The organism is Deinococcus planocerae, assembly GCF_002869765.1.
In the GTDB taxonomy this organism is placed as follows: domain Bacteria; phylum Deinococcota; class Deinococci; order Deinococcales; family Deinococcaceae; genus Deinococcus; species Deinococcus planocerae.
Genome location: NZ_PNOR01000001.1, coordinates 168169 through 224504 on the forward strand (window position 1 = coordinate 168169; position 56336 = coordinate 224504).

Here is a 56336-nt window from a genome sequence, read left to right on the forward strand (position 1 = left end):
GAGCAGCTTCAGTCGCTCACGCGCGGCAATCCGCCCCGGCAGGTGCTCGCCTACGTCTCGGAATCCCCCGAGTTGCGCGAGTTCCTGCGGCAGGGCGTCCTCACCCTCTGCGGCGCGTCCTGTTCCGCCCGGGTCCGCAGCGCCTACAAGACCGCGTACTTCTGGGTCACGGAGGAGGTGCGTCCCCTGTGGCGGCGGGCACATGCCGACCGCCTCACCCTCACGTACCCCCGCCTGGCGGACGAAAACCCCGGGCGGTTTCTTCAGGAAGCCTACCCGCTGGCCGCCGTGCTGGAACGCGAGGGCGTCCGGGCAGACTTTCAGCCGGGCGACACGGGCGAACCGGCCTATCACGCGGCCTTGTGGCGCGGGGACAGGGAACTCTGGCGCGGCTCGTGCTTCGTCCCGCTCGCGCCCCGAGAGTCGCCCGATGGCCGAACCGTTCTCGCCCCCACCGGCTGGCTGCGTGTCCAGGGGGAGGGCGGGCCGCTTCACGACGCTCCCCTTCCCACCGACGGGGAGCTGTTCTGGGACTGGTACAGCGGCACCGTTCTCCCGCACGTCCTGCGCCTCGCCGACGAGCGGCAGGACGGGCTGGTGTTCAAGAACCTGTCGGTGACGGTCCACGCCTCCGAACCGGACCTCGCGCTGGACGTGCTGGACGAGCGTGTCAGCATGACCGAGGCGCTCACCGAGGAGGTGTACTTCGGGACGCTGGAGGCCCTGAAGCGGCACACGTCCACCCCCACGGAGTCCCGCACCCTCACGCCGGGTCGCATCGTCCCGGTCGCGCGGTCGACGCCCGGACAGGACGGCTGGGCGAGCGTCACCCTGACCCAGTGGGCCGCTCCGCCGCAGGAAGCCGTGGGCCAGATTCCGCCCGAGTCCGACGGGATGGACCTGACCTCCACGCCCCTCGACCGACCCTGGCCTCCCGCCCGCATCTGGGCCTACGCGCGGCACCTCGCGCGCCAGCACGGCCTCACCTGGCAGGTTCCCGCCTTCAGCGTGGACGGTCGGCCCGTCCCAGCCGTCCTGCGCACGGGGCGGGACACGCCGGAGGGGGTACTGGTCACGGGCGGGCAGCACGCCAACGAGACCACCGGCCCGGTGGCGGCCCTGCACCTGATCGCGCCGCTCGCCGCCACCGACCTCAATTTTGCGGTGATCCCCCTGGAGAACCCCGACGGCGCGTTCTTGCACCGCGCCCTGACCCGGGTCGCCCCCGAGCATATGCACCACGCGGCGCGCTACACGTCTCTGGGGGATGACCTCGAGGCGAGGCTGCGTCAGGGCCAACCCCGCTGGGAGGCACGCGCTCGGGCCTGGGCTCGGGAAGAGGTGAACGCGACCTTGCACCTGAACCTGCACGGCTACCCGGCGCACGAGTGGGTCCGGCCCTACAGCGGCTACGCCCCCCACGGCTTCGAGTCGTGGGCGCTGCCCGCCGGATTCGTCACGATCGTGTGGTACTGGCCGGGGCAGGCGGAGACGGCCCGCGCCCTGGCGGACGTGATCGCGCTTTGCCTCCAAGAGGAAACAGATGTGGCGGCTCATGCGGCCCGGGCGTTTCGCGCGAGTGCCGCGCACCTGGCGCAACCGCACTATCAACTCATTCACGGCCTGCCGTTTATCCTCGCGGAACAAGCGGCTGCCCTGTGTCCCCTCACCGTGATCACCGAGGCGCCCGACGAGACCATCTACGGGGAGCACTTCCAGATGTTCGTGCGCGCCCACCTCGCCGTGTGCGAGGCGGCGGTCGGCTTTCACCTCGACCGGCTGGGCGGAACTTGACGTGTCCTTCGGCCTCTCGCTGGGCGGCGAACCGTGGGGCCCATCACCCCCTCCTGCTTGAGGAATGTGGCCCGACCTTGAGGCGTCCGCCCACCGACCCCCCCGACGTCGGGAGTGGCCCCCGGCCTCCAGGGAAAAAGGCCCTTCCGAAGAACGCCAGGGGCATGTGCCGAGGTCTCTGGAGAGGGTCTGGGGTTGCTCCCCGGCGCACCCCATCGACTTCCCGGCCTGTCCACCCGCCGGACCGTGCCGGGAGGCCAGGCTTCGAGCCCCGGTGAGCGTCGGCCACTCGGCGACCCGGTCTGAAGGGGGGTTCTAGAATTCGCGTGCCAGGACGCTCTTCCTCCCCGTTACCCGGTGCAACTCCCGGGCCCTTCTCTCGCGGTTGTGTTCGCCGGGCGGGCTCGCCTCCTTGAAGAGGCCCGGTGAGCGTTGTCCCTCCGATTGTCACCGGAGTCCAGTTTCATGACGCCCTCCCCCGGGCTGTGATAGGAGGAGATGTGCACCCTGCCAACCCAGTGAGAGGGGATCCCGAGTGGTAAGCCTCCCGGCCCGGAGCGCGCCCCGGCGGGAAGGGGGCGTGGTCTGGCGCCGCCTCCGCCGCGACCGCGCCGCCCTGCTCGGCCTCGCGCTGTGCCTGCTGGTGGTCCTCGCCGCGCTGCTGGCCCCCTGGCTCGCCCCGCACGACCCGAACTACCAGTTCCCGGAAGGGCTCACCCTGGAGGGCGCTCCTCAGCCCCCAGGCCACACCTTCCTCCTGGGCACCGACCTCCTCGGGCGCGACCTGCTCTCGCGGCTGATCTGGGGGGCCCGGGCGTCCCTGATCGTCGGGGTGGTCGCCAACGGGATCGCAGTGTTTCTGGGCGTGTTGATCGGGGCCATTGGCGGGCTGTGGCGCGGCCCGCTCGGCACGCTCGTCATGCGCTTCACGGACGTGATGATGGCCTTCCCGGTGCTCCTCCTCGCCATCGCCCTGACGGCGATCCTGCGGCCCAGCCTGGGGATCGTGACGCTGGTGATCGCCCTGTTGAACTGGGTCGCGGTCGCCCGCGTGGTGTACGCCCAGGTCGTGTCCCTGCGCGAGCGTGAGTTCGTGGAGGCCGCGCAGGCGCTCGGGGCCACCGGCACCCGCGTCCTGTGGCGGCACGTCGCGCCCCACCTGATTCCGACCGCCCTGGTGTGGGGTTCGCTGGGGATCGGGACGACCGTGCTGCTCGAAGCCACCCTCTCCTTCCTGGGGGTGGGCGTGCAGCCCCCCACCCCGAGCTGGGGCGGCATCATCAACGAGAGCCAGAGCTACCTCACGACCGCCCCGTGGCTGGTGGTGTTTCCGGGCGCGGCGATCCTCCTCACGTCGCTGGGCTTCAACCTCCTGGGGGAGGGGCTGCGCGACGCCCTCGACCCGGACGGGGGGCGGCGCTGATGCTGCCGTTCGCGGTCTCGCGCCTGTTCCAGAGCTTCGGGGTCCTGCTGGTCGCGTCCGTCCTTACCTTCGGGTTGATCTTCCTGCTGCCCGCCGACCCCGCCCGGCTCGTCGCGGGGCCGAGCGCCAGCGTCCAGACCGTAAACAGCATCCGGCACGAACTCGGGCTCGACCGCCCTTTTCTCGTGCAGTACGGGCGCTATCTGGGCGGGCTGGTGCGCGGCGACCTGGGGCGCTCGTACAAGCAGCAGTCGGGGGTGAGTTCGCTGATCGCCTCGCGGATCGGGCCGACCTTCCAGCTCATGCTGGGGGCCATCGTGCTCGAACTCCTCCTCGGGCTGCCGCTGGGGATCTGGGCGGCCCTGCGGCGGGGGCGCTGGCCCGACCGCCTGGTGATGGGCTTCGCCTTTCTGGGAGCGTCGGCGCCGCAGTTCTGGCTGGGCCTGAGCCTGGTGTATCTGCTCGCCTACGGGCTGAACCTTTTCCCGCTCGGGGGGTACGGCGGGCTCTCGCACCTGTTCCTACCTGCCCTGACCCTGGGGCTCGGCGGCGCGGGGTGGTACGCGCGGATGATGCGCTCCAGCCTGCTCGACGTGCTTTCCCGCGACTTCGTTCGCACGGCCCGCGCCAAGGGCCTCGCGCCTACCCGGGTGATCGTCCGGCACGCCCTGCGCAACGCCGTCACGCCCATCGTCACCATGATCGGCCTCGACATCGGCGCCTTCATGGGCGGCGTGGTCGTCGTGGAGAGCGTCTTCGGGTGGCCGGGGCTGGGCAGGCTGGTGTGGGACGCGATCCGCGTGGTGGACATTCCCGTCATCGTCGGCGTGGTGATTTTCAGCGCGCTCGTGATCACGCTGGGGAACCTGCTGGCGGACCTCGTGCAGCTCGTGATCGATCCGCGGGTCAGGTACGCGTGAGGCGAAATGCGGCTCAAAAGCTCCTCCCCTTGACTTGCGGAAGGGAAGGCATCTTCCTCGCGGTGAAGCTGGTCACACGCCCCCTCACCCCGGCCCTCCGCTTCGCGGCTCTGCGAGTCACCCGCAAGGGGAGAGGGAGAAAACAACGTCCCTTCCTCTCCCCACCAAAGGAGAACCTATGAAAAAGCCCCTCGGTCTGACGCTCCTCCTCGGCCTCACCGTCGCGCTCGCCCAGCAGGCGCCGCAGCGGGGCGGCTCCATCACCGTCTCCTACAAGGACGACGTGACGACCCTCGACCCCGCCATCGGGTACGACTACCAGAACTGGCCGATGGAGAAGATGGTCTTTGACGCCCTGCTCGACTACAAGCCCGGCTCGACGACCCTGGAGCCCCGCCTCGCCGCGAAGATGCCCGAGGTGTCGAAGGACGGGAAGACGTACACCTTCACCTTGAGGAAGGGCGTCAAGTTCCACAACGGGCGCACGATGACGGCGGACGACGTGAAGTACACGCTGGAGCGGCTGCTCGACCCCAGGACGAAAAGCCCCGGACAGAGCTTCTACACCGGGATTCAGGGGGCCCAGGCGTTCGTGGACGGCAAGGCGAAGAGCGTCACCGGCATCCAGGTTCTCGCGCCCGACCGGGTGCGGATCACCCTGACCGCGCCGAACGCCGCCTTCCTCAACATCATGGCGATGAACTTCGCCTTCATCGTGCCGAAGGAGGCGGTGGCCGCGGCGAAGGGGGACTTCGGGCACAAGCCGGTGGGGACGGGGCCCTTCAAGCTCACCTCCTGGGTCTCCGGGCAGCAGCTCAAGTTCGACCGCAACCCGAACTACTTCATGGCGGGGCTGCCCTCCCTCGACAACGTGACCGTCAAGGTGGGCCTCGACCCCTCCGTGGCCTTCCTGAGCCTCCAGCGCGGCGAGGTGGACCTCCTCGGGGACGGCATCCCGCCCGCCCAGTTCCTTCAGGTCACCCGTGACCCGAAGTTCAAGCCCAACATCGTCTCCAAAACGTCGGTCAACACGACGTACCTGAGCCTCAACACGGGCGTGAAGCCCCTGAACGACGTGCGGGTGCGGCGGGCGATCAACCAGGCGGTCAACAAGACCAAGATTCTGCGGATCATCAACGGGCGCGGCGTGGTCGCCCAGGGGGTGCTGCCGCCCCTGATGCCGGGGTATGACAAGAACGAGCGCGGCTACGCCTACGACCCGGCGAAGGCGAAGGCGCTCCTCGCGGCGGCGGGCTTCCCGAACGGCTTCGAGACGACCCTCTACACCAACTCCACCGACCCCAACCCGCGCATCGCGCAGAGCATCCAGCAGGACCTCGCGCAGGTCGGGATCAGGGTGCAGATCAAGAGCCTCGCACAGAGCAGCGTGATCGACGCGGCGGGCACCCCGAAGACGGTGCCGATGGTGTGGTCGGGCGGCATGGCCTGGACCCAGGACTACCCCGACCCCAGCGACTTCTACTGGCCGATCCTGTCGTGCAAGAGCGCCGTGCAGGGCGGCTGGAACTGGCCGATGTACTGCGACAAGGCGCTCGACGCCCGCGCTGACCGGGCCGACCGCATGGTGGCCCCGGGGCAGAGAAACGCCCGCCTCGCCGAGTACGGTAAAATCTTTGCGGCTTTGAACAAGCAGGCGGTGTGGGTCCCCGTCTACCACGAGGTCCGCTACATGATGAAGTCCGACCGACTGGTGGGCGACGTGAACAATCTCGTGGACCCCACCCACCTCATCAACTACGAGCGCCTGTCGGTGCGGAAGTAAGGTGCTGCCCATGACGACGCGCCCGAAATGCACCATCCACGACCACCACTTCGGCTGGGACAACAGCCTGCCGCCCAAGCTGGAGGTCGAGCCCGGCGAGGTCATCGAGTTCGAGGTGGTGGACTCCAGCGGCGGCCAGTTCACCCGGGCGTCCACGCACAACGACGTGAGCGTCCTCGACTTCGCCAAGGTGAACCCCGTCACCGGCCCGATCTTCGTGCGGGGGGCCGAGCCGGGGGACGCCCTCACCGTGGATATCCTCGACTTCCGTCCCTCGGGCTTCGGGTGGACGGCAGCGATTCCCGGCTTCGGGCTGCTGTCGGACGACTTTCCCGAGCCGTACCTCAAGCTCTGGCACTACGGGGAGACGACCGCGGAGTTCCTGCCGGGGATCGAGATTCCTGTGCGGCCCTTTCCGGGCACCATCGGGAACGCGCCCGCAGAAAGTGGGCACCACTCGGTCGTGCCGCCGCGCGCGGTGGGCGGCAACATGGACATCCGCGACCTGACGGCGGGCTCGACCCTGCTCCTCCCCGTCGCGGTGCCGGGGGCGCTGTTCTCGGTGGGCGACACCCACGCGGCGCAGGGGGACGGCGAGGTGTGCGGCACGGCCATCGAGTCGGCCATGCACGTCACGCTGCGCTTCGGGCTCCAGAAGGGGGCGAACCTGCCCACGCCGCGCTTCTCCACGCCGGGGGCGGTCACGTCGCACATCGACCGGATGGGCTACCACGTCACGACCGGCATCGGCCCCGACCTCTTCGCCGCCTCGCGGGACGCGACCCGCTTCATGGTGGACTTCATGGCGGGGGAGTACGGCCTGAACCCGGTGGACGCCTACCTGCTGTGCAGCGTCGCGGCAGACCTGCGGATCAGCGAGATCGTCGACGCCCCCAACTGGCTGGTGAGCCTCTACCTGCCCCGGGCGATCTTCCAGTAGGGGTACGCGAGGGACAATGACCGGGTGACCTCGCGCGAACCACCCAAGCGGCCCGGCCTGGGAGCGGCACGCGGCGCTGCTGGAGAGGCGGCCCAAAGTGAGGCGGCAGGTGGTGGTCACGAGCGAGGACCGCCCCCGGGGTGGGCGGCTCGTGGCGGCACGCTGCAAACCGGTTCATATCGCGGTGCCCAAAAACCCACCTGCAACTCCACCTTAGACGGTTCCCCAGATGAATGGATAGGGTAATGCGGCACTCGGCTCCATGCTGGTGTCCCTACACGATCCAGCAATTTTAGTAGATATTGTCTGTGCAAGCCGCAGTCAAGCGGCCTGTTTCTCAGGCATAGCGGGGCTACGACAAGATTGATCCTGGTATCGGCCATCCACGCCCTGCGGCCGATCTTTCCCGGACGGGAGATGGTCGTGGCGGGGGGCTTCGGGCTGATCCACGGCCTGGCCTTCTCGTACACGCTGGCGGAGCTCAACCTCAACCCCTGGCAGACGGCGCTGAGCCTGCTGGGCTTGAACTTGGGGATTGAGGCGATGCAGCTCATCGTCATCGCCGTGACGATGCCCTGGCTGATCTTGCTGGCACAAACCAGGCTGTATTCCCCCGTGCGCGTGGTGGGGGCCTCACTCGCCGTCCTGGCGTCGCTATGCTGACTGGGCGACCGGGTGGGCTGGCGAACCCCCTGGGTACCCTCGCCGACAGCCTCGGGACCGTCGGCCCCTGGGCCCTGCTGGGGCTGGCGGCCCTGGCCGCGCTGGGGTTCGCCTTCCAGAAACTACCGAACACCGAAACACCCTTAACTTGACCGCCTCAACAGAGTTGGTGATGGCCGGAGAACGCCCTCTTAAGCGTTCTCCTCCTTTTCAAGGTTGTGTTTTTGCATCCGAGGCTGAAGAGTTCGCTCAATGAGCAGACTCTGTTGGCGAATTCTTGGGAGGGCGCGACAAGCGCTTGTCGATGGCTGTTCGTTGCGGCTGAACCCAGCCTCCATCTGAATTCGCCAACAGAATCAGGGGTCGCGTAGAACGCCGTTTAGGGCTGGGCGAGGTTGTGAGCGAGCACGGCCAGGACGGTGCGCAGCCGGAGTGAAGCGAGCGTTTTGGCTTGCACTGAGCGGATTTGTGATGCCACCAACTGTGAAAAGACGGTTTCGACGCGTTTGCGCAGCTTCGGGTGGCGGAACTCCCGCCACCCGCTGTCATAGCGGGTGTTCTTTTTGGGTGGGAACACGTAACCTAAGGCAGCATACCCCTGATCGCCGACCACTTTTGGTCCACCCAGGTCGGCCCACTTTCGGTTCAACTCACAGCCCACCGTCAGGTCGTGCAAGTTGGCTGGTCTGAGAAGGTACCGCACGATCTCACCGAGCGGCGAGACCCAAGCATGGAGTTTATACCCATACACGTCTCCCTGCGTTCCAAACCCCCATCGTGCCCCGGGAAATTTGCAGCGTTTGCCGCGCTTGGGACGACAGACGGGCAGGGGGCATGGAGTCGATGATGACCTCGGCGTACCGCCCTGAGGGTTGGACCAGGGCTTCAAGCTGGTCGAGGAGACGCAGCCCACGGATGTACGCCCGCGTGTACGAGGGAAGACCGCTTCGGTCTTTCCCCAGTAGGTTCCACCAGACAGAGGGTAGGGATGCTTGAAGACCGGGCGGGCGAGCAACAGCGCAACCAATAGAGCGTCCGTTAGTTTCTGGTGCTTGCACCGCTTCTGATCGCTGAAATACCGTTTCGTCCAACGATGTAGCAGACGGATGACCGCACGACGGCCTAGACTGTGATGGGGACGGTATCTGCACATACCGTCCCCATTTTTCCTCGTCTCCGTGCTGGTTGGGCCTCTCCAACTCAACCCCTAAACAGGGTAACCCAGCAATCTTAAATTAATACACCCTAGGGCAGGAGGGAGAACCAGGAACACGCGAACTTACCCTCCCTCTCCCACCCCTTCGCCCCTGCCCCAGCCTGACTCCTGGATCCATGCAACCCTGCCGTTTTCAAGCATCCGCTGGCCCGCAGTCGGCACACCCATCGAAGTCATGTTGGACGACTCCCGGACTTCCGAATCAAATGGTTGGACTCATCTGTGCAGCACATCGACATGCTGATGTGCAGCTTGTCTGGCAACAGTCGCCCACTCCAGGACATATGGTGTTGCCACCCCACACCTCAACCGACCGAGTGAAGTCGGCGGGCAGCCCCGTCCCGGGTGGCGGGGCTTTCACACGCGGACTCCAACATGTGAAGGTGCGTGTGCTTGAGCCGAAGCAGTGGGCGCCCGCCTGGACAACGCGAAAGCTTCCTCGTCGTCGCCGCGTCCCGTTCCCGAGCTACAATTCGATCCGTTCCAGGTAGGCTTCCAGGGTCTTCAGATCACGCCATCGTCAGAGCTGGCCCTGGGCGGTCTCTTCCGGCAGGGTGAAGGTATCTTCCGAGCATGTTCACGTTCTCGTGCAGGAGCGGCGTCAGGCGGGCTACGTTCTCCAGCACGAGTTCACCGGCTCGGCACAGCTCCGTCAGGACCACCCCCATAAAGCGGGTGTTCCAGAGCACGATGGCATTCACCACCAGGCCGAGTGCGCCCAGTTGATCCTCCATGCCCTCCCGATAACGTTCGTTTCCGCAAACCTGGAGTACGTATGGGGATCTTATGTACTGTGTCTCCTACGTCTTCAGCTTGTCTGGCTCCCACTCTCCGGCTTCGCTGTCAGGATGGCCTGGATGGCGGGGGAGACCATGCGGATGACAGACTCAAGGTCTTCCCCGGCGAGCGCCGGGACCTGGACGATGCGCCGCCCGACAATTACACCGATCAGCATGGACGACGCGAGCCCGGCCCGCAGGGTTGCTTCGCCTACGTCTGGTAAGTCTGGAGTGATGTGGTTCACGAGGCGGGCCTGTAGAAATTCCCGAAGCTGAGCCGCCGCCTGCGGATTGGAGATGGCCGCGCGCAGCATCGCCAGAAGGGACTCGCCGTCTTGCGGCTCACCCTCCCCCAGCGCCAGGCAAGCTCGGGTCACGCGTTCCCCGAGCACATTCCTTGGCCCGCTGAATGCCTGCGCGATCCGTGCCAGAGCTTCCGGCGAAATGGACATGACGGCCCCAAACAACTCCTCTTTCGAGCCAAAGAACTGCATGACCAGGGCCGCATTCACGCCCGCGTCCGCCGCGATCTTGCGGATGGTCGCGGCCGCGTATCCGTCCTCAGCGAAGCGTGTACGTGCCGCGTCCAGGATGGCCTGCCGGGTTCCACTCGCCCCCGGTCGCCGACCCCGACGTGATGACGGCGTTGCGCTGTTTCCATCCTGAGTCACTAGGACACCTTACGTCGTCATCCTTATATCAACAAGCGTTGATTTATCATTCGCCTGCTAGTAGGCTGAACCCAGGTGCCTGACCAGTGGCGCTCAGGAGGAACCAAGAATGACCGATGAGAAGAAGGTCTTCGTGCCGTCCCACCCCCTGGAGCCGGGTGACCGGTACGGCGTGCTGAGCAACTTCGAGCCCGGCACCCGAATCCTCCCGGCGGGTTTCCAGATCGCGCCCCCGTTTCGTCCCCTGCCGGTGGACATCGTGTTTGAAAAGGACGTTGCGGTGGGGATGCGCGACGGCGTAACCATTTACGCCGACATCTTTCGGCCCGTGACCTCCGAGAAGGTGCCCGTGCTGGTGGCCTGGAGTCCCTACGGCAAGGGTCAGGGCACCTCACGAAGCGTCATGGGCGTCTTCGGGCTGGTCGGCCTGGACAACCGGGTGGTGTCGGGGCTGGCGAAGTTCGAGGCGCCCGATCCGGCCTACTGGTGCGCCCACGGCTACGCCATCTGCAACCCCGATCCCAGAGGCATTGGGCACTCCCATAGCGACAGCGCCATGTTCGGCCGCCAGGAAGGTCAGGATTGCCACGACCTGATCGAGTGGCTCGCCACCCAGGACTGGTGCAGTGGCAAGGTGGCGATGAGCGGCACCTCGTACCTGGCGGTCGCGCAGTGGTTCACCGCCGCCGAGCAGCCCCCCCACCTGGCGGCCATCAATCCAGTGGAGGGCTTCAGCGACGTCTACCGCGACCTCGTGGCACGCGGCGGCATACCCGATACCGGCTTTGCCGGGATGCTCCAGGAGAACAGCTACTGGGGCCAGGGCCAGAAGGAGGACATCCTCACCGAGGCCGAGCGTTATCCCCTCATGAACGACCTGTGGGAGGACAAGACCCCGCGCTTTGACCAGATTACCGTCCCGGCCTATGTCGTCGCCAGCTACACCAACACGCTGCACACCGCCGGCACCTTCCGGGCCTGGCGCAGGATGGCCTCCGCGGAGAAGTGGCTGCGCATCCACAACGGCCAGGAATGGCCCGACTACTACGACGAGGCCAATACCGAGGACCTGCGCCGCTTCTTCGACCACTACCTGAAGGATGAGAACAACGGCTGGGAGGAGACGCCCCGGGTCCGCTACGCCCTGCACGACATGGCGGGCGGGGACCGCGTGGGGCTGACGGCGGGCGAGTTTCCGCCGGAGGGGGTCGCCGCCACCCGGTACTTCCTGGACGGCCGGACCCGCACGCTCCGCACCGAGTCGCCCGCCGCCGAGGTGCCCGCCGTCTACGATGCGCAGGGCAACCCTGGCCTGGTCTCCTTCACCCTGGGGTTCGAGGAGGAGACCGTGCTCGTCGGCTACCCCAAGGCGCACCTGTGGGTGGAGGCCAGAGGAGCCGACGATCTGGAACTTTTTGTGCTGGTGCAGAAGTTGAACGCTCAGGGGACGGCCCTCACGCAGTTTACCGTGCCCAACCGGAGCGCGATGATCCAGGACCTCACCGAGCGGGGCGCGTCGGTGCTGCGCTACAAGGGGGTGCCGGGTCAGCTCCGCGTGTCGATGCGGCACCTCGACGAGACGCGCTCCACGGAGGACGTGCCCGAGCACACCTTCGACCGGGTGGAGAAGCTGGAGCCCGGTCAGATCGTGGACGTGGAGATCGACCTCTTCCCGGTCGGCCTGGTGTTCTCCCCGGGCGAGCAACTCCGGCTGGTCATCAGCGCGCAGCGACCACAGGGACCGATGATGCCGGGGGTCCGTGACTACGTGGCGCAGAACAGCGGGCAGCACGTCATCCACACGGGTGGACCTCGCGCCTCATACCTTCAGCTTCCCGTCAAAACCAGGTAAAGGGCCGCCCGCCTGCGCTGGTTGAGGGAAACAATTCGTCGCGAAACCGCATGATGGCGTTCCCCTTTGGGGAGTGCCCCACAGGCCACATGGGCGGTGTCTACGGGAATCTTGCCAAAGGGTTCAGAATGCAGGCTCACGGTCCCATGAACAGAAGGTCTTCCTCCCCTCCCGCCCCCTCGAGAATCGAGACGTCATGAACGAACTTGACACCAAGCCGTGGGTCCGGCGCCAGGGAGACCTGGACGACCAGCCCATCAACCACTTCGAGCTCACGTCAGCACGCCGGGCCTTGCGGCTCCTGAAATCGAAGCTTGGACGTGAACGTCTGCTCGAACTCCTGAAAGACGAGATCACGGCAGCGGACGCGTTCATGCATCAGGCTCTGCACCGTTTCGCAGGACAGCAGGCCTGCGAAACGGTGCAGTTGCGCGCACACGGTATTTCCGCAGCGGCGTTCGGGCGCTGGCTGGCGGCTTCCTTTGACCGCGAGGACGTGATGCTCGCGGCCCATCCCGAGCCTTACGTCGTTCATAATATTCCTGGTCGTCCGCACATCGTCGAGACGCTCGGCGAGTACGTCTGCTCGTTCTTTGGTGGAGCACCTGACCCACCCGGTGCGTCCGCCGGGCTTCCTCCACGCCAGCACCACAGTCCGTCTGATCGGCCAGAGCACAACCCCTTGCGCCCCAGACACCGCAGATTAGAGATTAATACAAATAGAGAGATCAACTCCTCCGAAACATCCCACCCGAACAGAATCAGCGTCCGCAGCCCCCTGCCTGCTCCCCAGCCCAAGGGGTCCGGTCCCCCCTCCCCAGACCCCTGCTCAGGCCAACGCCAGTGCTCAGGAACAAGGGCGACCCAACCCCCCAGGACCCTTCCCTACCTCCCGTTCGCTGAGCGGGGAAAGGACCGACCCCCAGGCCAGCACCTCGCCACGGTCACCCGCACGGGCCCGGGCACAGGCGAAAGCGGGGGGCACGGGAGAGAGGGAGGGGGAGGGAGCGGGCGGTCCCTGCTCCTGATCCAATCTTCTATTAATTGAGACCGGGCCCGTGACCCTCCCGCCTGACTTTTTTGCGAACCGCCCTCCTCGGCGGGAGACCGCCGCACCCCACTTCCGGCTGGGGGTCGAGGCAGCGGCCCTTCCCCCGCCCCGCCGAAGGTTGAAGCGTCGGACGATTCCGAGTTCTGATCTCCGACAGCGGCAAAGCGCCCTCACCCCGGAGAACGCAGTTGCCTCCAGAAGGCCGTGAGCCGCTTCTCCCAGGGAGCCAAGTCGGGTGGTTCCAGACCCGCACTGCCCGCCAGTTCCTGAAACCGCTCGGCCCAGTCCGCCGGAGCGGGCGGCCACGTTTCCGGGAGCGGAGGCGTCGCGTACTGCGCGAAGGTGCTCTCAACAGCCGCCCACGTTTCTGCGGACGAGGGCACATCCAGGGTCAGCAGCAGGGCGAGGTCCACCAGGTCCTTGACCCGGGTCTGCCGCTCGCGGGGCCAGGGATAGGCATGCACCTTCTCCGCGAAGTGGCACGCCAGGGGATACACCCGCAGGCGGCTGCGCGGGAGGTCCGCAAAAGAGAGGTCGGTCTGCCCCTTGGTCCACTCCGGGGGTTGGGTGAGCACATCCCCCTGGCCCAGATCCACGTGGAAGCGTGCAAAGGGCCGCCCCGCCAGCCGGGCCTCCACGTGAAAGCGCTGACCACCCTCTGGGGGCCCCACCAGACCCGGCCCCTGCGCCCGGACCGCGAAATCGAAGTGGTCCCCGACCGGAAGCCGCACGGCGTCTTGCAGGGCGCCCAGCAGGCTGGAGGCGGTCCCAGCATTCAGGTCGAGGTCGAGGGTGGAACGGGCGCGGTCGTGGAGCCGGACTTCTAGCGCGTACCCACCCTTGAGCACCCAATCCCCCTGCATGAGGAAGCGCTCGAAGGCCACCTGGGTCCGCAGGCGGTTGACGTCCTTGCCTTCCCGCCGGGCCCGGTCCAGCAAGCGGGTGTCCAGAGAAATCCTGAAGCTGGCGGCGGTGGCGAACCTCATCCCTGATTCGCGTCCGTTATGCCCCTCAGGCGCGCGGCGCTCGCCTCACTGAGGAGGCCCTGCGCGGCAGCCACCTCAACGGCTTGCTCCAAATGGTCCGCGTGCCGCCCCCCCCACAAGGTCGAGGAGGGTGCGTTCCAGGGTCTCGTGAGCTGGAAGCCGTGCCGGGTCTCGACGTCCATCGGGGCAAGGGTGCCGGTATGCAGGACGACGCCCAGTGGAGCGGGCTTGCGGAAGCCGGGGGGAACGGTGAGGTGGAGCCGCTCGGACAGCAGGTCGTCCACCCCGTGCAGGCTCAGGGCGGTGTCGTGGGAGACGGGGCGGCCTGGGTCTCCCCGGAACGGGTGCGGCTCCAGAGGGTAAGCCCGGCGAGCTGCTCGTGCTCGGTGATGGGGTAGGCGGTGAGGCGGTAGAGGCCGTGCCCGGCGCGCTGCCAGTGGCCGACCCGCTGATAGTGGTGCTGGGTCGGGTAGGCGTACCCGAGGTCCAGGGCCTGCCGGGCCGTGAAGTACCTGGCCTGCGCGTCGGCCAGCTCGAAGAGCTGCTGTGCCCGGCTCTGGTGGGAAGGGGGTGACATGCAAAAACCTCCTAAAATATAGAAGGTTTTTGCAGAGAAGGTGTCTGGAGACGTGCTTCTCACCCGTTGGCCTGGTCCGGCCCAGAGGTTCGCTCCAGCCGACAGACGTCGTCGAACACCGGACCAACCGTCGTCTCTTCCAGGGCAGGGCCAGGGGCGAGTCGAAGAACGCCCATGCCGCCGGACGGGATGAACGGGTCACCACCCCCGCCGCTCAGAGGGTGGCCTGGCGCCACCGCCCGGACCAAAACCGCCAGGCGTAACCCACTGAGAGCAGCACGATGTACCCCAGCGCCGCCCCCCAGGCGCCCGTCACCCCGTAGCGGGGCGTCAGCCACGCGGCCCCCGGCACCATCACCAGCCACGCGCCGCCCAACGTGACGAGCAGCCGGAAGCGGGTATCCCCCGCCCCCGTGAGCGCTCCCCCCAGCACGATGCCCACGCCGTCGATCAGTTGATACCCCGCCATGACCGCCAGCACCGACGCCCCCAGCGCCAGCACATCGGGATCACGGTTGAACAGCCCGATCAGGGTGCTCGGAATCAGCAGGAAGGCCAGGGTGAGCGGCAGCATGCCCCCCGCCGACAGCGCCGCCCCACGCCAGCCGATACGGGCCGCCAGATCGGGCCGCCCCGCCCCCAGCGCCCGCGACAGCAGGCTGGAGGTGCTCGCACTCAGGGCGAACGCCGGCAGGAACCCGAACGAGGCGAACTGGTTGGCGATCTGCGAGGCGGCCAGTTCGGTGGGGCCCAACCGGGCGATGATGCCCAGGAAGGTGGTGAAGGCCCCCACGTCCGCCAGGTCGGTGAGTCCGGCGGGCAGCGAGACCCGCGCCACCGAGCGCGACTCCGTCCGGTTGAGCCGCACGAACCACAGCCGCCCGTACTGGGGGCGGTACATCCGCAGCAGCAGCCCAAAGGCCAGGACCCCCTGGAGACTGACCGAGATCATGCTCCCCCAGGCCGCGCCCGCCACGCCCCAGTGGAAGCCGAACACGAACAGGCCTGCCAGCGCCGCGTTGACTCCCACGAGCATCCACGACAGCAGCATCGGCGTGCGGGTGTTGCCCAGGCCCAGCATCACCGCCAGGGAGGCGCTGCCGAGCAAGAGCAGCGGCAGTTCCAGGCTGCGGATGACCGCGTAGGTCCGGGCCACTCCCAGGATGTCGGGGCCGGGGTCGAGCAGCCGCAGCAGGCCGCCGATCAGCCCGGGCGCGATCAGGAGCAGCGGCAGGCCGGTCAAGGACAGACTCAGGAAGACGCCCGCCCAGCGCCGGAGGCCCGCCGGATCGCCCGAGCCCAGCGAGCGTGCCACGAAGGTGGCGGCGGTGCCCAGGGCGCTGCGGAAGGGCAGGGCCACCGTGAACAGCACCAGCGACCCCAGGCCCACCGCGCCCACCTCCAGCACGCCCAGGCGGCCCATGTACAGCGTGTCGGTAAAGCCCACGGCGGTGTAGGCCAGATTGCTCAGGACCAGCGGCCAGGCGAGCGCCGCCAGCTCCCGGGTGCTGCCCTGCGGGGCCAGCCCCCCGGCGGGCGCGGCGTTGGGGGTGTCGGCAGGGGCGGGAGCTTCGGGCACCCAGCGAGCCTAGGGCGCCCCCGCCCCCGGGAGCAACCGGCCATCTGGCGGACTCCCCCGGGAGGCCAGGGCGGGGAGAGGAAGCCGGGCTGACCTGGGCTTCTCGCGGAAGTTCGGCCCGCCGGGAACCCGGGCTTGGGTTCCCCGTAAGACCCAGTGTCAGGGAAACTGCCGTGAGCCGCAACGGAGAATTTGCTCCGACACCCTCCCGATCTCAAGCGGGGACGGGGCGCCCTCCGCCGTGTCAGCTCCGAGCTTGCTTATGGAGACGTCACCTCCCCCTTGGCCCCGATGCCGCTTCAGACCCCAGTCGTTTCAACACGGGTTATGGTCGGGACTCTGCCCGCATGTTCAGCCAACGAGGTATAGGCCCGAGCAAGACGCACGACGTCTGGGGACGCTGATGTGAAGGCCACCGCCGCCCGCACCGGCGTGCGCCCCGGCACCACGGAGCGCATCCACATCCCCGCTGGCCGTAAAGTCGCCTTCAAGGTCGCCGACACCCTCAAGGGCGCGCACGGCGGCACGGGCGACGCGGCAGCCAGCGAGTAAAGCCCGCTCCACTCCAGCGCCCTGGAAAGGGCGCCTTTTGCGGTCATGGGTGTCCGTTTCGCAACCCGGGCAGTTCGCCCCAGGCGTTCTACACGGAAACTCCAGTGGCAGACACGCCCCGCCTTGCCGCCGTGCGCCTCGTGACCGACGGGGCGTGCTCGGGCACTTCTCGCCCCGGCGGCTGGGCCCGCCTCCTCTCCAGCGGCCCCCACACCCGCGGACTTTGGGGCGGGGAGCCTCAGACCACCAACAACCGCATGGAACTCACGGCCCTGCTGGAAGGGCTGCGGGCCCTCAAGCGGCCTTGCCAGGTTCACGTCGTCAGCGACTCCCGGTACCTCATTGACGCCTTCGAGCAGGGGTGGCTGGTCGGGTTGCCCTGCCTCAACTGAGGGTCTTCCCGTGTTACGCTCTGAACATAACAAGGAGGGTTCATGAGCACTCCGGTCACCCTGATCGACGAGAGCACCGCGGGCGGGAACACCCACACCTTTACCCTCGACTTCCTCGAAGAACACGTCACCGTCCGCGAGATCCTGCGCCGCCGGGTCTACGCGGAGGTCACCGACTACAACACCCGGCAGCCCGACCTCTTCCACGGTCTCGTGCAACCCAGTGATGCCGAGCGCGAGTTGAACGGCTTCCGGGTTCGGACCCGCCGCCCGCTCGACTGGGAGCAGCAGTACCAGCGTGCAACCGAGGCCTTCGAGCACCAGGGGTTCATCATCCTGGTGGACGACCGGCAGATCGAGGCCCTTGACGAGCCCGTCCACCTGCGCCTCGACCGGCCCACCGAGGTGACCTTCCTCAAGCTCGTTCCGCTGGTGGGAGGATGACGGTTGGCGCTGTAGACGCCGCGTTCACGGCGGCCGCCCTGCTCGACCAGGTGGTTCAGGTGCTGCACGACCACACCCTGGGCGACGAGGCCAAAGAGGAGCAGGGCTTGAAGCTCTTGCAACATCCTTCCATCGACGTGCGGCGCGCCGTCGCCTCCGCCCTGCCCGCCCGCCTGGGCGACCTCCACCCCGGCGCCGCGTTCGCCCGGCTCAGGAACATCCAGGGCCAGTTGCTGGACCCTGAACCCGGCCTCGCCCCACGGGCCACGGCGGACATGCTGATCGAGCGCGTGACCCGTCAGGTGCTGGAGCAGTACCACGAGTCGTACCGCGAGCGTGAGGCCCTGGCCCAATTCATCAGCGTGCCCGGTGAGGTCGTCGCCCTGATCCAGGAACGCCTCCCCCGCCGGATGGACAAGCTGCGGGAGGGCCCCGCGGCGTGGAAGGTCCCCGTCCTCGAACGGGTTCTGGCGCAGCTTCAGGACCTCCACGGCCGTCTCGGCGCGGCGGAGACGGCGACGGGGGACCCGGACAGCGTCGCCACCACGCTGCTCGACGCGCTGTTCTACGAGATCGGGCTGATCAACCACCGCCAGGACCGGGCCTACGCCCGCATCACCCTCACGCTCACCGGTCAAGCTCCCGCAGTGCGGGGCGCTCTGATCCGGCAGTTGCTCCGCCGGATGGACGAGGTGCGGGACACCGACGCCTACGTCTTCGAGTACGTGCTCAAGAACGTCCTGGGAGCGCTCCTGGAGGTGGAACGGCCTCTCCCCGAGAACCTGACGGACGAGGTGTTCGCCTGGGCCGGGCGGTATCACTCGTTCCAGATCGGTCACCAGGCGTTCTTCCCGCAGTTGCGCGAGCTGGTGGAAGCGCGGCTGGCCCGGGAAGACGGAGTGCCTGCCACGGTCGTCGCCAGCCTGCGGCGAACCGACCTCACGTCCTCCCGGTACGGCGCTTCCGGGCTTCGGCCCCTGGTGGACCGGCTGCCCGACCCGGTCCTCAACCCCGGTGAGGCGTGGAGCGACGCCCTGCTGGGGGCCCTGAACACCCTGGAAGAGCCGGAGGCCTGGCGCGAACTCATCCGCCACGCGCTGACCGCCACGAGTGCCAAGCCCACCGCCGCGTGGCTGAAGAAGGCGACTCCCTTGCTGAGCCGCATCGGCCACGAGGCGTTCTCCGCCCGGGTCCTGTCCTGGCTCACCATGGTGGGCAGCGCCCGCACCTTTGCGCTGGAGAACCCGCCTTTCCAGAAGTACGACGTGAACGCGACCTTCGACGAGTACAACGTCGACGCGCTGCGGGGGCTGATCTGGCTGCTGGGCACCCTGGAACCCAGAGACGACCACGCCCGGGCCCTCGCGCGCCTCGTCGAGACGGCGCTGAGGAAGGTCGCCCGGCTGGGCCCCCGCAGTCCCAAACTCGCCAACGCGGGCGTGTACGCCCTGGGGCAACTCCATTCCCCCCTCGCCGTGGCCCAACTGGCCCGCCTGAAAACCCGCGTCACCTTCAAGACGACCCTCGGCGAGATTGAAAGGGCCCTGGGGCAAGCCGCCGAGCGCGCCGGGCTGTCGAAGGAGGACCTGGAAGAACTGAGTGTTCCCGGCTTCGGCCTCGAACCCGGCGGCGTCCGGACCGTGGAGTTGGGCGACGTCACCGCGACCCTCCAGGTCCACGGGAACAGGGTCGATCTCACCTGGGTGGACGGACGGGGCAAGACGCTCAAGAGCGCGCCCGGCAAGGTCAAAGGCGAGTTCGCCGAGGAAGTGGGCGAGCTCAAGGCGGCCGTGAGGGACATCGGCGCGACCCTCGGCGCTCAGGCGCACCGCATCGAGTCGTTCGTCCTGCGGCAGACACGCTGGCCGTACCCGGTGTGGCGCGAACGGTACCTCGACCACCCCCTGATCGGCACGCTCGCCGCGCGGCTCATCTGGACGTTCACCGAGGACGGCTGGATGCGCAGTGGGATGTGGCACCAGGGCCAGTTCGTGGACGCGCGGGGCACCTCATTCGAGGTTCCTGCCGGGGCCGAGGTGACGCTCTGGCACCCCGTGCCCGCCGGGCGGGAGGAGGTGGTGGCGTGGCGGGCCTGGCTGGAGGAGCGGGGCGTCACGCAACCCTTCAAGCAGGCGCACCGCGAGGTGTACCTGCTCACCGACGCCGAGCGGGCCACGCGGGTGTACTCCAACCGCTTCGCGGCACACATCCTGCGCCAGCACCAGTTCAACCAGCTCTGCGCCCTGCGGGGCTGGCGAAACACCCTGCGGCTGATGGTGGACGACTCGTATCCCCCGGCCACGCTCGAACTGCCCCTCTGGGACCTGCGCGCGGAGTACTGGGTGGAGGGCGTCGGGGAGAATTACGGCGGGGACACCACCGAGAGCGGGACCTACCTGCGGCTGATCACTGATCAGGTCCGGTTCTACCGCCTGGACGCCGCCCAGAACGCCGCCCACGCCGGGGGCGGTGGGTACGGGCCGAGCTGGCGTTTCCCTATCCCCGCCGAACCCGTGCCGCTGGAGGATGTGCCGCCGCTCGTGCTCAGCGAGGTGCTGCGTGACGTGGACCTGTTCGTGGGCGTCTCCAGCGTCGGCAACGACCCCACCTGGCAAGACGGCGGGCCGGAAGGGCGATACCGGGAGTACTGGCAGAGCTACAGCTTCGGCGACCTGGGCGCGACCGCTCAGACCCGCCGGGAGGTGCTGGCCCGTCTTCTGCCGCGGCTTAACCTCAAAGACCGCTGCACGGTCACCGAGAAGTTCCTGGTGGTGCGCGGTGATGTGCGCACGTACAAGGTCCACCTGGGCAGCGGGAACATCCTGATGGAGCCGAACGACCAGTACCTGTGCATCGTGCCCGCGCGCGGGGTGGAGGGATCACAGGAGGGGGTGTTTGTGCCCTTCGAGGGGGACGGGGTGCTGACGGTGATCCTGAGCAAGGCGTTCTTGCTGGCGAACGACACCCGCATCACGGATCCCACCATCCTCAGCCAGATCGCCCTTCGCTAAGGCTCGACAGATCAGGTATGCGCCGATGACGATGGGGTGGACACCGGGGCACCCCATCCTCAGCGATGAGGACGCCGCTGGTTGACCGTGTCGGTGCGTTGTCAAGCTTCAACGGCCCCCGCAACCCGGACGAAATACACGTGAGGGCGTAGACAGGAGGGGGGCCGGATCACGGCCCCCTCCTGCTTTACACGGCTCAGGCCGCTGCCCGTTCCAAATCGCGCCGGGTGGCAGCGTGCGCCTCATTGAACAGGACGTCAGGAGCGTGCTGCCGAGGCCATGCCCCCCCGAAGGCTGGCGATGAGGAGGTCAAGGGCGAGGTCGAACGTCGCGTCGGTGCCCTCAGCGGGCACCGGGAGGTCTGGGAGGGTGCGGTAGCGCGCCCTTTGCCGTCCGGCGGCGTCGACTTTCGCACGGGACACGTCCGTGTGGAACGTGCCGTCGAGTTCGGCGCGCAGGTAGCCGACCAGGAAGGTGAGCAGGAGTTGCCCGGTGGGCAGGACGAGCGCGTCGGGAAGACCTGAGCGGCGGAGCAGGGTGTAGAAGGCGTCGAGAGCGTCGAGTTCACGCGCTGTGGGGGCATGCGGCCCCAGGAAGTCGGTCAGGAAGCTGGGGTGACGCCGGGCCAGGCGGCGGAAGCTCTGCGCGAAGCGGCGCAACTGTTCCTCCCACGTTCCCCCGCTGTCCTGGGGCAGTTCGAGGTCATCGAGAATGCTGAGGTAGACCGCATGGAGCAACTCGTCCTTGGTGGCGTAGTAGTGGTAGACCGCCTTGGAACTCACGCCCAGCGCGGCGGCGAGTTTGCGGGTGCTCAGGGCGTCAACGCCGTCTCGGTCGATCATGCGCAGCGCGACCGAGGTGATGCGTTCGGGAGTCAAGAGGGGTTGGTCGGCGGGAGGTCTGGGCATGGTGGTCTCTTGATTTTACTACGCGGTGAGGAGTAGAGTGCCGTTGCTACGCAGTGGGGAGTAAGTTTCGAGGGCGTGGCGTTCTCTGCCCCAATAACTACTCACTGCGTAAATACCTTTCTTTCCTCTGCCTCTTTGGAGTCGCCATGACACAGATCCTCGCCCCCATCCCCAGCCCGCTCAAGCACCCCCAGTACGGGCACCTGCACTATCTCGCGGGCGACGCGCCCGTCTTGAACTTCTTCCAGCTCGCGCAGCACATCCCGGAGGGTATCTTCGGGCTCGACATCCAGGGCCGCACCTTCATCCAGGCGTACGACCCGGACCTGGTCGCCGAACTCACCGACGAGCGCCGTTTCCAGAAGCGCATCCACCCGAGCTACACGAATGTCCGCCATCTGGGCGGCGACGGTCTCTTCACCGCCGACAGCGCCGAGCCCAACTGGGGTAAGGCGCACCGCATCCTGCTGCCCGCCTTCTCGCAGCGGGCGATGAAGGGCTACTTCGGGCAGATGCTGGAGGTGGCGCACAACCTCGTGGGCAAGTGGGAGCGCACCGGGGGTCAGGACGTGCGCGTGGCCGACGACATGACGCGGCTGACCCTCGACACCATCTCGCTCTCGGGCTTCGACTACCGCTTCCAGTCCTTCGAGGAGGACGAGTTGCACCCCTTCCTGCAAGCGCTGGCGCGGGCCATGCACCACACCATGACGATGAGTGCCCGCCCGTCCGTCCTCACCCCCGAGATGGAGGAGGCCGACCGGGCGTACTGGGCCGACATCGCCGCCATGAACGACCTCGTGGACGAGGTGATCCGGGAGCGGCGTGAGCACGGCGGGGGCGGGAACGACCTCCTCGGCCTGATGCTGAACGCCACCGACCCCGAGACTGGCGGGCGGCTCAGCGACGAGAACATCCGCTATCAGGTCATGACCTTCCTGATCGCCGGGCACGAGACCACGAGCGGCCTCTTGGCCTTCACGCTCTACCTGCTGTTGCGCCACCCGCACGTCCTCGCGCAGGCTTACGCGGAGGTGGACCGGCTGCTTCCCGGTGACGCCGTGCCCACCTACGACACGGTGATGCGGCTCGACGTCCTGCCGCGCATCCTCGACGAGGCGCTGCGTTTCTGGAGCACGATTCCCAACTACGCGGTCACCGCCCTGCGCGACGAGGTGATCGGCGGCAAGTACGAGATCAAGAAGGGGCAGCAGGTCGCCCTCCTGATCCCCGCCCTGCACCGGCACCCCAAGGCGTGGACGAACCCCGACGAGTTCGACATCGACCGCTGGACGCCCGAGAACCGCCGCACCCACCACCCCGCCGCCTACAAGCCCTTCGGCAACGGGACGCGGGCCTGCATCGGTCGCCAGTTTGCCCTCACGGAGGCCAAGCTCGCCCTGCTGCTGATCCTCCAGAAGTTCGCGCTGGTTGACCCCTACGACTACCACCTCAAGGTCAAGCAGAGCCTGACCATCAAGCCCGAGGACTTCGTGATCCGGGTCCGCGAGCGCCGGCCCCACGAGCGGTTCAGCGTGACGGTGCCTGTGCCCCTGGAGCCGCAGCAGGACCTGGGCAGCGTGAGCGTCGCAGGCACCGGCGTTGCCCTGACCGTCGCGTACGGCTCGAACCTGGGGACGACCGAGGACCTCGCCAGCCGCGTCGCCGACTACGCCACCCGCGCGGGCTTCCAGACGCGCCTCACCACCCTGGACGATCTGGTGAACAACGTTCCCAACGAGGGCCTGCTCTTGGTCACGACCGCCACCTATAACGGCGCCGCCCCTGACAACGCCGGGCGTTTCGACGCCTGGACGCAGGAGGGCGGTCTGGCCGAGGGGAGCCTCCAGAATCTGCGCTTCGCCCTGCTGGGGACGGGCAACACCCAGTGGGTGACCTACCAGGCCTTCCCCAGGCGGGTGGAGGCGGCGCTGCTGAAGGCGGGCGCCCAGCCCCTCGTCCCGCGCGGCGAGGCGGATGCGAACGGCGACTTCGACGGCATGGTGAACGCGTGGTTCAAAATTCTGCTGCACAAGGTGTCCGAGGAGTTCGGGACCTCCGCCCAAGAACCGGACGGCCCCCGCTACGAACTCGACCTGCTCACCGAGGCGGACGTGCGCCCCGCGGTCGTCTCCGAAAAGGCGTACGGCCTGAGGGTTATCTCCGGCGAGGAACTCGTCGACGACCCCACCGGGCTGTGGGACTTCAGCCAGGAACCGCCCAGGCCCTCCACGAGGGCGATCACCTTCGAGCTGCCGGAGGGCGTCACCTACGACACGGGCGACCACATCGCCGTCTTCGCCAAGAACGGGCCACGGCTGGTGGAGTGGGCAGCGGGGAAGCTCCGCCTGAACCCCCATCAGGTCGTGCGGCTGCGGCAAAACGGCAACCGCAAATCTCACCTGCCGCTGAACACGCCGGTCACCGTGGAGGTGCTGCTCTGCGAGTTCGTGGAACTCCAGGACGTGGCGACCCGCGCGAACATCGAGACGCTCCTCACGCACACCCCGTGCCCGTGGACGACCCGGCAACTGAGGGCCTACCTCGACGACGCGAAGTACGAGGCGGAGATTCGCAAGCGGGGCCTCTCGGTCCTGGGGCTGCTCGACCGCTTCCCCGCCGTGGAACTCCCGCTTCAGGTCTTCCTGGAGCTGTGCCCGCCGATCCGCCCCCGGTTCTACTCCATCTCGTCGTCGCCGCTGGTGGCGCCGCGTACCCCAAGCTTGACCGTGGGCCTGCTGGAAGCGCCCTCCTGGGCCGGTGCCGGGCAGTTCCGCGGCCTCGCCAGCGCCTACCTGGGCCGGGTGCAGCCGGGCGATACCGTCTTCGGCTACGTCCGCAGGCCCAACCCGCCCTTCCGTCCCCCGGTGGACCCCAGGACGCCCATGATCCTCGTCGGGCCCGGCACGGGCGTCGCCCCCCTGCGCGGTTTCGTGGAGGAGCGGGCGGCGCAGCGGGCGGCAGGACAGCCTGTCGGTCTCTCCAAGGTGTTCTACGGCTGCCGTCACCCCGAGCACGACTTCTTCTACCGGGAAGACTTCGAGGCTTGGCAGCGTGAGGGGATCGCGGAAATCCACACGGCGTACTCGGCCGTCGAGGGTTACCCCCACCGCTTCGTGCAGGACGCCATTGCCGGGGACCAGGAGGGTGTCTGGTCGCTGATTGAGGCGGGCGCGAGCATCTTCGTCTGCGGGGACGGCGTGCGGATGGCCCCCGCCGTGCGGCAGACCTTCGCCCACCTCTACCGTGAGAAGACGGGGGGGACCGCGGAGGAGGCCGAAGCCTGGGTCGCCGGGCTGATGGAGGAGGGCCGCTACCAGCAGGACGTGTTCGGCGCCAGCAAGTAACGGTGGGGGAAGGTCGCCCCTTCTCCCTTCCCCTTGGTCGTCTCGGCGGCATCACCGCCATCTGACCGGCTCCGGACGATGCCGTCGCCGCGCACGACTGACCGTGGACCCGGCGCCGCGCTCACGCTGCACGACGTTCCTCATGGGCCATCAACCGGCCCTCGCGCAGGTCGGCCAATGAAAAACCCACCCACCTCACCGCCCGACCCCGCAGGCCGTCCACGTCTAGGAGGCACCGCCGCGCTCGTGCGGCTCGCTCCTGGACACGGGCTGCGAAACCGTGGCCTGGCGTCCTTCCGTTGGTGCCTTGACGCACCGGGGCCGTCAACGGCGGCTTCGCCTTCTAAGTGTTGGAGGACGGCATGAGCCGGGTGCAGGCCGTCCTCTCCCCGGACCTGTGGGAGGCCCACCGGGTCCCGTTGCGGGATGCCCGGGCGTTGATCGTGCAGGGGGAGGTGACCGTGCGGGGGCGGGCGGTCACGGTGCACGTGCTGCGGCTGAGGGAGCTGCCCGTAGGCGGGGTGCGGCAGGCAGCCGATCAGGGCGTGGATCAGGTGAGGAACGCGCGCCCTGGTGGCTGTTCGCCCTCGCGGCGGCTGATCCGGCTGACTTTCCCCGGCCAGGAAAATTCGGCGCAATTCGGGGAGCGAGGGCGGAGGACGCACGTCCGGGGAACAACGTCCCTTGGCTCCAGCCTGGGCCAAGAGCGGGACGACACAGCGTCATGAGCGCCGGCGGCCAGAGGCCGTGCGGTCAACCCTGAGCAATCCTCTCCCGCACCACCTCGAGGGCGTCCGGGTTTTCCAGACTGGTCAGGTCCCCCTTCACCTCGCCGCTCACGAGCAGGTCGCGCAGCAGACGGCGCATGATCTTGCCGCTGCGGGTACGCGGCACCGTCGGCGTGACGATCACGCGGGCGGGGCGGGCGATGGGGCCCACACCCCGCACGATGGCGTCCGCAAGCTCGGCTTCCAGCGCCCCGCCAGGCTGGACGTCTGCGCGCGGCACCACGAACGCGACGGGGACAGATCCCCTCACCTCGTCCGGCTGCGCGACCACGGCCGCCTCGCTGACCGCGGGGTGGGTGATCAGGGCCGCTTCCAGCTCCATCGTGCCGATGCGGTGCCCGGCCACGTTCATCACATCGTCCAGGCGTCCGGTCACCCACAACTGCCCGTCCGCATCGAAGAGCGCCGCGTCCGAGGCGGCGTAGCTGCCGGGGAAGGCTGAGAGGTAGGTCTGCACGTAGCGGTCGTGGTCGCCCCACACCGTGCGCGCCAGGCAGGGAAACGGCTCGGTGAGGGTCAGGGCACCGAGTTCGCCGGGGGCCGCCTCACTCCCGTCCTCCCGCACCACGCGCGCACGGTAGCCGGGCAGGGGATGCCCACAACTGCCGGGCCGGGTGGGTGTCAGGCCCACCATGCTGCTGGCCCAGGCGGTGCCCGTCTCGGTCTGCCCGTAAGTGTTGTTCAAGAAGATCCGGCCCACGCCCAGTTTCCCCTGCGTCCAGCGCCAGGTCTCCGGGTCGAGCGGCTCACCCACGAGGCTGATCAGTTCCAGGCCGCTCAGGTCGTGCTCGGCCAGGGCGGCGTCCCCCGCGCGGCGCAGCATGCGCAGGGCGGTCGGCGCGGTGAACACCTTGTTCACCCCGTACCGCTCGATGATCTCGTAGGGCCGCGCCGGGGTGGGCGTGTCGATGCCGCCCTCGTAGATCACGTGCGTCGCTCCATGCGCCAGGCCTCCCACGAGCGCGAAGATCGGGAAGGTCAGCCAGCCCACGTCCGCCGTGCACCAGTACCGGTCTTCGGGGCGAAGGTTCAGCGTCCACTTCACGTTCGCGTAGGCCCCGACCAGGAAGCCGATTCCCGCATGGACGAGCCCCTTGGGCTTGGAGGTGGTCCCCGAGGTGTAGATGATAAAGCCCGGCTCGTTCGCCTCCAGCGCCGCGGGCTCCGCGCGGCGGGTCGTGGCGTTCAGCAGCTCGTGGAAGTCGTGCTCACCGTCCCCCAACACACAAGCACGGTCCACCCGGCGGGCCACGATGACGTGAGGGATGTTCAGGCCCTGCGAAGCTTCATCCAGTGTGGCTTTGAGGGGCACGGTCTTGCCCCGCCTCAAGGTCGCGTCGGTGCAGACCACGACCCTGGGCTGAGCGTCCTCCAGTCGGTCGCGGACGGCGTGGGCGCTGAAGCCCGCGAAGATGACCGAGTAGATCGCGCCGATCCGGTAGCAGGCGTGGATGGCGATAAAGGCTTCCGGAACGTTGCCCAGGTAGACGGCCACCCGGTCACCCTTCTGCACGCCCAGGTCCTGGAGCGCTGCGGCGAAGCGGGCGGTCGCGTCCGTCAATGCCCCGTACGTCCACGTTTCGCGCAGCCCATCCTCACGCTCGTAGAGGAGGGCCCGGCGTTCTGGGGGATGGCGGTCGAGGCAGTTCACACTGACGTTCGAGGTGGCGCCGGGGTAGTAGCGGAAATCGCCCAGTTGCCCTTCGAGCGCCGTGGTCGGTGGCGCCAACCAGGTGAGTCCCCGGGCGATGTCCAGCCAGTAGGCGGGCGGGTCGAGGGCCAGCAGGCGGGCAGCCTCGTCCCCGGTGACCGGTGCCGACGCTTTCAGGACCTCCGTGGAGGCGACGAGGGGATGCTCGAGCAGCGCTTTTTCCATGAACACCTCCGCAAAGCGGCCATCTGCCCTCTGGTGAGAGGCGGAGGGCGGGGGGTCATCCTGAGAGTACGCCACCCTGGACCCGTCAGACCCGGGGCCGTGACGGGAAGCTCTGACGCAACGCACCGTGGAAACGCCGCCGTTCTGGACAGCCTTGCGGCGTGGGGTGCAGAAGTTGGCAAGGTGCCGAGGACGCGCTCGTCAGCTCTTCGGCTCCTGGAGGGAGAACCCGGGCCTGCCGGCGGCAGCCGTCTGGCTCTGGCCCGGCCCAGGTTGTCTGGACCTTCGGAACGTTCAGATTACCGCACCCCCGCTTCCGGAGCGCCTTGCTCTGCGAAACGGCTTCCCTGTAGGCTGCGGGAGCAGCGCAGTTCAGCGTCCGGCCCTTTGCCCGGCGACCCCGGCCTCATCCCACCGCCGCCCTTCGCCTCGGCGGGAACGCGGCGGGCGCCCACCGGGGTCCATGTGGAGACGCGCCTGCAAGGAGAGGCACCATGACTCAAAGAGAGCTTCAGGTGGCCGTGGTCCGTGAGAAGGGGAGCTTCCAGATTGAGAACGCCCGCATAGGGGCGCCCGGACCAGGCGAGGTGCTGGTGCGGGTGGTGGCCGCCGGGCTGTGCCACACCGACCTGATCGTGCGCGACCAGGACCTGCCGCTGCCGCTGCCGATGGTGCTGGGGCATGAGGGTTCCGGCGTGGTTGAGGAAGTCGGTGAGGGCGTGCAGGGCCTGGCACCGGGCGACCACGTGGTGCTGTCTTTTCACTCCTGCGGCGAGTGCGCCACGTGTCAGGCGGGGAGTCCGGCCTACTGCGAACGCTTCATGCCGCTGAACATGGGCGGCGCGCGCGAAGACGGCACTCACGCGCTGCACAGTGAGGCCGGGGTGCTGCACGACCAGTTTTTCGGGCAGTCGTCGTTCGGAAGCTACGCGCTCACGCACGCCCGCAACACCGTCAAGGTCCGGCGTGACGTGCCCTTGGAACTGCTGGGACCGCTGGGCTGCGGCATTCAGACCGGGGCCGGGGCGGTGCTCCGCTCCATGAAAGTCCCCGCCGGAAGCTCGTTGGCCGCCTTCGGTGCGGGCGCGGTGGGCCTGAGCGCCGTGATGGCCGCGCGGGTGGCCGGGGCCGCCGTCATCATCGCGGTGGACACCAAGCCGGGCCGGCTCGAGTTGGCCCGCGAGCTGGGCGCGACCCACACCGTCAACGCCGCCGAGGAGGACCCGGTCGCGGCCATTCGCCGCCTGACCGGCACAGGGGCCAACTTCACCTTCGAAGCCACCGGCCTGACCAGCGTGATGCGTCAGGCGGTGGAGGCCCTGGGTCCGCGCGGCACCTGCGGCATCGTGGGGGCGCCGCCCGCCGGGGCGCAGGCCAGCTTCGACGTGTACGATCTGCTGATGCTCGGCAAGCACATCATGGGCATCGTGGAGGGCGACAGCGTGCCACGGGAATTCATTCCCGAGCTGGTCGATCTGTACGCCGAGGGGCGCTTTCCCTTTGACCGATTGATCCGTTATTACGACCTGGCCGACATCAACCAGGCGGCTGCCGACTCCGAGTCGGGCGTGACGCTCAAGCCGGTGCTGCGGATGCCCACGCCCGCCTGATCGCCGGTGCGGGCCGCAGAACCCAGGGCCACTCTGGCGCGGGCCTGGGGAATCAGCCGGGAGACGCCGGTTAGTCCCTGGAGCCTTCAGACCGGACCTGAACCCGCCCTCGCTGCGGCAGGCCAGCGCATCGGCATGGGCGGCCAGGTCAACCTCCGCCGTCTTGTCTCACCCTCTTGCGAGCAGGCGCGGCTTCCCGATCCCGTTGGCGAAGTCGAGGGGAGGGTGGGTCAGGCCCGTGTTCGGCGACGCTGACCGAGGGCTCAACCCACCGAAAACGTGTCTGTTCCGACCTCGTCCGCAGGAGCGCTTCCCTGACGAAGGCTCTCCCGGCGAAGAGCGTCGAGGGCGTTCGCCCGTGCCCGCTGCGCCTGCGCAAAGGCTCGCAACGCTCCGACGATTTCGGCGTCTCGCTGGTCGAGGCGCTGGAGAAGCTGCGCGAGGCCTTCTCCTTGCCTGTGAGCCCGCACGCGGGGGCCAGGTTAGGCTCGCGGCTCCTCGCCCGCGCCCCTGCGTGGGCCACCGCTCACAGTGGCCTCGGACCCTGGTGCCCCAGCCTGGACCACGGGACTCAGCGCCGTCAACCCACCGGAAGGCTGGGTGCCAGGACCTCATGCCCGTTCATCCGGGGCATGTTCAGGTCGAGCAGCACCAGATCCGGCAGGTCCGGCCTCCCGCGCAGGAAGTCCAGCGCCTCCACGCCGTCGTGGGCCACATACACCTCGCTGAGATCCAGCGCGACCCGGGCCGGTTCCAGGTCGTGCGGATTGTCCTCGACGATCAGCAGGTGCCTGGGCACGGCGCTCCTTTCAGTGAAACGGGCGCTCACCGGCGCCCGTTTCGTTAGAGACGCAAGAGCATGAAGGCCACTTCACAAGTCCTCAGATGAGGTTCAGGAGGCTGGGTGGGGGGTGCGGCCGCCGGTCGTTCAATACCGCGGGGCTCACTCCCGCCAGGCCCCGGGCACAGGCCCGCGCCTCCCCGGCCTCGCCCTGGGGGGAAGGCCCGCCGCCACAATTCACCTCACCCCACGGTGTCCAGAAGCTGGAACGCTATCTTGGAGCGCATGTCCAGCCAGCCCGGGGCCGACGCCCCTGCGCGCGTCGCCCTGAGCGAGCACCTGCAAGCCGTCACCGAAGCCCTCGCCACCACCCGGACCCCGGAGGAGGTGTCCGGGGTCATCCTGACCACCGCCCTGGCCGCCCTGAACGCCCGCGCGGGCGCGGTCCTCCTCGTGGACGCGACGGGGACGCGCCTGGAGATCGCCGCCACCCAGGGCGACGAAGCGGGAGCCCGAATCCTACGGCAGGAGGGCCCCCTGACCGGCAACGTCCCCGCTGGCGACGCCCTCAACCGCCGCGAGCTGCTGTTCTTCGAGCGGGAGGGCGACCTCGTGCGGGCGGACCCGGAGGTGGAGGCGCGCACAGGTGGGAAGGCGGCCGTCGCCGCCTTGCCCCTCTTGATCGGCGACCAGCCGCTGGGCACGCTCATCCTCGATTTCGGGGCGTCGCACGAGGTCACCCCCGAGGAAGTCCGCTTCCTGCGGACCCTCGCCGCCCAGGGCGCCCTGGCCCTCTCCCGCGCCCAGCTCGCGGCGGACTTGCAGCAGGTCCGGGAACGCACCGGGCCGGGTGAGGCCCACGCCCAGGGTCAGGAAGCCTTCGTGGCCTTTACGGAAGCCGTGGGGACCGAGACCGACCTGCTGGCCCTCGCGCGGCAGGCCATCGCGGTCCTGCGCGCCCGCTTCCAGGACGGCAGCATCGGGTACTACACCAAAGGCGGTGACCTCTGGACGGCCCAGGCCTGGAGCGAGGACATGGGTGAGGCCCTGGTCCATCGCCTCCGGGCCGGCCTGCCGGACCGCACGCCCCTGATCCGCCGCGGCCTGCAAACGGGCACGGCGGTCTTCACCGACGCCTGGGACCCCGAGCGCGAGGGGATCGAGCACAGCGGGGACTACGGTTCGGCCGCCATCTATCCCCTGGTCGTGAACGGCGAGGTGAGGCACCTGCTGCTCATCGGCCTCAAGGACACCCGGCGCTGGAGGGAGCGCGACCGGGCGCTGGTGCGGGCGGTCGGGCGCAGCCTGAATCTCGCCCTGGAACGCGCCGAGCAGGCCCGGCAACTTCAGGCCAGGACCGACGAGGAGGCGCGGCGCACCCAGACCCTCGCCGCCTTCGCGGAGCTGTCCCGCGACCTGGTGCTGGAGACCGACCCCCTTGCGATCATGCGCCGGACCCAGGAGGTTGTGCTGGGCCTGCTGCCCCCCGGCTTCTCGCTGTACTACGAGCCCGGGGGCGGCTGGTGGCACCTCAGGTCGCAGGTGGGTCAGGCGAGCACCCCCGAGCTGCAAGCGGCGGTCGAGGCGGGCTTCGCGTTCGAGGTGGGGACGAACATGCTGATCCCCTACCAGAGCGGCGAGCCCCACTACCAGGACGAGTACGACCCGGGGACCGACCAGCTCTCGGGCAGCGACGGGTACCCGGGAGCCACGGCGGTCTTGCCGGTGATCGTGAACGGGCAGTCCCGTGGTGTGGTGGGCTTCGCGCTCTACACCGGGCGGCGTTGGTCCGCCGAGGACCGGGCGGTGCTGGAGACGGTGGGGCGCCAGCTCACCCTGGCGCTGGAACGCGCCGAGCAGACCCGGCGCCTGGCCGCCCAGAACGCGGAGTTGGAGGCCCGCACCCGGGCCCTCTCGGCCTTTGAGGAATGGACCCGGGACCTCACCCTGGACAGCGAGCCCGCGGCGCTCATCCAACGGGCGGAGGAATTGCTGCTCGACCTGCTGCCCGTGCAGGCGGCCCTGTACTACGAGCGGGACGGCGAGCGCTGGTATGTCCGCAGCATGCGGGGCGAGTACGGCAGCGAGGGGCTGCGCCTCGCCCACGAGGCCGGGCTCCCGCACGACGAAACCGACAACCTGCGTCTCCCCTCCCTGACGGGGGAGACGTACTACCAGGGCGCGTACAACCCGGCGACGGACGGGCTGGCCGACCACATGACCCACGTCTCCGCCACGGCCATCGTGCCGCTGCGAACGGGACAGGGCATCCGGGGCCTGATCGGATTGGGGCGCTTCGGACAGGCCAACTGGACGGACGCCGAGCGCGCCATCATCGAGTCGGTGCGCCGCAGCCTGGAACTGGCACTGGACCGGGCGAACCGCCTGGCCGAGTTGGACCAGGAGCGCGCCGCACTGAGCGCCCGCACCACCGAACTCGCGGCGGCCAACGAGGAGCTCGAAGCCTTCACCTACAGCGTCTCCCACGACCTGCGCACGCCGGTGCGGCACGTGATGAGTTTCAACGACCTGCTGCGCCGTCACCTGGGGGAGCACCTGGATGCCAAGGCCGCGCGCTACCTCCAGGTGGTGGGCGAGTCGGCGGGGCGCATGAACACGCTGATCGACGCGATGCTCGACCTCTCCCGCACCTCGCGGCTCCCCCTGAGGTTGGGTCCCGTGGACCTGAATGAGCTGGTGCGGACCGTGAGGACGGAGCTGGAGGCGGACACCCTGGACCGGCGGGTGCAGTGGGAAGTGGGCCCCCTCCCCCTGGTGACGGCCGACCACGACACGTTGCGGCAGGTGGTGGTGAACCTGCTGGAGAATGCCCTGAAGTACACCCGGCCGCGGGAGGTGGCGCGGATCGAGGTGTGGGCGGAGGCACAGCCCGGCGAGTGGGTGGTCTTGGTGCGGGACAACGGGGTGGGGTTCGACCCCCAGTACGGGAACAAGCTGTTCGGGGTGTTCCAGCGGCTGCACCTGGCGAAGGACTTCGAGGGGACAGGGGTAGGGCTGGCGAACGTGCGGCGGATCATCGCCCGGCACCGGGGCTGGGTGTGGGCCGAGGGGAGGCCGGGGGAGGGGGCAACCTTCAGCTTCACCCTGCCCAGGGGCTGACGGGCCTCCCGACGTGGGGGGTCCAGGTCTTGAGGTGGAGACGATCCCTCGCGCCCCTTGCCCTTGCTCCTCGCCGCCTTACAACTCGACGTGCGTCAGACCGAACGCCGTGGCGTGGTGGTGTGGTTCTTCCCACTCGGGCAGCCCCTCGACGGGCACGAACGAGGCCTCAACCACCGGCGGGAAGCCGCCGTCCTGATCCCGCCGCCCTCGTGCGTGGGCTTGAATGGACGAACAGACCGGGGTCCGGGGCTACTTCAGAGAGACGCCCTTGAAGCGCAGGATGCCGTCTGGGCTGGGGTCCAGCCCGGACACATCCTTTGAGACGCCGTACAGCAGGCTCTGGTGGTACACCCAGATGTACGGCATGTCCTCCAGCACCTTCCCCAACGCCACGTTGTAGGTGGCCTTGCGTGCGCTCATCGCGCTCAGCAGCCGGGCCTTGCCGAGCAGCGCGTCCACCTCCTTGTTGCTGTATCTGCCGTAGTTGTACGTTCCGCCGGTGCGAACCCAGTCGTAGATGTTGCCATCCGGGTCGATCCGGCCGCTCCAGTTCAGCAGCGCCGCATCGAAGTCAAATGACGTTGCGCGCGCGCTGAGGGCCCCGTTGTCCAGCAGCTCGATTTTCACGTTGATGCCCGCCTGGGCCATCATGGCCTGGTACAGTTGGGCCAGTTGCGAGGTCACGGTGCCGGTCGCGGCGATCAGCGTGAACGTCAGATCGCTCTTGCCCGATTGCTGGAGTTTTTTCCTGGCGTCCGCGACGTTCGGAGTGGGGACCTTGAGGGCCGGGCTGTAGGCCGGCGTGCCGGGCGGGAAGGGGCCGGCCGCGGGTTTCGCCGTGTTGCGGAAGACGACGTTCACCACGGCGTTCCGGTCGATGGTCTGCGCGACGGCCTGACGCACCCGCCTGTCGTTGAAGGGAGGACGGGCGGTGTTCAGCCAGATGCCCTGAAAGCCCAGGGTAGGGATGGTGAGGACACCGAGTTTGGCGTTGTGCTCGACCTTCGCAACGTCCTTGGCGTCCAGCACAATCACCTGTGCGGCGCCGGACACCAGATTGGCGTAGCGGACGTCGCCGTCCGGGAAGGGTCGGTACACCAGCTTGTCAAGCCTCGGCGTGCCCCCCCAGTACCGGCGGAAAGCGTCCAGGGCGATGTTGTCCTGCTGGGTGCGGCTGGCGAACCTGAAGGGGCCGCTCCCCACCGGTTTGAGGCCGAAGTTCTTTCCGGCGGCCCGGGCCGCGGTCGGCGAGACGATCATGCCCGAGCGGTCGCTCAAGACGGCCAGCAGCGGGCCGTAGGGGGCGCTCAAGGTCAGGCGGACGGTGGTGGGGTTCAGGGCCGTGACGCTCTTGACGGCAGACAGTTCGTTCTTGCGGGCGCTGCCTTCCAGGGTCAGGTTGCGCTCAAGGGAGTATTTCACGGCCGCGGCGTCCAGCGGGGTGCCGTCATGAAATTCCACCCCGCCGCGCAGGGTGAAGGTGTAGGTGAGGCCGCCGTCCGTGATCTTCCAGCTCCTTGCCAGGGAAGGAACGATTTTGAGTTGGTCGTCGACCTCGACGAGCCGGTCGAACACCTGGTACAGCACCTGCCGATCGACCGCCGCCGCCGACAGGGCCGGGTCAAGGCGAACCGGTTCGGCGTCCAAGCCCACCGTGAGGGTTTGCGCCAGGGCGGCTCCGGTGGTCAGGAAGGAGAGAGCGAGCAAGACGCGAACGCACGAGGCCTTGGGCATGGTCAACTCCTGGCGGGCAGCTCACTCCCCGTGAACCGGGCGGGACGCTTGGCACGCGTGTCCGGTTGCGTTCGCCCCCTGAACGCCGCAGGGAAGAGCACGTCTCATCGGTCACGGAGCCTGGGGTGGTCAGGGCGGCACGTGATGCTCGACCGGATGGACAGCCACCGCTGTCGGGCACTCCGGTCACGGCAGGGTTGTCGGTGTGATGGTTGATCATAACGGCGGGGTCTTCGGGCGTCAACCACCGGTCCTCGGCCCCATCGGGAAAGACAAGGGCGGGACGGTGTGGGCGCCGACCCGCCTTCCGGGCCAGCTCAGGTTCACACTGCTGCGCCGCTGCCTGGCCAACCCCTCGGCGCTGGTGGCCGTGGTCGTGCTCCTGGTCCTGACGGTCTTGTCGCTGGCGGCGCCGTGGATCACGCCCTACGGACCGAGCACGGCGTCCTTCGACGCGCTGAGCCGGGGGCCCAGCCGCGCCCACTGGTTCGGAACCGACGACCTGGGCCGGGACGGGTTCACCCGCACCCTGTACGGCGGAAGGGTCTCCCTGACGGCGGGCATCGTGTCGGTCCTCGTCGCCGCCCTCCTCGGCACGTCTCTCGGGCTGCTGGCCGGGTACTTCCGGGGGTGGCTCGACGAGGTGCTCATGCGGGTGGTGGACGCGCTGCTCGCCCTCCCGTTCCTGGTCCTGGCGATTGTGCTCGCGGCGGTGTTCGGTCCCAGCCTGCAAAACGCCATGCTCGCCATCGCCATCGTCACCACGCCGTCCTTCGCGCGCATGGTGCGTGGTGGGGTCCTGGCGCAGCGCGAGCGGGAGGACGTCCAGGCGGCCAACGCCCTCGGCGCCCACTCCCTGCGGGTCATCCTGCGCCACGTCCTCCCGAACCTCTCGGGCGTCTTGATCGTCCAGATCACCCTGGCCATCGCGACGGCGGTGCTGGCCGAGAGCACGCTGTCGTTCCTGAGCCTGGGCGTGCAGCCGTCGACGCCCAGTTGGGGCGTCATGCTCGACTCCGCCCGCGGAGTTCTGACCACCGCTCCCCGGATGGCCCTTTTTCCCGGCATCTTTACCTTCCTGACGGTGCTCGCTTTCAACCTGGTCGGCGACGGTCTGCGCGAGGCCCTCGATCCCAGGGCGCGGGGGTGAACTCCGCTGGGTCACGGAGTGCGGGGGCCCGCCTCGGGTGGAGCGGGTGGGATTGCACTAGAAGCGTCCGCCAACACACGTCGCGCCGCCCGGAGCACAGCCGTGCCCAGTGGAGGGCGCCCTCGCACTGGTTGGTCTGGTCCGTCTTGACCGGGGCCGGGACAAGCTTCAGCAATCCTGATTGGGTTTCTCGATCTTGTCCCGGACCGCTTCCGAGGGGCCGTCCGTGTCCTCTCGGGGTCGGGGCCTCGCAGGCTTGCCCCCGGAAGACCCGCGCGGTAGGCTGTCGTCCATTCGTAAGTAAAGTTTCCGAACGGAGCGGGCATGGGACAACCACAGACCCTTCGACGACTCAACCGGCGGCAGGTGCTGCGGGCGTTGCTGGACGCCCAGGTGCTGACGCGCCCGCAGCTGGCCGAGCGGTTGGGACTGTCCAAGGTCACGGTCAATGCCGTCGTCCGGGAGCTGCTGGACAAAGGCCTGGTCCAGCTCTGGGCGCAGCCCGCCGGCGGCAGCGGCCGCATTCCTCAGGGCGTGCGCCTCAACCCGGCGATGGGCACGGCCCTGGGCCTGGACCTGCAACTCCAGCGCCTGCACGGACGCGCGGTTGCCCTGGGGGGCGGTCTTGAGCGGCCCTGCCGGCGGGCGAGTTCTCCAGGCCGCGTGGTGGAGGACGCCGCCGCCCTGCTGCGCGAGGTGCACGGGCGCGCACCGTTCGGGCCGCTGAGCACGGTGGTGCTGGGTGTCCCGGCGCCGGTGGACGCCCAGGGGCGTGTGGGCGAGCCCAATGCGTTGGGACCCTTCGACGCCGAGCCGGTGCTCACCGCCGCCCGGGACCTGGGGCTCGAGGTCCGCTTCGAGAACGACGCGAACCTGGCAGCGCTGGCCCTCGCCGCGCAGTACCCGGACCATGCGACGCTGGCGACGGTCATCGAACGCCCCAGCGGAATCGGGGTGGGTCTGATGCTGCAAGGCCAGCTCTACCGCGGACCGCAGGGCCGTGCCGGCGAGCTGGGCCAGGCCCCCTGGCCCAGCTCGGGGGGCGCGAGGTGTATCGAGAGCCTGCCGCTGGCGGAGCGCACCGAGGCCGCCGCCTACGCCCTGGCGGGCCTCGCCAGCGCCCTGGACCTGGAGCGCCTGATCCTGATCGGCGAGCGGAGTGGTCCACTCGCCGCGCGCCTGCGCGAACTGCACCCGGGCGTGGCGCTGTCCCTGCCCCAGGACGCGGCAGGCACGCCGCTGCGGGGCGCCGTGCTGCTGGCCCGGCAGTGGGGACGGGAGCGCCTGCTGGACGACGCCTTGCACGGGAAGAAAGCGACCCCCTATGTGGCATAGCACCTACCGGCGCACCGTCTTGCGGCCCGACTACGATTACGCCCGCGCGCACTTGCTGCCCCACCTGTTCGACGCGCTGACCGCCCACGCCCTGATGCTGGACTCCCGGGGCGTGCCCCGCGCGGGCCAGGCCGCGGCCCGGCTGCGCGCCCTGCGCCGCGAGCCCTTTCCCCCGTACGATCCGCAGGTCGAGGACGTGTTCTTCATGGTGGACCGCCGCCTGGCGGGCGAGGACCCGGAGGCGGCGGGAGCCTTGCGCACGGCCCTGTCGCGCAACGACCTCGACACGACGGTCTACCGCCTGAGCGCCCGCGAGCGCCTGCTGCGGGCCACCCGGCGCCTGCTGGCCCTGCGCCGCACCCTGCTCGACCTCGCCGGGCGCGAGGTGGACACGGTGATGGTCGCCTATACCCACCACCAGCCCGCCCAGCCCACCACCCTGGCGCACTACCTGTCCGGGCTGGAAAACGTCTTGTCGCGCGACACCCGGCGGATGTTCGCGGCGCTCGGGCACGTGAACCTCAGCCCGATGGGGGCGGTCGCCCTGGCCGGGACGAGTTTTCCCATCGACCGTGAGCGGACGGCGGAGTTGCTCGCCTTCGACCGGCCCATCGAGAACACCTACGACGCGGTGAGCGCCAGCGACTGGCAGGTGGACCTCGCGGCCACGGTCACGGTGGCGGCGACCACCCTCTCGCGCGCCGTGCACGACCTGCTGCTGTGGGCCTCGCGCGGCCTGCTCACGCTCGAAGACGGCCTGGTGCAGGGCAGCAGCGTCATGCCGCAAAAGCGCAACCCGGTCGCGCTGGAGCACGCCCGCACGAAGTTCAGCAAGGCGATCGGCATGACCCAGAGCGTCATTCTCAGCGCGCACAACGTGCCCTTCGGGGACATCAACGACCCCGGGCCCGACATGCAGCCCTCCCTGCACGGCATGTGGCAGGAGTTCCGGGAGGGCGTGGAGCTGCTCACGGTGGCCCTGACGAACCCGCGCATTGGCCGCGAGGCCTGGCGCCGGGAGGCCGAGTGCGGCGAGTCGGTCGTCACCGAGCTGGCCGACGCCATCGTGCGCCACCGGGGCGGCGGCTTCCGGGAGGCGCACGGGGCGGTCAAGGGCCTGCTCACGGGGCTCCACGCCGAAGGCCGCACGCTCGCCTCCCTCACCCGGCACGACCTGGAACGCCTGGGCGTGGACCTGCCCGCCGGTGAGCTCGCCGCCGCGCTCGACCCCGCCGCCTTCGTCGCCCGCCGCACCACCCTCGGGGGCCCCGCGCCCGCCGTCATGCGGGAGGCGCTCGCCGCCGCCCACGCGCGGCTGAGGGGAGACACCCTCGACCACGGGCGCGCCCGGCAACGCTTCGCAGACGCCCGGACGCGTCTGGAGGGAGGAACAGCATGGTAAAACGCCTCGGAGCCACATTTCTCGCCGCGCTCGCCTGCGGGGTCGCCGCCCAGGTGGGGCCGGGCAGCTACGGCGGCACGGTCAGCGGCCTCGACCTGATGGACGTGGACCTGATGTTCATCGGCGCCCACCCGGACGACGACGGCGGCGTGACGGCCACGCTGGCCCGCTACGTGCTCGACGGCGGTCACAAGGCCACGGTGGTCACCCTCACGGGCGGGGAGGGGGGCGGCAACGCCACCGGGCGCGAGACGGGCCGGGCGCTCGGCCTGATCCGCGAGGAGGAGGAGCGCCGCTCGCTGGGCATGGTGGGCGTGACCTCCCCGCACTTCCTGGGCCTGCGCGACTTCTACTTCACCCTCTCCGCCGAGGAGACCGAGCGCATGTGGGGCGGGCAGGCCTTCGTGTGCGACGTGGTGCGCCTCGTGCGGGTGCGCCGCCCCGAGGTGATCGTCACCATGTGGCCGGGGCCGGGCACCCACGGGCAGCACCAGATGGCCGCGCGCGCCGCCACCCTCGCCTACACCCGTGCGGGCGACTCCGCGTACTGCCCCGAGCAGCTCAGGGAAGGCCTGCAACCCTTCACCCCCCTGAAGCTGTACTCCTACCCGGGCAGCGCGGAGGACGCCACCGTGAGGATTCCCACCGACGAGGTATCCCGCACCGCCCGCGTCCGGTACGCCGACCTGAGGAGCGTCGCGCAGTTCAACTACCGCTCGCAGGGCTGGGACGCCACGAACACCCTGCCCGCGAAGTCCGCCAACCCCGAGACCTTCATGCTGGTGAGCTCCCGCGTGCCGGTCCCCGAGCAGGAGACTTCCCTGCTGACCGGGGCGCTGACCCCTGGCGTGGGCGCGCCCCTGGGCGTGCGGCTCCAGGCCCGGCCCGCGAGCTACGACATCGGCCAGGGCCGCCCGGCGCCCGTCGAGGTCACGCTGACGAACGCCACCGCCCAGCCCATGACCGGCGTCCGGCTGGCCCTGGACGTGCCGGGGGGCTGGCGCGTCACCGGCACGCCGGGCGCGCGCACCCTCGCCCCCGGGGAGAGCATGGCCCTCACCCTGCGCGTCACCGCCCCCGAGGACGCGGGGGCCGAGCGGACTCCCCTCGCCGTTCGGTACACGGCGACCCAGGCGGGGCAGGCGGTCTCCGGGCGCAACGTCACCTTCGTGCGGCCCGTCCCGCCCGTGACGGCGACCTTCGCCCCCACCTTCGACGTGGCGGGGTATCAGGCCTTCGCGCGCCAGACCGGCACCGACTGGGTGATCGGCACCCTCCCCACCCGGTTGCCGCTGGTGCTGGGCGAGCCCACCGCCGTGACCGTCAACGTGACGAACCGCGGCGCGCAGGTCGCCAGCGGCACGCTCGACCTGAAGTTGCCGGACGGCGTGACGGTGGTCGGAAAGCCCGAGTACCGGGTCAACCCGGGGGAGACCGCCGCCGTCACCGTCCGGCTCCAGGCGACCGCCGCGGCCCTGCCCGCCGGACGGCAGAGTGCCCAGCTTCCCGTCAGCGTCACCGCGGGCGGTTTCCCCGACACCGCGACCGCGTTCCTGCTGCCCAGCCTGACGGTTCCCCGCCTCGCCACGCCGCCCCGCATCGACGGGGACCTGGGGGACCTCGCCGCCGGGGCCGCAGGCAGCCTCAGCCCCGCCGACCTGTGGTGGCGCACGAAGCCCGACTCGGAGGCCGACGCGAGCGCCGCTTTCCGGCTCGGCTACGATGATCAGTTCCTGTACGTCGGCCTGAACGTCAAAGACGAGCTGGTCGCCTGCAACATCGCCCCCGACGACGTGAAGGCGCAACTGCGCTCGGACGCGGTCGGGATCACCGTCGATCCCGGCGGCCAGAGCCGCGACACCTCGACCACCTTGCAGGCCGCTGCGTTCCCCTGCACCACGGCGGGCTTCGGCGCGCGGGGCTTCCGTGACGCGGACGCCAACCAGGGCGTGATGGAGGAGACGGCCCCCGGCATGCAGGTGGCGTCCCGGAAGACGGACGGCGGGTACAGCATCGAGTTCCGGATTCCCTGGGCGGCGATGCCTGCCAGGCCACAGCCGGGCACGCCGCTGGGCCTGAACCTCGTCCTGTACGACGGCGACCAGCCAGACGCCCGGGTCGGCGCCAACATCAGCCAGAGCGGGCTGGCCTGGGCGGCGTTCTCCTGGGGCGGCAAACAGGCCCTGCCCTACCTGTGGCCCCGCGTGACCCTCGGCAAGTAAGCCTCTGTTTCCCCCAAGGAGCCCCCCATGCGCAAGTTCCTGACCCTGGCCCTCACCCTCGCCGCCGTTCCCAGCGCCGCCGCCGCGCCCGTCACCCTCACCTACTGGCAGTACGACTTCGCCAGCAAGGTGGACACGATGAACAAGCTCATCGCGAAGTTCGAGGCGCAGAACCCGGACATCAGAATCCGGCAGGAGACCTTCCCCTACGACGCCTACAACCAGAAGGTCGCCTCCAGCGTGCCCGCCGGTCAGGGTCCCGACGTGGTGAACCTCTTCTACGGGTGGCTCCCGCAGTACGTGGACAGCGGGTACCTCCAGCCGCTGCCCGCGCGGGACTTCCCGGTGGCCCAGATAGACAAGACCTTCGTGCCGATGGTCCAGACGAGCAAGATCGGCGGGCAGTACTACGCGCTGCCCACGTCGGTGCGCACCCTGGCGGTGTTCTACAACAAGGACCTGCTGCGGGCCTCGGGCGTGCTGACCCCGCCCCGCACCTGGGAGGACTTCATCGCCGCCGCGCAGAAGGTGGTCAAGGGGGCGCCGCCGCGCTTCACCACCCTGGGCTTCGGCATCCAGCCCGACGGGCAGGACTATCACGTGGTGCGCGAGGTGCTCGTGCGGCAGTTCGGCGGGTCGCCCTACAGCAAGGACGGCAAGCAGGTCGCCTACGACAGCGACGCGGGCCAGAAGGCCATGAGCTTCTACACCGACCTCTTCACGAAGTACAAGCTCGGCACGCCCAACTTCTTCCCCGGCAACAACTCGTACCGCGACGCCTTCATCGCCGGGAAGGTCGGCATGATCATCGACGGCTCCTTCGCGGTGAGCACCATCCAGAAGGGCGCGAAGTTTGGCTGGGGCGTCGTGCCGCTGCCGGTCCTCAGGGGGAACGGCGTCCGCAGCAACTTCGGCTCCTACTGGGTGAACGGGATCACCAAGAACGCGAAAGGCGACAAGCTGGCGGCCTCGGTCAAGTTCCTGAAGTTCCTCACGAGCGAGGACACCCAGCGCACCTGGCTCCAGTCGGTCGGGGAGATTCCCGCGAGCCGGAAGCTGTCGAACGATCAGCAGCTCCGGCGCGATCCCGTCTACGGCCCCTTCGTGCAGGCCCTGCCTTTCGCGCACTCGACCCTCTTCGTGGATGAGGCCGGGCAGCGCAAGGCGTGGGTGGACGCGATCAACACGGTGATCTTGCAGGGCGCCGCGCCCGCCAATGCCGTGAAGCGGGCGGCGGCGGATGAGCAGAAGATCTTGAATGGCTACTACAAGTAAGCTGCGGGGGGGGCGGCCAGCGGCCCGTGCCCCCGCCCGCACGGGCAGCCTGCGCCGCCACCAGATCCGCACGGCCTACACCTTCTTGCTGGTGCCGCTGCTGTTCTTCCTGGTGGTGCGCTTCATCCCGACCCTGATGTCCCTGCGCCTGAGCCTCTTCGACTGGAACATCCTCCGGGAGCAGCAGCCCTTCGTGGGCCTGGAGAACTACCGCACGCTGCTGGAGGACGGGCGGTTTGGCCAGGCCCTGCGCAACACCGCGCTGTACACCCTGATCGGCGTGCCCGTGCAGGTCGCCCTGGGCCTGGGCATCGCCCTGTTGCTGGGCCGCGTGCGGGCGCTGCGGGGCCTGTACCGGGCGCTGTACTTCGCGCCGTACGTGACGCCCATCGTCGCGGCGGCGTGGGTGTGGCAGTGGGTGTTCAGCCCGCAGTTCGGGCCGGTGAACACCTTCCTGGGCTGGCTGCACCTGCCCGCGCAACCTTTTCTGACCTCGCCTGGTCAGGCGCTGCCCACCACCGCCGCGCTGGTCGTGTGGCAGAACCTGGGCTTTCAGGTCGTGCTGTTCCTCGCGGGGCTGGCCGCCATTCCGCGCGTGTACTACGAGGCGGCGGAGATCGACGGGGCCAGCGGCGCCCAGGCGTTCCGCAAGATCACCCTGCCCCTCCTGAACCCCACCATCGTCTTCAGCGTGGTGACGGGGACCATCGCCTACCTGCAACTGTTCACCCAGGTCGTGAACCTCAACTTCACCGACCAGGGCGGGCCGCTGGGCAGCACGATGACGGTCGCGCTGTACATCTACCAGCTCGCCTTCGGGCGCTACCAGATGGGCTACGCCTCGGCGGTGACGGTGGTGCTCTTCCTGATCATCCTCCTGATCACCCTGTTGCAGTTGCGCTTCCTGACCCGGAGGTACGACGCTTGACCGTCACCGCCGCCCCGCCGCCCCGCCGCCGGACCGACCTCCGCACGGCGCTCGCCTACCTGATCCTCACCGTGGGGGTAATCCTCACTCTCTTTCCCTTCGCCTGGATGCTGCTCACCAGCCTGAAGAGCTTCCAGGAGCTGTTCAACCTGGCCTTCCTCCCCGCCGACCCCACCCTGGACAACTACCGGCAGGTGCTCACCGAGACGCGGTTTCTCCAGTGGTTCGGCAACAGCCTGCTCGTCGCCACGGTGACGACCCTCAGCGTGCTGTTCTTCGACTCGCTGGTCGGGTACACGCTCGCCAAGTTCGACTTTCCCGGGAAGAGCCTGATCTTCATCCTGATCCTCTCCACGCTGATGATCCCGACCGAGATGCTCGTCGTCCCCTGGTTCGTGGGGGTCAGCGACCTGGGGCTCACGCGGTCGGTGCCCGGCGCGTACTTCGCGATCATGTTCCCCGGGTTGATCAGCGCCTTCGGGGTCTTTCTGATGCGGCAGTTTTTCGAGAGCCTTCCCGACGACCTGCTGGAGGCGGCCCGCATCGACGGGATGCACGAGTTCGGCATCTTCTGGCGGGTGGCCCTGCCCCTGGTGCGCCCGGCGCTGGCGAGCCTCGCCATCTTCACGTTCCTGGGCAACTGGAACGCCTTCCTGTGGCCGCTGATCGTGATCCAGCAGCCCCAGTTCCGCACCCTGCCGGTCGGGACGGCGCTCTTCAACGGCGAGGCGGGCACCCAGTGGGGGCTGATCATGGCGGCGAGCAGCCTCGCGGTGATCCCCGTGCTGCTGGTCTTCGCGTTCTTCCAGCGGCAGATCATCGAGGGCATCGTGCTCACGGGGATGAAAGGCTAGGGTGCGCTTCGGAAACCGCGACAGGGACCAGGGCGACAGGCTGCGCCGGGCCGCTTCCCGTGCCGAGACCAACGACCAACGCCGACCCCCTGGGGATGGAGGTCCGGCGGCCGGAAGACGCGAGCCCCAACCTGGGGGGAACACGCCCCACCGGAGTCTCCCTATGAGGGAACTGGTTGTCCTGGGCAACGTCAACGTCGACCTGATCCTGGGACCGCTGGGCGCCTGGCCGTCGGAGGGCACGGAGGTCCTCGTCAAGCGGGGCGTCTGGCGGGTGGGCGGCAACGCGGGCAATGCCGCCGTCGCCCTCGCGGGCCTGGGAGCCCGGGCGTGCCTGGTCAGCACGGTCGGCCAGGACCTGCCCGGGGAGTGGCTGCGGGCGAACTTGCGCGGAGTGTCCGCCCTATGGCGCCCGGTTCCCGAGGCGACCTCCGTCACGGTGGCCGTCACCCACCCGGGCGGCGAGCGCTCTTTCATCACCCACCTGGGGCACCTCGCGCAGCTCGGCTGGACGGACCTGCGGGCATCGGTGCCGGCCGCGTCCCCGGTCCTGCTCGCCGGGGGGTTCCTGACCCCGGGCCTGCGCCGGGACTACCCGGCTCTCCTGCGCGAGCTGACGGGGCACGGCAGCGAGGTCGCGCTCGATCCCGGCTGGCCGGAGGGGGGGTTTACGGGAGAGGTCCGGGCCGAAATGACCTCCTGGCTACCCCACGTGACGCACCTGCTGATCAACGAACTCGAGGCCCGCAGCCTGACCGGCGAGCTGGACCCACGGCGAGCGGCCCGCGCGCTGGTGCGCCACCTTCCTTCCGGGGGCACCGCCGTGGTGAAGCTGGGGGCCCGGGGTGCCGTGGCAACCTGCGGGGACGAGCAAAGCCACGTTCCCGCGCCGACAGTGCGGGTGATCGACACCGTCGGCGCGGGCGACATCTTCAATGCCGCTTACCTGCAAGCGCGCCTGGGAGGCGGGAACCTGCGCGCGGCGCTGGAACACGGGGTCCAGGTCGCCTCGCGGGCCATCTCCAGCTCCCCTCGCGTCTTTGTCCCTGCCGGAGGGGTGGCCTGGTGACAGCTCCCAGCCCGTTGATGGAGTCTGCTGGGCGCCAGGTTGCAGCCGGGGCCGAGGGACGTCCGGCCTGGCTGGTCGGAGCGCGCTCGGCGCCAGTCCGGGTCCTGTGCTCCGCGCGCCTCGCGCCGCCCGTTCGACCCACCGGGTGAAATGCCCCGGTCAGAAGCACCGGAACGGCGAACGGCCCGAGGTTCGGCGCACCCGGCTGGGTCAAGGAACTCCTCGCGGACGATCTGCCGTGAGCACCGGAACGCCGCGCCGCGGCGCCAGGGCCAGGCAGGAGTGCTCGCTTCCCCCCACTGCTCGCCGCCCTGGGGCGTATGCCTCAGGCTTCCCCCCGGATCAGCTCCACCGCGAACGGCAGGTCGGGGAGCGTGGCCCAATTTTGTTCGGCGGTCATCACGTCCGCCCCGAGCGTCTCCGCCGTGCCCAGGCACAGGGCGTCGCCCAGACTGAGATCGTAGGGCTTGCGCCGGGCGTAGTAGAAGCTCGCCGCCCGCTGCGCGCTCACCTCGAAAGGGACCACCGTGAGGAGCTGCCCGAGCTGGTGAATACGGGTCCGCACCTGCTCCGGGGTGAAGGTGCCGCCCGACACCAGCTTGCCCTCGACCTCGATCAGCCCAATCGTGCTGACCAGGTGCTCGCGGCGGGCGGTCGTCAAGGACCTCAGGACCCTCTCCCCTCCCCGCTCCCTGCGGATGAAGGCGGTCAGGGCACTGGCGTCGATCAGGAGTGGCCGGGCCCTCAAGGCTTCTCCCGCTGGGCCTCGGCACGCCGTTCGTCGAGAAGCTCCTGGGTGAAGTCCCGGCGGTCGTCCTCGGCCAGGCTCCCGTACAACTCCTGGGCCAACTGGTGCTTGGTGGTGATCCGGACCTGCTTGCCTTCCACCACATACAGCAAGGTGTCCCCCTCGGCCACCTCCAGGGCGTCACGCACCCCACGGGGAAGGATGGCGCGGTACTTAGGACCGAGTTGACCGGAGTACACCTGAGGTCCTTGAGGGACACTTTCTGACATAGGGACACTTTATCATCTCCCCGCCCTCGCCTCACCCTTCTGGTAAGTGGGATTACCAGAAGCTTCGCTGCGGCGATGATCGCACCAGGCTTCCTACCGTTTTTCTGCTAATATGTACTGATGACTGTTGGTAAGATCAGTGTAAGTTTGGAGGAACCGCTCCTCGACTTTCTCAGCCACTATCAGGAGACCCACCGGGTTCGCTCCAAATCGGAGGTGATCGCCCAGGCCCTCACCCTCCTGCGGGAACGGGAGCTGGAAACTCAGTACGCCGAGGCCCTGGCCGAGTGGCGGGCGAATGGCGAGGGCGATCTGTGGGAAAGCGTGATCGCCGACGGCCTGAGCGAGGGTTCCGATGCGGCGCGGTGACATCTATATCGCCGACCTCGACCCCGCCCGTTCGAGTGAGGCGAACAAGCGGCGCCCGGTGGTGATCGTCAGTGCCGACAGCCTGAACCGAACGGTGGACCGGCTGGGGGCCGGGGTCGTTACCATCGTGCCGCTCACCGGCAACGTGACGCGGGTTTATGACTTCCAGGTGCTGCTGCCGGCGGGGGAGACCGGGCTGGAGAGTGACAGCAAAGCGCAGGCCGAGCAAATCCGGGCCGTGGGATTCAGCCGTTTGGGACCTGCGCCAGTCGGCCACGTGCCCGCCGGGCTGATGGTCCGCCTCGACGCCGCCCTGCGGTTGCACCTGGCGCTGTGAAGCGGGGAGGCGTCTGGTGACCCTTGACCTGTACCGCCAGGGTCAACTCGCCCCGTCCCGCGAGTGGGTGAATCTGAACCCCGAGGAGCGGCGGCGCCGGGCGGTGGCGGCGGTCGCTGGGAAAGATGTGGCGACGCTGCTCGACCTGCTAGAGGCTCACCACGTTCGCACCCACGGGCATGTCAGCAAAGAGACCCTGCGCAAGTACCGGCTCGGGGGCCGTACTTGGCTGGAGTATGCCCAGAGCCACGCGGTGAAGGTGCTGCACCCGGAGGTCGAGCACGCCGACTTGTGGGTCCGGGAGTTGGAGGCCAGCGGGAAATCTCCCGCCTCGGTGGGTGTGCTGCTCGCGGGCGCACGAGCGCTTTACTCCGCCTTGCGCTGGGCGAAGGCCACCACCGACCATCCCTTTACGGATGTGAAACCGCGCAAGGACAAGCGGCGCCCCTGGGACAAGCGCCAGCCCTACCCGGAAGGCGACGTGGGCAAACTGCTCGCCGCCGCTCCCGTCGAGATGCGGGTGCTGCTGCGCCTGGGGGGCATCGCCGGGCTGCGCGCCTCGGAGATCACCGGCCTGAAGTGGGGTGACGTGGACCTGGAAGGGGGGACCTTAACCGTGCGGAACGGGAAAGGCGGGAAGACGAGACGGGTCCTCTTGTCCTCTTCTTTGGTTGCGGACTTGCGAGAACTCGGTCCGCAAAAAGAAGAGGTGGCGGTGATCGGACGGACTCCGGAGGCGGCGCGGGGGAGACTGCGCACCCTGTGCAAGCAGCAGGGCATTCCCTACCTGGGGCTGCACGCCCTGCGGCACACGGCGGGCACGCGCCTGGTGCGGGCGGGCTTTCAGCTTCAGGACGTGGCGGAGCACCTGGGGCACAGCGACGTGCAGACCGCCCGGACCTACGGCAAGTGGGCGGATGACCGCCTCAAGGAGCATTTGCGGGGCCTGTGAGGGTACATGTCGGCCGCCCCTCACCCTGAGCTGGCCGTGATCGGGGCGACGGCGAACGCGGCCAGGGAGCGGTTGAAGCTCGCCTGTCAGAAGGCCGGGGTGGCCTACCGGGGTGTGCACGCGCTGCGGCATTGCGCCGGGACGCGGATGGTCCGCGCGGGGCCCTCTTCACGACGCGGCCCGCCACTTCGGGCACAGCAGCATCGAGACCACCTAGACCTACGCCAAATGGGCCGACGACAGCCTCAGGCGGGCCCTGGAGGGTGGTAAAGGCGCACCTGCGGGAGTTGGGTCCGCAAAAAGAAGACGTGCCGGTGATCGGGCAGATGCCGGAAGCGGTGCGGAGGAGCCTACGCGCCCTCTGCCAGCGGGAAGGCATTCCCGACCTGGGCCTGCACGCGCTGCGGCACACGGCGGGGACGCGGCTGACGCGGGCGGGCTTTCAACTACAGGACGCGGCAGGGTACCTGGGACCAGTGGGCCGACGACCGACTCAAGGAGCACCTGCGGGGCCTGTGAAGGAAACGACGCTCCTGCCCGGTGTCGAGAACATCACAGCCCCGTAGATAAAGACTGCTTAAACTTTTCTCATTGAGACTGAGGGGGAGGCCGTGGGGGTGTGCATGATCGGCGGGGTGCTGCTGGGGATGGCTTCGGGCTTTTTGCTGGGGGATGCCGGGAGCGGTGTCTCGCTGGGCAGTGCCCTGGGCGTCCTGCTGGGCACCCTCTGGGAGCGCCACCTGCCCTGAACCCCGCCGTGGGCGAGCGTGAGGCGTGAGTCTGCTAGCCGCGCGCGCGCCGGTAGTGCATCGCGACCACGCCGTTGCCGAGCGGCGTCGCCGAGACCAGATCAAGCTGTCGCGTGCTGGATAGCCCGTCCTGGTACAGGGCCGGGCCATGGCCGACGATTCTGGGGTGGACGAGAAACTTGTACTCGTCAATCAGATCCAACCGGTCCAGCTCGGCTGCGAGCTTGCCGCTCCCGAGGAGCACACCGTCAGGGGTCGCGTCCTTGAGCTTTTGCACGCTCGTGCGCAAGTCGCCGACGAGGTGATGGCTGTTGGTCCACGAGAAGCGCGTTCGCGTCGACGACACCACGTACTTCGGCTTGGCCTCCAGCTTGAGCGCCCACTCGCGCATCGCCGGCAGCGCCTCCTCGTCGCCACGAGCGACCGCCGGCCAGGAGCTCTCCATCATCTCGTAGGTGACGCGGCCCCACAGCATGGCCCCTGCCTCGGCCATGAGGCGAGTGAAGAAGGCGTGGGTCTCGTCGTCGGCGATGCCCTCCTGGTGGTCGACGCACCCGTCGAGGGTGACGTTGAGGCTGAAGGTCAAGAGGCCCATGGCGACGAGTCTACGTTGAGTTGGACGGACGCCCACGTTCGCTCACCCTATCAACGTCACGTCCTCACCCACAGCCTTGGCCTACATGACGAGGCGGACGGGGATGCCGGTGGTGAAGAAGAGCTGCGCGGGCAGCGCGACGATGCAGTCGACGAGGTCGGCCTCGACGATCTTGCGGCGGATGTCCCCCTCTGCGCCGATGTCGCGCGCCAGGCTACCGTTGGCCATCACGAACCCAGCCGTGCCACCACCCCGACCGTTGGGCGGGGCGAGATGGTGGATGAAGTGCTGAATCCAGGCGTAATTGGCGTTGCCAGGGGGTGGGTCGCCATAGGTCCAGCGCACGTCGCCGCGGAGGAGTTGGCCCGACCAGTCGCTGACGTTGAACGGCGGGTTGGCGAGGACGAAGTCGGCCTTGAGGTCGGGGTGCTGGTCGCGGAGGAACGTGTCGGCTGGCTGCTCGCCCAGCCTCGCCTCGACGCCGTGGATGGCGAGGTTCATGTGGGCGAGGCGCCACGTCGTGGGGTTGCTCTCCTGCCCGAAGATGGAGACGTCGGTGCGCTGGCCGCCATAGGCCTCGACGAACTTCTCCGACTGGACGAACATGCCGCCGCTGCCGCATGCGGGATCGTAAATGCGGCCCTCGTAGGGCTCCAGCATCTCGATCAGTACGCGCATGACTGAGCGCGGAGTGTAGAACTCGCCGCCCAGCTTGCCCTCGGCGGCGGCGAATTTGCCGAGAAAGTACTCGTACACCCGGCCGAGCGTGTCACGGGCCTTGCCGCGGCTGCCCTTGAAGCCGATACCGGCGATGAGGTTGATCAGCCCAGCCATCTTCACCGACTCAATGCCGCGACGGGCATAGTCGCGGGGTAGCCTGCCCTTGAGGTTCGCGTTGTCCCGTTCGACGGCGAGGACCGCGTCGTCAATCCGTGTGGCGATGTCGGGGCGCGTCGCCTGGTTCTGGATGTTCGCCCAGCGCGCTTCGGGGGGCACCCAGAAGACCCGCTCGGCCGTGTACTCGTCGCGGGATTCGAGCAGGCGCCCGAGCTGTTCGCCCTCAATGCCGTCGCTCGCCAGCTCGGCCCTTAGGTCGTCGCAGCGGCTCTCGAAGCTGTCGGAGATGTACTTGAACTCCCGCCCCAGGTCGCGGGAAAGCCGCTGCACGACCTTCGCGCCCCACCCGGCCTGCGCCTACCGCTCGAGGATGGCCCGCCCAATCTGCCAGTACAGCAGCACGAGTTCCCGATTCACCGCCAGGGCAGCCCGCGTCTGGGCTGACCGGATGCGGTCTTTCAGTTCGCCCAGCAGCGCCGCGTAGTCCCCGAGGAGGGGGAAGTCCCCCGTCATGGCCCCGCCGTTCGGTGGTCCAGAAGACTTCTTGGGGCACCTGGGCGCTTTTCATGGAGGGGCGGTGGGGGCTCTTCACGTAGGGGGTCATGGGGCGCCTATGGTAGAGCGTGGCGCGGCGTGACGAGCTTGGAAACGAGGGACGGCCCGCAGCGCGTGGGAAGGAAGCGGCCTCCTTTGTTTTTTGCGAACCGAAACGCCGCCCGGGGACGTTCGCGCCTACCGAACGGTCCTCCAGCCGTCGAACAGCATCCCAGCCGCCTGCTGCCCTCACCGGCAGCCACGACAGGTTCGCCCCTCGGGTCGGGAAGCGCGCGACGCAGCGGCGCCTGGGCATTCCGGGCGTGCTCTCCCCACGGCAGCGGGGGTCGTCCGTCAAGTCGCCTCGTGACGCAGGCGAAGGCCAGAACTCGCCGGGCATCAGGTTCAGGGCCAGCTCCGCTCTGGAAGACCTACCAGGCTCCAACTTCAGGCCCTGTGGGTGAGAGGGAGACAGGGGTCCGCCGTCGGCCCCTTGACTTGCTTTGTTAGTGAGTGCAAACTAACCCATGGCCCGCTCCACCCCTGGCTCCACGCCCCCCGCCCGGCTGTCGGGCGACGAGCGGCGCGCGGCGGTGATCGAGGCGGCCATCGAGGAGTTCGCCCAGCGCGGCTACGCCGGGGGTTCGACGGAAGCCATCGCGCGGCGCGTGGGCATCTCGCAGCCCTACGTCTTTCGCCTCTTCGGCACCAAGCGGGAACTCTTCCTGGCCGCCGTGGACGCGGTCTTCGTGCACATCCAGCGGGTCTTCACCGCTGCCGCCCACTCCACCCAGGGGGACAAGCTGGACGCGATGGGCCACGCCTACGAGGGGCTGCGCTCGCGGCGCCACGAGTTGCTGCTGCTGCTCCAGGCCTTCAGCGCCAGCGGGGAGGACGAGATCCGCCAGGAGGTGCGCCGCCGCTACCGGGCGCTGTTCGGGGAAGTGCGCGCCCTGTCCGGTGCCTCGCACACGCAGGCCCAGAACTTCTTCGCCACCGGCATGCTGATCACCATCGCCTCGGTCCTCGACCTCCCGGAGCTGCTGACCTGGGAGGGCCACTGAGCTTCTCTTTTTTCCGTAGTTAGTGATTACTTACTAATCTATCGAGGTTCAGCGTTCCGCCGCGCCCCTCCTCGCCCTCTCATCCCAAGGAGCCGCCCATGACCGACCTCCCCACCGCCCGACACGCCCTCGTCATCGGGGGCAGCATGGCGGGCCTGCTCGCCGCCCGCGTCCTGAGTGAGCATTACGACGAGGTGGTGGTGCTCGACCGCGACGTGTTCCCGGAGACCCCCGATCACCGGGCGGGCGTGCCGCAGTCGCATCATGCCCACGGCCTGCTGCCCCGCGGGCACGAGATTCTGACCGGGCTGTTCCCCGGCCTGCTCGCCTCGCTGGCCCGGGGCGGCGCCTTTCACACCCGGGAAGGCATCCCCGTCTTGCAGGTGACGCCCGCCGGGAAACTCCCGGCCGCGCCGCTGGGCGGGCAGGGCGAGTACCTCGCCTTCAGCCGCTTCCTGCTGGAATGGCACGTGCGGCAGTGGCTGCGCGAGCACGCGAACGTCCGCTTCCTTCCGTCCACCGAGGTGACCCGGCTGGTATCCAACGCGGACGGGACAGCCGTGACGGGCGTGCACGTTCGTTCCCGCGACGGGCGGGAGGGCCCCGAGGTCGTGCCCGCCGACCTGGTGGTCGAGGCGAGCGGTCGGGCCTCCAGGCTGGGCGGCTGGCTCCAGGACCTCGGGTACGGTCCGGTCCCCGAGGAGAGCGTCGCCTCCGATATCGGGTACGCCTCGCGCTTCTACCGGCGCCCCGAGGGGTTTCCCGCCCCGTGGCACGGCCTGATCATCAACGGGCGTCCGCCGCACAACCCGCGGGCGGGCCTGATCCTGCCGGTCGAGGACGGGCGCTGGCACGTGACCCTGGGCGGCTTCGCGGGGCACCACCCGCCCACCGACGAGGCGGGCTTCCTGGCCTGGGCCCGGGACTTACCCGACCCCGGCCTGTACGAGGCGATCCGCGTCGCCCAGCCTCTGACCCCCATCCGCGGCTACCGCACGCCCACGAACACCTGGCGGCACTTCGAGCGCCTTCCGCGCTGGCCGCGCGGCCTGGTCGCCCTGGGAGACGCCGTGTGCCACTACAACCCCATCTACGGGCAGGGGATCAGCGCGGCGGCCGTGAGCGCCGAGGCGCTGGAGACGAGCCTGAAGGCGGGTGGGCCGGACTTCGAGCAGGCCTTCCAGCGGGCGCTCGCCCGCGTCGTGGCCGTGCCCTGGCAGATCGCCACGGGTGAGGACCTGCGCTGGCCGGGCGTGCGGCTCACCGGGGCGGGCACGGGGCCAGGCCTGCGGCTGCGGCATGCCTACGGGAACCTGGTGCTGGGGCAGGCCGTGCGGGACGGGGTGGTGGCGGGCGCCTTTCTGGACATGATCATGAACCTCCGTCCGCCCTCGGTCCTCGCGCGTCCAGCCATCCTGGCGCGGGTCCTGGGAGGCAGCCTCGCCCGCGCGCTGGGCAGGACGGGACAGGACGCGCCGCCCGCCCTCTCCCCGGAGGCGGTCTCGCTCCTGCGCGCCCGCCCGGACGCGGCGCCCTTCCCCGGGAGGACCGCATGACGCTCCCCACCCCGGACCTCGACACCCAGGTCTCGCACCAGTTCGCCCACAACGGGGGCGTCCGATTGCACTACGTCACCCTGGGCGAGGGCCCCCTCATCGTGATGCTGCACGGCTTCCCGGACTTCTGGTACACCTGGCGCTGGCAGATGCCCGCGCTCGCCGAGGAGTACCGGGTGGCCGCCCCCGACCTGCGCGGCTACAACCTCAGCGGCCAGCCCAGGGGGGGCGAGCACTACGCCATGCCGCACCTGCTGGGCGACGTGGCGGCCGTCATCCGGGACCTCGGCGAGGAGCGGGCCATCCTGGTGGGACACGACTGGGGCGGGGCGATTGCCTGGCAGTTCGCCATGCACTTCCCGCACATGGTCGAGCGCCTCGTCATCCTGAACCTGCCGCACCCGCAGGGCCTGGCACGCGAATTGGCCCGCAATCCCGAGCAGCAGAAAAACAGCGGGTACGCGCGCACTTTCCAGGAGGAAGGCGCCCACGAACGGCTCGACCTGGAGTGGTTGATCCGCTGGGTGCGGGACGACGGGGCCCGCGCCCGCTACCGGGAGGCTTTGGGCCGCTCGGACTTCGAGGCGTTGCTGCACTACTACAAGCAGAATTACCCGCGTCCGCCGTACCCGGAGCCCCAGGGCCCCGTCGTCAAGGTGCAGGCCCCCACCCTGGTGATCCACGGGCTGGGCGACGAGGCCCTGCTGCCTGGGGGCCTGAACGACACCTGGCAGTGGGTGGAGCGCGACCTGACCCTGGTCACGCTGCCGGGGGCGGGGCACTTCGTGCAGCATGACGCGGCGGAGGCCGTAACGCGGGTGCTGACGAATTGGCTGGCTCGGGGCCCCCTCCCCTAAGGGCGCGGGCACCGACCGTGTGCAAGGCGGGGAGCTCGAAACGGGAGGAGGTCAACCCAGACAGGCGGTCTGAAGGAGCGCTTTCGTCCGGGTGGACGGCCAGGACTCGCAGCAGGCAGCTTGGCGGCTCGTGTCCGCCTGACGCGCCCCGCCCACGAAGGGCAGGGCAAGACCACCTGCACTAGATACAGCCGCTCGTGCACCCCCGAGCTGCCGGTCGAGGAAGAACAGGTGACGCTTCAGCTCCTCCTGGAACGGTCCGTCCTCGGCCCCCCGCAGCCGCTCTTCCTCCTGGGCCTGCATCTCCAGTACCTGCCGCCGCCGGGCCAGCAGCAGGCGGACCCGCTCGTCGTCCTTCTGGAAACCCATGCGTTCACTGACGAACCGAGCCGACCCGGCCACCCGCGCCACGGTGCTCACGTCCAGGAGCCCTGCGCCAGCGGTCGCCGCAAAGGTCCGCACCTGTTCCTTGGAGGTTACCCTCACCCGCACGCCGCGCTCCAGCAGCGCCACCACCACTGGTATATCACCACCGCCCAGCGCCTGCACCAGCACCGCCGCCGGGCGCAGTTCACCGATGCGCCGGGCCAACCGCTCGATGCCTTCTGGAGAGTCGTCCTCCGCAAAGGTCTCCCCCGTCGGCACGACCGCTCCCCGCCACGCCTCCCGCGTGTGCCTCAGTCCGACGAACCGGTCCTGCATGGGCACCTCCTGGGCCGCAGCTTCCCCCATCATTCCTCAGGGTGAACTGCTCGTGGCAGGGCGCCGGATGACGGGCGCTCTTCCCCACCGGGCAGCGTGCGGCTCAGCACGCGAAACCAGGTCCCACTCCGCTCCGGCGGCAGGCGCAGGGCGTCTACGTCGAGGTCCAGTTCCCCCGGCCAGGTGATCGTGCGGCCGCGCGGACCCACCCGGACCTCCTCCAAGACCTCGCGGCTGCGCAGCGGCGCGAACATCCCAGGCGCCCTGTGAGCCGCCCCCAACCCTCGATCTGACGCAGGGCTCCAACGGCCTCCCCGAAGGGCCTGGGGAGGCCCACCTACGTGGCCCTCTCTTCGCCCATCACCTCGCTGTCTCTCCGCCTGGACGCCCTTCGCACGGCGCGCCAGGCGATGAGCCCAGCGAGCAGGTAGGTGGCCGCGTCCACGTTGATGACCAACACGCCCACCCGCTCGCCCAGGACCCCCGAGACGCCCATGCCCAGTAACATCGTCAGCCCCATCAGGCCGTAACAGGCGCTGAACACCCGCCCAAGGGTCTCCTGGGGAGCCGCCCGCTGGAGACCCAGGTTCTGGGCCGTCCCGAACACCGCGAACGGGACACCGGCGACGGCGGTGACCACCACGGCGGGCCACACCTCCCGGTACACCAGCGCGTAGTTGAAGTACAGGAGTAGCAGCAGACCGCTCCCCCAGGCGCCGAGGGCCAGCAGGCGCAAGGCCGGGTGGTGGTCGGCCACCCGCGCCACCAGCCAGGCTCCGATGATCCCCCCGACCGCCTGAGCGGACATGATCAGACCCAGGACCTCCCCGTTCCCACCCAGGATGTCACCGACGAACGGGGACATCAGGGTGGAGATGAACCCCTCCCCGAATGCCACGACCGCGACGATGACGAAGAGGGCGCGCAACGAGAGATTTCCCGTCACGACCGCCAGGCCCTCCCGCCACTCCCGCAAGAAGGCCACCCGCCTCGTTACGGGGGGCCGTGGGGGCGGTGCGCTCACGACCCCCGCGAGCAGCACGGCCGCCACCAGAAACGTCAGCACGTCGAAGAGGATCACCGCCGCAAAGCCGAGTTGCGCCAGCACCAAGCCCCCCAGGGCCGGGCCGATCAGGCGCGCGAGGTTGTTGTTCAGGGCGTTCAGGCTGTTGGCTTCCCCCAGCCGCTCGCGCCCGACCAGCGTGGGGAGCAGGGCGTTCTCAGCGGGACCGAGGAACTGTCCCACACTCGACGCGACGAAGCTGACCAGGGCCACGAGCCACCAGGAGGCGTGCGTGACGGCCAGGAACCCCAGGGTGACGGCGGCCATCCCCAGATTGGTCCAGACAAGCACCCGCCGGTAGTCCAGCCGGTCCACCAGCACGCCCGCGAACTGTCCCACGAGCACGGTGGGGAGTGCCCCCGCCATCACGACCAGGGCCGTGACGAGCGTGGAGCGGGTCTCGCCGTACACCTGCACGGGCAGGGCGATGAAGAGCGCGCCGTTCCCGATCCACGAGATCAGTCCGGCCCACCAGACGCGGGCGAAGTTGGCCTCCAGGAGCAGCGGTCGCGGCGGGGCAAGTGTCATGGCGCCAGGCTGGGCCGTACGCTACTGCAAATGACACTGCCCGATTCGCCTAGCTTTCACCAGATCACGGACGCCCGTCAGGCGGCGCTCCTCACAGACCCGACCAGCAAGCGGTTCTTCGCGCCTTTCCTGGCGCAGGAC

The 56336-nt window shown here is 69.0% G+C and carries 49 protein-coding genes and 3 pseudogenes (1 of these 52 running past the window's edge); 32 read left to right on the forward strand and 20 right to left on the reverse strand.

Annotation, left to right across the window (positions count from 1 at the left end):
• The 7 genes from A7B18_RS00785 to A7B18_RS21765 all read left to right on the forward strand — a co-directional run.
• Nucleotides 1-1794 carry the 3' portion of a M14 family zinc carboxypeptidase gene (locus A7B18_RS00785; protein ID WP_146009408.1) on the forward strand. The gene continues 135 nt to the left of window position 1, outside the view, so the window shows 1794 of its 1929 coding nt (coding positions 136-1929); its start codon lies beyond the left edge, outside the window; the stop codon is at nt 1792-1794.
• Nucleotides 1795-2329: 535 nt separating this feature from the next.
• On the forward strand, nt 2330-3217 hold the full coding sequence (locus A7B18_RS00790; protein WP_102124761.1) for an ABC transporter permease: 888 nt from the start codon (nt 2330-2332) through the stop codon (nt 3215-3217).
• Nucleotides 3217-4137 carry an ABC transporter permease gene (locus A7B18_RS00795; protein ID WP_102124762.1) on the forward strand — a complete coding sequence of 307 codons (921 nt, stop codon included), beginning with the start codon at nt 3217-3219 and terminating at the stop codon, nt 4135-4137. Before A7B18_RS00790 ends, A7B18_RS00795 begins: the two co-directional genes overlap by 1 nt.
• 178 nt (nt 4138-4315) lie before the next feature.
• Nucleotides 4316-5920: an ABC transporter substrate-binding protein gene (locus tag A7B18_RS00800; RefSeq protein WP_102124763.1), complete on the forward strand. Its 1605-nt coding sequence runs from the start codon at nt 4316-4318 to the stop codon at nt 5918-5920.
• 10 nt (nt 5921-5930) lie between these two features.
• On the forward strand, nt 5931-6860 hold the full coding sequence (locus A7B18_RS00805) for an acetamidase/formamidase family protein (protein ID WP_102124809.1): 930 nt from the start codon (nt 5931-5933) through the stop codon (nt 6858-6860).
• Between the two features lie 363 nt (nt 6861-7223).
• Entirely contained in the window at nt 7224-7523 is a 300-nt protein-coding gene (locus tag A7B18_RS00810) for a HupE/UreJ family protein (protein ID WP_219722075.1), read from the forward strand.
• Nucleotides 7517-7675 carry a hypothetical protein gene (locus tag A7B18_RS21765; protein ID WP_180969954.1) on the forward strand — a complete coding sequence of 53 codons (159 nt, stop codon included), beginning with the start codon at nt 7517-7519 and terminating at the stop codon, nt 7673-7675. Before A7B18_RS00810 ends, A7B18_RS21765 begins: the two co-directional genes overlap by 7 nt.
• 227 nt (nt 7676-7902) lie before the next feature.
• Here A7B18_RS21765 and A7B18_RS00815 read toward each other — a convergent pair.
• The 3 genes and pseudogenes from A7B18_RS00815 to A7B18_RS00825 form a co-directional block, all read right to left on the reverse strand.
• Nucleotides 7903-8676: pseudogene (locus tag A7B18_RS00815) on the reverse strand (IS982 family transposase).
• A 583-nt stretch (nt 8677-9259) separates the two neighbouring features.
• Nucleotides 9260-9491, reverse strand: a pseudogene (locus A7B18_RS00820) (Tn3 family transposase); the annotation flags it as partial.
• Nucleotides 9492-9547: 56 nt separating this feature from the next.
• Nucleotides 9548-10189, reverse strand: coding sequence for a TetR/AcrR family transcriptional regulator (locus A7B18_RS00825; protein WP_102124765.1), 642 nt, complete (start codon nt 10187-10189; stop codon nt 9548-9550).
• 109 nt (nt 10190-10298) lie between these two features.
• On the opposite strand from A7B18_RS00825, the gene A7B18_RS00830 reads away from it, so the two are divergent.
• Nucleotides 10299-12041 (forward strand): CocE/NonD family hydrolase, encoded by a 1743-nt coding sequence (locus tag A7B18_RS00830; protein ID WP_102124766.1) that lies wholly within the window; start codon nt 10299-10301, stop codon nt 12039-12041.
• Between the two features lie 277 nt (nt 12042-12318).
• Here the strand turns inward: A7B18_RS00830 and A7B18_RS21160 are convergent, their stop codons facing one another.
• From A7B18_RS21160 to A7B18_RS00845, 5 genes are all read right to left on the reverse strand, one after another.
• Complete coding sequence (locus tag A7B18_RS21160) at nt 12319-12576, reverse strand: hypothetical protein (protein ID WP_146009409.1); 258 nt, start codon at nt 12574-12576, stop codon at nt 12319-12321.
• A 686-nt stretch (nt 12577-13262) separates the two neighbouring features.
• Entirely contained in the window at nt 13263-14078 is an 816-nt protein-coding gene (locus A7B18_RS00835) for a nucleotidyl transferase AbiEii/AbiGii toxin family protein (protein WP_102124767.1), read from the reverse strand.
• Entirely contained in the window at nt 14075-14362 is a 288-nt protein-coding gene (locus A7B18_RS21770) for a hypothetical protein (protein WP_180969955.1), read from the reverse strand. Before A7B18_RS21770 ends, A7B18_RS00835 begins: the two co-directional genes overlap by 4 nt.
• 11 nt (nt 14363-14373) lie before the next feature.
• Complete coding sequence (locus tag A7B18_RS21775; protein ID WP_180969956.1) at nt 14374-14655, reverse strand: type IV toxin-antitoxin system AbiEi family antitoxin domain-containing protein; 282 nt, start codon at nt 14653-14655, stop codon at nt 14374-14376.
• A 214-nt stretch (nt 14656-14869) separates the two neighbouring features.
• Complete coding sequence (locus tag A7B18_RS00845) at nt 14870-16234, reverse strand: MATE family efflux transporter (protein ID WP_102124769.1); 1365 nt, start codon at nt 16232-16234, stop codon at nt 14870-14872.
• A gap of 393 nt (nt 16235-16627) precedes the next feature.
• Between A7B18_RS00845 and A7B18_RS00850 the strand changes: the two are divergent.
• From A7B18_RS00850 to A7B18_RS00865, 4 genes and pseudogenes are all read left to right on the forward strand, one after another.
• Nucleotides 16628-16786, forward strand: a pseudogene (locus tag A7B18_RS00850) (HU family DNA-binding protein); the annotation flags it as partial.
• 104 nt (nt 16787-16890) lie between these two features.
• A complete protein-coding gene (locus tag A7B18_RS00855; protein ID WP_245872677.1) occupies nt 16891-17178 on the forward strand; it encodes an RNase H family protein in 288 nt (95 codons plus the stop codon).
• A 42-nt stretch (nt 17179-17220) separates the two neighbouring features.
• Nucleotides 17221-17622: a hypothetical protein gene (locus tag A7B18_RS00860; protein ID WP_102124771.1), complete on the forward strand. Its 402-nt coding sequence runs from the start codon at nt 17221-17223 to the stop codon at nt 17620-17622.
• Nucleotides 17619-20633: a DUF4132 domain-containing protein gene (locus tag A7B18_RS00865; protein ID WP_219722076.1), complete on the forward strand. Its 3015-nt coding sequence runs from the start codon at nt 17619-17621 to the stop codon at nt 20631-20633. The genes A7B18_RS00860 and A7B18_RS00865 overlap by 4 nt, the downstream gene beginning before the upstream one ends.
• Nucleotides 20634-20890: 257 nt before the next feature.
• Here A7B18_RS00865 and A7B18_RS00870 read toward each other — a convergent pair whose 3' ends face one another.
• Nucleotides 20891-21541: a TetR/AcrR family transcriptional regulator gene (locus tag A7B18_RS00870; RefSeq protein ID WP_102124772.1), complete on the reverse strand. Its 651-nt coding sequence runs from the start codon at nt 21539-21541 to the stop codon at nt 20891-20893.
• 146 nt (nt 21542-21687) lie between these two features.
• On the opposite strand from A7B18_RS00870, the gene A7B18_RS00875 reads away from it, so the two are divergent.
• Both A7B18_RS00875 and A7B18_RS00880 read left to right on the forward strand, forming a co-directional pair.
• The gene (locus A7B18_RS00875) at nt 21688-24888 is read left to right on the forward strand and encodes a bifunctional cytochrome P450/NADPH--P450 reductase (protein WP_102124773.1); all 3201 of its coding nucleotides are present in this window, start codon (nt 21688-21690) and stop codon (nt 24886-24888) included.
• A gap of 362 nt (nt 24889-25250) precedes the next feature.
• A complete protein-coding gene (locus tag A7B18_RS00880) occupies nt 25251-25616 on the forward strand; it encodes a hypothetical protein (protein WP_146009410.1) in 366 nt (121 codons plus the stop codon).
• Nucleotides 25617-25641: 25 nt separating this feature from the next.
• Here A7B18_RS00880 and A7B18_RS00885 read toward each other — a convergent pair whose 3' ends face one another.
• Entirely contained in the window at nt 25642-27552 is a 1911-nt protein-coding gene (locus A7B18_RS00885; RefSeq protein WP_102124775.1) for an acetate--CoA ligase, read from the reverse strand.
• A 494-nt stretch (nt 27553-28046) separates the two neighbouring features.
• Between A7B18_RS00885 and A7B18_RS00890 the strand changes: the two genes are divergently transcribed.
• On the forward strand, nt 28047-29162 hold the full coding sequence (locus A7B18_RS00890; protein WP_102124776.1) for an NAD(P)-dependent alcohol dehydrogenase: 1116 nt from the start codon (nt 28047-28049) through the stop codon (nt 29160-29162).
• Between the two features lie 580 nt (nt 29163-29742).
• On the opposite strand, the gene A7B18_RS00895 is transcribed toward A7B18_RS00890, so the two are convergent.
• Nucleotides 29743-29961 carry a response regulator gene (locus tag A7B18_RS00895; protein WP_245872678.1) on the reverse strand — a complete coding sequence of 73 codons (219 nt, stop codon included), beginning with the start codon at nt 29959-29961 and terminating at the stop codon, nt 29743-29745.
• A 267-nt stretch (nt 29962-30228) separates the two neighbouring features.
• Here A7B18_RS00895 and A7B18_RS00900 point away from each other — a divergent pair, with 267 nt between their 5' ends.
• Complete coding sequence (locus A7B18_RS00900) at nt 30229-33063, forward strand: GAF domain-containing protein (protein ID WP_102124778.1); 2835 nt, start codon at nt 30229-30231, stop codon at nt 33061-33063.
• Nucleotides 33064-33315: 252 nt separating this feature from the next.
• Here the strand turns inward: A7B18_RS00900 and A7B18_RS00905 are convergent, their stop codons facing one another.
• Nucleotides 33316-34800 (reverse strand): ABC transporter substrate-binding protein, encoded by a 1485-nt coding sequence (locus A7B18_RS00905; RefSeq protein ID WP_102124779.1) that lies wholly within the window; start codon nt 34798-34800, stop codon nt 33316-33318.
• Nucleotides 34801-35008: 208 nt separating this feature from the next.
• Between A7B18_RS00905 and A7B18_RS00910 the strand changes: the two genes are divergently transcribed.
• The 8 genes from A7B18_RS00910 to A7B18_RS00945 all read left to right on the forward strand — a co-directional run bounded on the left by A7B18_RS00910 (nt 35009) and on the right by A7B18_RS00945 (nt 45035).
• A complete protein-coding gene (locus A7B18_RS00910) occupies nt 35009-35950 on the forward strand; it encodes an ABC transporter permease (protein ID WP_102124780.1) in 942 nt (313 codons plus the stop codon).
• A gap of 324 nt (nt 35951-36274) precedes the next feature.
• Entirely contained in the window at nt 36275-37285 is a 1011-nt protein-coding gene (locus A7B18_RS00915) for an ROK family transcriptional regulator (RefSeq protein ID WP_102124781.1), read from the forward strand.
• Nucleotides 37275-38687: a lyase family protein gene (locus A7B18_RS00920; RefSeq protein ID WP_102124782.1), complete on the forward strand. Its 1413-nt coding sequence runs from the start codon at nt 37275-37277 to the stop codon at nt 38685-38687. The genes A7B18_RS00915 and A7B18_RS00920 overlap by 11 nt, the downstream gene beginning before the upstream one ends.
• The gene (locus A7B18_RS00925; protein ID WP_102124783.1) at nt 38681-40909 is read left to right on the forward strand and encodes a PIG-L family deacetylase; all 2229 of its coding nucleotides are present in this window, start codon (nt 38681-38683) and stop codon (nt 40907-40909) included. The genes A7B18_RS00920 and A7B18_RS00925 overlap by 7 nt, the downstream gene beginning before the upstream one ends.
• A gap of 27 nt (nt 40910-40936) precedes the next feature.
• A complete protein-coding gene (locus A7B18_RS00930) occupies nt 40937-42184 on the forward strand; it encodes an extracellular solute-binding protein (RefSeq protein WP_102124784.1) in 1248 nt (415 codons plus the stop codon).
• Complete coding sequence (locus tag A7B18_RS00935; protein ID WP_102124785.1) at nt 42168-43112, forward strand: carbohydrate ABC transporter permease; 945 nt, start codon at nt 42168-42170, stop codon at nt 43110-43112. The genes A7B18_RS00930 and A7B18_RS00935 overlap by 17 nt, the downstream gene beginning before the upstream one ends.
• On the forward strand, nt 43109-43966 hold the full coding sequence (locus A7B18_RS00940) for a carbohydrate ABC transporter permease (RefSeq protein ID WP_102124786.1): 858 nt from the start codon (nt 43109-43111) through the stop codon (nt 43964-43966). Before A7B18_RS00935 ends, A7B18_RS00940 begins: the two co-directional genes overlap by 4 nt.
• 163 nt (nt 43967-44129) lie before the next feature.
• The gene (locus tag A7B18_RS00945; protein WP_102124787.1) at nt 44130-45035 is read left to right on the forward strand and encodes a carbohydrate kinase family protein; all 906 of its coding nucleotides are present in this window, start codon (nt 44130-44132) and stop codon (nt 45033-45035) included.
• A 325-nt stretch (nt 45036-45360) separates the two neighbouring features.
• Here the strand turns inward: A7B18_RS00945 and A7B18_RS00950 are convergent, their stop codons facing one another.
• Together A7B18_RS00950 and A7B18_RS00955 are read right to left on the reverse strand one after the other, a co-directional pair.
• Nucleotides 45361-45783, reverse strand: coding sequence for a PIN domain-containing protein (locus A7B18_RS00950; RefSeq protein ID WP_102124788.1), 423 nt, complete (start codon nt 45781-45783; stop codon nt 45361-45363).
• A complete protein-coding gene (locus A7B18_RS00955; RefSeq protein ID WP_245872679.1) occupies nt 45780-45971 on the reverse strand; it encodes an AbrB/MazE/SpoVT family DNA-binding domain-containing protein in 192 nt (63 codons plus the stop codon). The genes A7B18_RS00950 and A7B18_RS00955 overlap by 4 nt, the downstream gene beginning before the upstream one ends.
• Before the next feature lie 201 nt (nt 45972-46172).
• Here A7B18_RS00955 and A7B18_RS00960 point away from each other — a divergent pair, with 201 nt between their 5' ends.
• The 5 genes from A7B18_RS00960 (at nt 46173) to A7B18_RS22790 (ending at nt 48459) form a co-directional block, all read left to right on the forward strand.
• Entirely contained in the window at nt 46173-46421 is a 249-nt protein-coding gene (locus A7B18_RS00960) for a ribbon-helix-helix domain-containing protein (protein ID WP_102124790.1), read from the forward strand.
• Entirely contained in the window at nt 46408-46758 is a 351-nt protein-coding gene (locus A7B18_RS00965; RefSeq protein ID WP_102124791.1) for a type II toxin-antitoxin system PemK/MazF family toxin, read from the forward strand. The genes A7B18_RS00960 and A7B18_RS00965 overlap by 14 nt, the downstream gene beginning before the upstream one ends.
• A 16-nt stretch (nt 46759-46774) precedes the next feature.
• Nucleotides 46775-47710 carry a tyrosine-type recombinase/integrase gene (locus A7B18_RS00970; protein ID WP_180969957.1) on the forward strand — a complete coding sequence of 312 codons (936 nt, stop codon included), beginning with the start codon at nt 46775-46777 and terminating at the stop codon, nt 47708-47710.
• A 263-nt stretch (nt 47711-47973) separates the two neighbouring features.
• Nucleotides 47974-48276, forward strand: coding sequence for a site-specific integrase (locus A7B18_RS21165; RefSeq protein ID WP_146009412.1), 303 nt, complete (start codon nt 47974-47976; stop codon nt 48274-48276).
• A gap of 57 nt (nt 48277-48333) precedes the next feature.
• Nucleotides 48334-48459 carry a hypothetical protein gene (locus A7B18_RS22790; protein WP_281260129.1) on the forward strand — a complete coding sequence of 42 codons (126 nt, stop codon included), beginning with the start codon at nt 48334-48336 and terminating at the stop codon, nt 48457-48459.
• A gap of 34 nt (nt 48460-48493) precedes the next feature.
• Here A7B18_RS22790 and A7B18_RS00975 read toward each other — a convergent pair whose 3' ends face one another.
• The 3 genes from A7B18_RS00975 to A7B18_RS00985 form a co-directional block, all read right to left on the reverse strand.
• On the reverse strand, nt 48494-49054 hold the full coding sequence (locus A7B18_RS00975; RefSeq protein ID WP_102124792.1) for a dihydrofolate reductase family protein: 561 nt from the start codon (nt 49052-49054) through the stop codon (nt 48494-48496).
• 81 nt (nt 49055-49135) lie between these two features.
• On the reverse strand, nt 49136-50221 hold the full coding sequence (locus tag A7B18_RS00980; RefSeq protein ID WP_219722077.1) for an N-6 DNA methylase: 1086 nt from the start codon (nt 50219-50221) through the stop codon (nt 49136-49138).
• A 27-nt stretch (nt 50222-50248) separates the two neighbouring features.
• Nucleotides 50249-50404 (reverse strand): DUF1016 N-terminal domain-containing protein, encoded by a 156-nt coding sequence (locus A7B18_RS00985; RefSeq protein WP_219722078.1) that lies wholly within the window; start codon nt 50402-50404, stop codon nt 50249-50251.
• A gap of 548 nt (nt 50405-50952) precedes the next feature.
• On the opposite strand from A7B18_RS00985, the gene A7B18_RS00990 reads away from it, so the two are divergent.
• The 3 genes from A7B18_RS00990 to A7B18_RS01000 all read left to right on the forward strand — a co-directional run bounded on the left by A7B18_RS00990 (nt 50953) and on the right by A7B18_RS01000 (nt 53902).
• Nucleotides 50953-51489 (forward strand): TetR/AcrR family transcriptional regulator, encoded by a 537-nt coding sequence (locus A7B18_RS00990; protein WP_102124793.1) that lies wholly within the window; start codon nt 50953-50955, stop codon nt 51487-51489.
• Nucleotides 51490-51587: 98 nt separating this feature from the next.
• On the forward strand, nt 51588-53045 hold the full coding sequence (locus tag A7B18_RS00995; RefSeq protein WP_102124794.1) for an NAD(P)/FAD-dependent oxidoreductase: 1458 nt from the start codon (nt 51588-51590) through the stop codon (nt 53043-53045).
• On the forward strand, nt 53042-53902 hold the full coding sequence (locus A7B18_RS01000; protein ID WP_102124795.1) for an alpha/beta fold hydrolase: 861 nt from the start codon (nt 53042-53044) through the stop codon (nt 53900-53902). The genes A7B18_RS00995 and A7B18_RS01000 overlap by 4 nt, the downstream gene beginning before the upstream one ends.
• A gap of 51 nt (nt 53903-53953) precedes the next feature.
• Here the strand turns inward: A7B18_RS01000 and A7B18_RS01005 are convergent, their stop codons facing one another.
• From A7B18_RS01005 to A7B18_RS01015, 3 genes are all read right to left on the reverse strand, one after another.
• On the reverse strand, nt 53954-54604 hold the full coding sequence (locus A7B18_RS01005; RefSeq protein ID WP_146009413.1) for a hypothetical protein: 651 nt from the start codon (nt 54602-54604) through the stop codon (nt 53954-53956).
• A 29-nt stretch (nt 54605-54633) separates the two neighbouring features.
• Entirely contained in the window at nt 54634-54858 is a 225-nt protein-coding gene (locus A7B18_RS01010; protein ID WP_102124797.1) for a DUF2442 domain-containing protein, read from the reverse strand.
• A gap of 83 nt (nt 54859-54941) precedes the next feature.
• Nucleotides 54942-56195 carry an MFS transporter gene (locus A7B18_RS01015; protein WP_102124798.1) on the reverse strand — a complete coding sequence of 418 codons (1254 nt, stop codon included), beginning with the start codon at nt 56193-56195 and terminating at the stop codon, nt 54942-54944.
• Between the last annotated feature and the right edge of the window lie 141 nt (nt 56196-56336).

Coding starts and splice junctions, on each gene's coding strand:
- A7B18_RS00880 (WP_146009410.1), top strand. CDS start 25,251: ATGAGCCGGGTGCAGGCCGTCCTCTCCCCGGACCTGTGGGAGGCCCAC.
- A7B18_RS00960 (WP_102124790.1), top strand. CDS start 46,173: ATGACTGTTGGTAAGATCAGTGTAAGTTTGGAGGAACCGCTCCTCGAC.
- A7B18_RS21775 (WP_180969956.1), bottom strand. CDS start 14,655: ATGTCACCCCCTTCCCACCAGAGCCGGGCACAGCAGCTCTTCGAGCTG.
- A7B18_RS00860 (WP_102124771.1), top strand. CDS start 17,221: ATGAGCACTCCGGTCACCCTGATCGACGAGAGCACCGCGGGCGGGAAC.
- A7B18_RS01010 (WP_102124797.1), bottom strand. CDS start 54,858: ATGTTCGCGCCGCTGCGCAGCCGCGAGGTCTTGGAGGAGGTCCGGGTG.
- A7B18_RS00925 (WP_102124783.1), top strand. CDS start 38,681: ATGGTAAAACGCCTCGGAGCCACATTTCTCGCCGCGCTCGCCTGCGGG.
- A7B18_RS00795 (WP_102124762.1), top strand. CDS start 3,217: ATGCTGCCGTTCGCGGTCTCGCGCCTGTTCCAGAGCTTCGGGGTCCTG.
- A7B18_RS01015 (WP_102124798.1), bottom strand. CDS start 56,195: ATGACACTTGCCCCGCCGCGACCGCTGCTCCTGGAGGCCAACTTCGCC.
- A7B18_RS00965 (WP_102124791.1), top strand. CDS start 46,408: ATGCGGCGCGGTGACATCTATATCGCCGACCTCGACCCCGCCCGTTCG.
- A7B18_RS00805 (WP_102124809.1), top strand. CDS start 5,931: ATGACGACGCGCCCGAAATGCACCATCCACGACCACCACTTCGGCTGG.
- A7B18_RS00875 (WP_102124773.1), top strand. CDS start 21,688: ATGACACAGATCCTCGCCCCCATCCCCAGCCCGCTCAAGCACCCCCAG.
- A7B18_RS00905 (WP_102124779.1), bottom strand. CDS start 34,800: ATGCCCAAGGCCTCGTGCGTTCGCGTCTTGCTCGCTCTCTCCTTCCTG.
- A7B18_RS00835 (WP_102124767.1), bottom strand. CDS start 14,078: ATGAGGTTCGCCACCGCCGCCAGCTTCAGGATTTCTCTGGACACCCGC.
- A7B18_RS01005 (WP_146009413.1), bottom strand. CDS start 54,604: ATGCAGGACCGGTTCGTCGGACTGAGGCACACGCGGGAGGCGTGGCGG.
- A7B18_RS00900 (WP_102124778.1), top strand. CDS start 30,229: ATGTCCAGCCAGCCCGGGGCCGACGCCCCTGCGCGCGTCGCCCTGAGC.
- A7B18_RS00830 (WP_102124766.1), top strand. CDS start 10,299: ATGACCGATGAGAAGAAGGTCTTCGTGCCGTCCCACCCCCTGGAGCCG.
- A7B18_RS00945 (WP_102124787.1), top strand. CDS start 44,130: ATGAGGGAACTGGTTGTCCTGGGCAACGTCAACGTCGACCTGATCCTG.
- A7B18_RS00800 (WP_102124763.1), top strand. CDS start 4,316: ATGAAAAAGCCCCTCGGTCTGACGCTCCTCCTCGGCCTCACCGTCGCG.
- A7B18_RS22790 (WP_281260129.1), top strand. CDS start 48,334: ATGATCGGCGGGGTGCTGCTGGGGATGGCTTCGGGCTTTTTGCTGGGG.
- A7B18_RS00930 (WP_102124784.1), top strand. CDS start 40,937: ATGCGCAAGTTCCTGACCCTGGCCCTCACCCTCGCCGCCGTTCCCAGC.
- A7B18_RS21765 (WP_180969954.1), top strand. CDS start 7,517: ATGCTGACTGGGCGACCGGGTGGGCTGGCGAACCCCCTGGGTACCCTC.
- A7B18_RS00865 (WP_219722076.1), top strand. CDS start 17,619: ATGACGGTTGGCGCTGTAGACGCCGCGTTCACGGCGGCCGCCCTGCTC.
- A7B18_RS00885 (WP_102124775.1), bottom strand. CDS start 27,552: ATGGAAAAAGCGCTGCTCGAGCATCCCCTCGTCGCCTCCACGGAGGTC.
- A7B18_RS00910 (WP_102124780.1), top strand. CDS start 35,009: ATGGTTGATCATAACGGCGGGGTCTTCGGGCGTCAACCACCGGTCCTC.
- A7B18_RS00935 (WP_102124785.1), top strand. CDS start 42,168: ATGGCTACTACAAGTAAGCTGCGGGGGGGGCGGCCAGCGGCCCGTGCC.
- A7B18_RS00975 (WP_102124792.1), bottom strand. CDS start 49,054: ATGGGCCTCTTGACCTTCAGCCTCAACGTCACCCTCGACGGGTGCGTC.
- A7B18_RS00890 (WP_102124776.1), top strand. CDS start 28,047: ATGACTCAAAGAGAGCTTCAGGTGGCCGTGGTCCGTGAGAAGGGGAGC.
- A7B18_RS00985 (WP_219722078.1), bottom strand. CDS start 50,404: ATGACGGGGGACTTCCCCCTCCTCGGGGACTACGCGGCGCTGCTGGGC.
- A7B18_RS00870 (WP_102124772.1), bottom strand. CDS start 21,541: ATGCCCAGACCTCCCGCCGACCAACCCCTCTTGACTCCCGAACGCATC.
- A7B18_RS21160 (WP_146009409.1), bottom strand. CDS start 12,576: ATGAACGACGTAAGGCTCGGGATGGGCCGCGAGCATCACGTCCTCGCG.
- A7B18_RS00995 (WP_102124794.1), top strand. CDS start 51,588: ATGACCGACCTCCCCACCGCCCGACACGCCCTCGTCATCGGGGGCAGC.
- A7B18_RS00920 (WP_102124782.1), top strand. CDS start 37,275: ATGTGGCATAGCACCTACCGGCGCACCGTCTTGCGGCCCGACTACGAT.
- A7B18_RS01000 (WP_102124795.1), top strand. CDS start 53,042: ATGACGCTCCCCACCCCGGACCTCGACACCCAGGTCTCGCACCAGTTC.
- A7B18_RS00990 (WP_102124793.1), top strand. CDS start 50,953: ATGGCCCGCTCCACCCCTGGCTCCACGCCCCCCGCCCGGCTGTCGGGC.
- A7B18_RS00915 (WP_102124781.1), top strand. CDS start 36,275: ATGGGACAACCACAGACCCTTCGACGACTCAACCGGCGGCAGGTGCTG.